This window comes from Xanthomonas sp. JL1, assembly GCF_038405005.1.
On sequence record NZ_JBBYGR010000022.1, the window covers coordinates 1 to 41,961 of the forward strand.

Consider the following 41,961-nt stretch of genomic DNA (forward strand, 5'->3'; position numbering starts at 1 on the left):
TGGGCTGAGCGCACGTTCTGCGGGTGCACCCGCGCGGCCATGGGCTCCACGCTCTTGCGCCCTCCAGGCAGTAGCAACCCTTTCAGGTACCAGTGTGCGGGCTGTTTGCGATCCGCATGGGACAGGGCGGCAGCAACTACTTCCCCGTACTGTTCAAAACGCACTTCCAGTGACCTATTCAACACAGCTCTCCCACGCGGCCTGAAGGTCTTCCAATAGTGGCACAAAGATACGATTATTTGTAACACAGTGGAACTAATGGAAGACGCAATTACTCACCGGCCATAATCCTTTTTGGAGTACGTGGCTTTAGCCGCAAGGCAGGCTGCTCGATAAGATGCCAAGAAATCCAGGCCAATAGCCCAGTAATCGTGAGTGCTAGCGCGAGGCTTGTATTAAACGAAATACTTTCACCCCAAAGCCAAAATAGAGTTTGCTGCACTGGGAAAGCATAAATGTAAATACCGTAGGACATGTCACCGAAGCGGCCGAATCTTCTCATAATTGGAAAAGACAAGTTCCCCAAGACTACAAAGAAGAAAGGCGTAAACAAGAAGACCGCGATCAACTGATGGTCGTTTTGAAAAAGCAGCAAAAATGCTGTCATAACCACCAAAAAACTTGGAATAATTCGATTCCAACTCGACCATATCTCGCGAAAGTAGTGCAAGAGAACACCAGAGAAGAAGAAAGTGGCGAATTCTATTTCATGTACTCTTCCACCACCAGCCCGGAATACATTTTCAGCGTCATGATAGCCATAGTAATAAACAGCTAAGGCTGCCGTGGCAGCTAGAAGCACCCAGCGCCAGCGCAATACACCAATTACTCCTAGAATGGCGAGGTAGCCATAGCAATGCACCTCTATTGGAATAGTCCAAAGCACCCCGTTGGGAATATAAGGAACCGCACTATCTGGAAACACACCTTGCAAAAATGGCTGCACTTGAAACAGCATGGTTTTGAAATAAGTCCAAGTTAACTCATTTAAGAAGTATTCCTTAAGAGAAAGCGTCGTAACAGCTGGCCCGAGTAAAAATGCACACAAAATAAGGACGCAAAGCATACCCGGCCAGATACGAAGCAATCGCCGATAAGTGAAACGGACAAGACTAGGATCACGCTGCCAACTCTGCGCAACTAAAAAACCACTAATCGAAAAGAAAATAAAGACCCCATAACCACCCAAGGTCTGGAATTGAAGTACCAGTGGTTCTGGCAGCTTGGCCAAAGCAAAATGATGGCTCACCAGCACGCTGGTAGCGGCAACAATGCGAATAAAATCAAAATTATTACTGCGGTGAGCCAACTCAGACTGAGCCATAGTATCTATACTCGCTCAGGATAATTACTGGTTCGGGTGTTAGTAACATTGGCGAATTCAGACTTCAACGCGGTAGCGAGAGCGCCAGAATCATACAAATTGACGGCAGTTGGGTCTTGACCGAAAAACTTGCGGATCTCCTGTCCCAGGTTCCGGCGACTCACCTGCATATCGAGCCTGAAGCCTCTGAATACCGCCTGTATATGATCATTAGCACCGTTTGGTGATAGCAAAATATTAACTTCGTCTTCGTTAGTCCGGTCGCGCCCAATCCAACCCACGTCTATCGAATAGCCAAATTGTTTACCAGCACTCCGCACAATATGAGAGATTGCATCATCATGCGCGCGCGAAAGCACGCCTGAGTGCACAAACGCTTCTACCTGATTGCGAAATTGAGGATAGCGAAGGTCGATGATGGCTTCATTTGCAGGCACGGTCGTTGCATTCGAGGAAACCAGACCTGCATCCAAATTCGATCCACGTCCGTGATGAAAAACATAAGTCCCAGGAGCCAACGCAATCCGATAGCCGGCTGCAAGGCTACGTAGGCTCCAATCGGTCTCCTCGCAATAGCCACGCCCGAAGCAGGGATCCATGATTCCCACCTTGCGAACAACATCAGTAGAAATCAAGATACAAAAAGAAATACCTGCGGGGATATCCATAACCGCGTCACCGAAATGACCTGCCAAAGTAGCATGCATCCAGTCAACTACATTCTGATCATGCAGATAACGATTAGGATCTTCGTTAGGCAACGAATATAGAGAAACGTTGTTCGACCAAGCAGTCACCGAACCCACATTATTTTGACGGGACGCTCGCAACATCTGTCCCATTAAGTCTCGGGGGTACAATGGATCCCATTCGTTCGCGCACGCCAAGTCCTGCCCGCGAGCTTCTGCCCGGCCCCCAACCGGATAGGGTTCAGCCGACTGCAGATCGGGGGGGGGCTCCGCCTGCTGGCGGCCCCCTGGATGGCTTGCCCGCTCGGCGGACGATGTCCCGGACCCGGCTGCCATCTCCCCCTGCGCCCTCGCCTGCGTTCTCGGCGGGCAGCTTCAGCGATCTGCTCCGTCAGTTCGATCCGTCGCTTCTTGATACATCGCTTCTTGATTCGATGCCTGCCGTCGGCACGCCGCATACAGCGGCTGCCCCAGCAGAGTGCGATGAGGTGCAATCGGGTCTGCGTGCAGCCGATGACCCGCCACCCACCGTGCGTGTCGCTGTCACTGCCGCGCGGCCGCCGCGCGCCAAGCCGGCCCCGCGACGGCGTGCGGCGCAACCCTCCGACGCTTCGCCGGCCGCGCAGGTGGATCTACGCACGCTCGGCTACAGTCAGCAGCAGCAAGAGAAGATCAAACCGAAGGTGCGTTCGACAGTGGCGCAGCACCACGAGGCACTGGTGGGCCATGGGTTTACACACGCGCACATCGTTGCGCTCAGCCAACACCCGGCAGCGTTAGGGACCGTTGCTGTCACGTATCAGGACATAATCAGGGCGTTGCCAGAGGCGACACACGAAGACATCGTTGGCGTCGGCAAACAGTGGTCCGGCGCACGCGCCCTGGAGGCCTTGCTCACGGAGGCGAGGGAGTTGAGAGGTCCGCCGTTACAGTTGGACACAGGCCAACTTCTCAAGATTGCAAAACGTGGCGGCGTGACCGCAGTGCAGGCAGTGCATGCATGGCGCAATGCACTGACGGGTGCCCCCCTGAACCTGACCCCGGACCAAGTGGTGGCCATCGCCAGCAATATTGGCGGCAACCAGGCGCTGGAGACGGTACAGCGGCTGTTGCCGGTACTGTGCCAGGACCATGGCCTGACCCCGGACCAGGTCGTGGCCATCGCCAGCCATGGCGGCAAGCAGGCGCTGGAGACGGTGCAGCGGCTGTTGCCGGTGCTGTGCCAGGACCATGGCCTGACCCCGGACCAGGTGGTGGCCATCGCCAGCAATATTGGCGGCAAGCAGGCGCTGGAGACGGTGCAGCGGCTGTTGCCGGTGCTGTGCCAGGCCCATGGCCTGACCCCGGCCCAGGTGGTGGCCATCGCCAGCAATAACGGCGGCAAGCAGGCGCTGGAGACGGTGCAGCGGCTGTTGCCGGTGCTGTGCCAGGCCCATGGCCTGACCCCGGACCAGGTGGTGGCTATCGCCAGCAATAACGGCGGCAAGCAGGCGCTGGAGACGGTGCAACGGCTGTTGCCGGTGCTGTGCCAGGCCCATGGCCTGACCCCGGACCAAGTGGTGGCCATCGCCAACAATAACGGCGGCAAGCAGGCGCTGGAGACGGTGCAGCGGCTGTTGCCGGTGCTGTGCCAGGACCATGGCCTGAGTCCGGACCAGGTGGTGGCCATCGCCAACAATAACGGCGGCAAGCAGGCGCTGGAGACGCTGCAGCGGCTGTTGCCGGTGCTGTGCCAGACCCATGCCCTGACCCCGGACCAGGTGGTGGCCATCGCCAACAATAACGGCGGCAAGCAGGCGCTGGAGACGGTGCAGCGGCTGTTGCCGGTGCTGTGCCAGGACCATGGCCTGACCCCGGACCAGGTGGTGGCCATCGCCAGCCACGATGGCGGCAAGCAGGCGCTGGAGACGGTGCAGCGGCTGTTGCCGGTGCTGTGCCAGGACCATGGCCTGACCCCGGACCAAGTGGTGGCCATCGCCAGCAATATTGGCGGCAAGCAGGCGCTGGAGACGGTGCAGCGGCTGTTGCCGGTGCTGTGCCAGGACCATGGCCTGACCCCGGACCAGGTGGTGGCCATCGCCAGCAATAGTGGCGGCAAGCAGGCGCTGGAGACGGTGCAGCGGCTGTTGCCGGTGCTGTGCCAGGACCATGGCCTGACCCCGGACCAGGTGGTGGCCATCGCCAGCCATGGCGGCGGCAAGCAGGCGCTGGAGACGGTGCAGCGGCTGTTGCCGGTGCTGTGCCAGGACCATGGCCTGACCCCAGACCAGGTCGTGGCCATCGCCAGCCACGATGGCGGCAAGCAGGCGCTGGAGACGGTGCAGCGGCTGTTGCCGGTGCTGTGCCAGGCCCATGGCCTGACCCCGAACCAGGTGGTGGCCATCGCCAGCAATATTGGCGGCAAGCAGGCGCTGGAGACGGTGCAACGGCTGTTGCCGGTGCTGTGCCAGGACCATGGCCTGACCCCGGACCAGGTCGTGGCCATCGCCAGCAATGGCGGCAAGCAGGCGCTGGAGACGGTGCAGCGGCTGTTGCCGGTGCTGTGCCAGGCTCATGGCCTGACCCCGGACCAAGTGGTGGCCATCGCCAGTAATAGTGGCGGCAAGCAGGCGCTGGAGACGGTGCAGCGGCTGTTGCCGGTGCTGTGCCAGGACCATGGCCTGACCCCGAACCAAGTGGTGGCCATCGCCAGCAATATTGGCGGCAAGCAGGCGCTGGAGACGGTGCAGCGGCTGTTGCCGGTGCTATGCCAGGACCATGGCCTGACCCCGGACCAGGTGGTGGCCATCGCCAGCAATATTGGCGGCAAGCAGGCGCTGGAGACGGTGCAGCGGCTGTTGCCGGTGCTGTGCCAGGACCATGGCCTGACCCTGGACCAGGTGGTGGCCATCGCCAGCCACGATGGCGGCAAACAGGCGCTGGAGACGGTGCAGCGGCTGTTGCCGGTGCTGTGCCAGGCCCATGGCCTGACCCCGGACCAGGTCGTGGCCATCGCCAGCCACGATGGCGGCAAGCAGGCGCTGGAGACGGTGCAGCGGCTGTTGCCGGTGCTGTGCCAGGCCCATGGCCTGACCCTGGACAAGGTGGTGGCCATCGCCAGCAATGGCGGCAAGCAGGCGCTGGAGACGGTGCAGCGGCTGTTGCCGGTGCTGTGCCAGGACCATGGCCTGACCCCGAACCAGGTGGTGGCCATCGCCAGCAATAGTGGCGGCAAGCAGGCGCTGGAGACGGTGCAGCGGCTGTTGCCGGTGCTGTGCCAGGACCATGGCCTGACCCCGAACCAGGTGGTGGCCATCGCCAGCAATGGCGGCAAGCAGGCGCTGGAGAGCATTGTTGCCCAGTTATCTCGCCCTGATCCGGCGTTGGCCGCGTTGACCAACGACCACCTCGTCGCCTTGGCCTGCCTCGGCGGACGTCCTGCCCTGGATGCAGTGAAAAAGGGATTGCCGCACGCGCCGGAATTGATCAGAAGAATCAATCGCCGCATTCCCGAACGCACGTCCCATCGCGTTCCCGACCTCGCGCACGTGGTTCGCGTGCTTGGTTTTTTCCAGAGCCACTCCCACCCAGCGCAAGCATTCGATGACGCCATGACGCAGTTCGAGATGAGCAGGCACGGCTTGGTACAGCTCTTTCGCAGAGTGGGCGTCACCGAATTCGAAGCCCGCTACGGAACGCTCCCCCCAGCCTCGCAGCGTTGGGACCGTATCCTCCAGGCATCAGGGATGAAAAGGGCCAAACCGTCCCCTACTTCAGCTCAAACACCGGATCAGGCGTCTTTGCATGCATTCGCCGATTCGCTGGAGCGTGACCTTGATGCGCCTAGCCCAATGCACGAGGGAGATCAGACAGGGGCAAGCAGCCGTAAACGGTCCCGATCGGATCGTGCTGTCACCGGCCCCTCCGCACAGCAATCTTTCGAGGTGCGCGTTCCCGAACAGCGCGATGCGCTGCATTTGCCCCTCAGCTGGAGGGTAAAACGCCCGCGTACCAGGATCGGGGGCGGCCTCCCGGATCCTGGTACGCCCATCGCTGCCGACCTGGCAGCGTCCAGCACCGTGATGTGGGAACAAGATGCGGCCCCCTTCGCAGGGGCAGCGGATGATTTCCCGGCATTCAACGAAGAGGAGCTCGCATGGTTGATGGAGCTATTGCCTCAGTCAGGCTCAGTCGGAGGGACGATCTGAGAACATCTGAATTACTAATAACGACATAGTCGTAACCTCGCTTAACAGCCGTCAGCATTCCTAGACTGACATTGCGCGGGATACCGAGGTTGCGAGGAGTACAGTAATACATTACGCCACGCTCCTTACAGAACGCAGACAGCTCCTCACTCCAGCCGGGCTCGGGACTCGCGTCATCCAGGACTAATACATCTATTTGTGCTTCCTGCTGATCTAGGCGCAGCGCACTTTTGATTGCGGCAGGTACGAATGCCCGCCCGTTATACACCGTGATGCAATGAAGAATACGAGGACGGTCCATTACAGACACCGACGCAGCTTACTGCTAAACATCGAAGCAAACTTCACCAAACGCGATGCACGTATCTGCGCATAACGATTATGGACATCGTCGTAGCCCTCAAAATTGGTGACTGAGTACGAAATGGGCGCTGCACCGATACGTAAGCGCTCCAATTCCGATCGAGTCTGGATCAGCTCCCGACTCATAGAGGTCAGACGCGAAGTGAGGTCCATCACGCGTGCATTGGCTACTTCGAAGTCAATGAGTGCTTGTTCAAGCGATATTTGATCAAGGTCAGTCGTATTCATATTTTAAACCTCTGGAAATATTAGTTTCGCGGCGCGGACGCAAGCGTTTGACGGTACGCCACGGTCAGATCGGCTGCAGTCGCACTCCAAACGAGGCGCCCACCGCTAGCAAGGACACGCTTGATATTTTTTCCGGCCAACTGGGGATCTTGCAATAACTGCTGGCAATGATCCGCCATGCGCAACGGATCCCAATCCTGAGGAAGTTCTGGCGAATCTATTAGCTCCCTAAGTGGGCCGAAGCTCACATGCGCCGTTGGGGTTCCCATAGAAGCAGCCTCAAACGGGACGAGGCCGAAGCCTTCCGCTGAGGTTGGATACAACACGATGCTGGCATGCCGCAATAACCAGTTCCTGACCGCACTACTTACATCTGGCATTATTACAAGTTGCTCTTCGTCAGCGCCCCAGCGGGCGACTGCTTCTTCTTGCCGAGAGCTTCCCTTGGCGACCACTGCACCAGCCATAACTAAGGCGATATTGTGGCCGCGTCGACGCAACTCTTTCCAAGCCAGGATAGCCAGGTCACGATTCTTATGGCTATAGCTCGCACCCAGTACCAACAAAAACTGCGCGGCAACCAGCCCCTTTTCGACGAGTGCCGGAGGCACTTTCTCCACATCTGTATCAGTCAGGTGGTCACCGCCGTTCTTCACCACATAAATTCGCTGGAGCTCAACCGCCAAACGCTCATCAATGATCGACTCGGAAGTATCATCAGAGATCGCCACGATAGCGTCAGAACGACCTGCGGCGATTTCGATGTTCCTCCGATATTCTAGCCAACGTTGACCTGTCTCATGATAGCTGCCGACGCGATAGGCAATAAGATCCTGCAAGGTAACAACAATGCGTTTGGACAGTTGACGCCAACGCTCCCAGGGAATCTGCCGATCTGGCTGGAAAGGACGATGCAAAATATCGACCTGTTCAGCTCCATGAAACATTAGATCAGTGGCATCGCAGATAGTCAGTTTTGATTGCAGAAGTAGGTCACGCGCATATGCGGGTAATATTCCATTAGGCACAGCAAGCACCACCCGACTAATATCGTCACGCTTTAGCAGTGAGCGAACTAGCGCCAATGTTTGCACCTGTGTTCCCATCTCCATCGGACCCAAGCAGGAACCATCAATCAGAACGCGTAACCCTTGAATCTTGCTACGTGCGACATCCAGCGCGATTGCCAAAGCGCCTACTTTTGACGAACGTAGATGATCGTGCAATGCAGGAAAAGAGCCGTCATGCGCATGTAAGCGCTGTCGCGATCGAGGGTCATCACTTGCTTCAGTTGGGGCTCCGACGCTGCTCCACTGTGTAGTAACGTAAGAGCCCGCATCAAGCACGTGCCTAAAACCACGTCGTGCTGTCCTTAGAGCGAACTCGGCTAAGGATTCTGAAGGATTGGAGTCGCTTTCCGGATCGAATCCACCGACGGCTCTGATTACGCGCGCATTGACCAACACCACTGCACCTACTGGAACCTGTAGTGATACCGGGCCACTGTCAGGCGACGCATCACGAAGCGTTCTACAGACACCAGACTCATCCATTCCAGGAATCCCATAGGGAGTCGGCGAATTGCGATGCGGAAAACTCAGTGCACCAGCAGCATTGGATAGAAACGAAACGGTCCCAATACGCTGGTCATTCTGCATCCATTCTAATGCTCGATCTAGGAGTTCCACCGGCACTACAACAGGCGAAACAGCGATCAAAATAGCTTCTATTGAGGAGCGTTCGCTGATGATAGCGGTAACGGCTGCCGACAATGTCCAAGCCGCGCTGATCCGCGCCTTACTGCCGTTAAAATCGCGGGAAGCACTGACATTGTCCCAAGCAACGATTTCACACTCGCAGCTGCCTCTCAGTTCCAACAATGACCGCACTGAGTCTATCCAATCCCGTGGAGCACCAGTCATCGCAGCCACAGAGACAACGCCCACCTCTTCTTTTTGCGTTTTCTCGTCAAACGAATTCATGCATAGCCCCGAGCGATCAGCCACTCGCCGACACGATTGGCGCCTTCCTGAAAATTTATACGAGCCTGCACACCAAGAGACTGTTCGAGAGGAGCACCATCCGCTACCGCCCAGCGCACATCGCCATCACGAAATTTCCCGCTGATTTGCGGATCCGGCGCACCGTGCATAGCAGCGATCGACTTTGCAGCCTCGGCGATCGTAGTAACGACGCCGCTACCAACATCTAGCGTACGCAAGCCAGCGGGTGGCTGACGCAGACCTGCCATCAAGGCGACTACTACATCATCGATAAAGACGAAATCACGCCCGATTTCGCCATCCTCATAAATTTCTAGCGTCTGGGCTTTCCGCGCCATACGATGAAACAGCGTGATAATACCCGTGTATGAATTGAATGGCGATTGGCCGGGGCCATAGACATTCTGAAGCCGGAATACCGACAGCGGAACCTGCATGGCGCCACACCACGCAGCAAGAATATGTTCTTGAGCAAGCTTAGTTGCTCCATATACGCTAGTGGGATTAGGAAAAACAGTATCCGCACGGTGCGACAACGGGGAAGCAGCCCCCCTACCAGACGGCGATAGTGGATTCCACTGTGAACGCGCCAGCACTTCATGCGAACGTGGCGGTGGATAAAAGGTTGTGCCATTTGCATCCAACCATGCACCTTCACCGTAAACAGCTCGGCTAGACGCAAGCAAAACATGTTCAGGAACTAGTTTGCGTGCGGAAAACGCATCTAGCATTGCGGTGGTGCCTACCACGTTTACGTGTGCATGACGAGTGGCCTCGGTCAATGACTGACCGGTCCCTGTCTCCGCAGCCAAGTGGACGACAATGGTCGGCTGCCAATTTTCGAGCACTTGGCCCCAGGTGTTTTCTTCGGTAACGTCGCCAATGTGCAGGTGCGCCGCCTCGTCAAGCACCTCTGGTCGCTTGGACTCAGCATGAATCTGTGGATGAAGATTATCGATCGCAACTACTGGCAGACCAAATGCTTTGAGCTGGCCAGATAGCGCGCATCCGATGAAGCCGGCTCCACCGGTAACAATTACTGCCTTCTCCATTTTCGAATTTCCTGTATTTGTATTTTATCTTGCATCAAGCACGTAGCAGCAACAAATCTGCTTGCGCCATGGGACCGGCGGAACTGCAATAGCGCAGAATTTCCGCGTTGCTTGCCTCGTTCAACTGCCCATTTCTAATAAGCAAAATACGAAAGCCAAGTGATCGATAAACATCCAACACCATATCGGGCGCAAAATGCTCAGCAACGGCGAGATCGGGCCCGAACTCTACAACAATCCTGATACTTGGCGATCGACGAATGACGCCAACCATTCCACGTATCACGTCTAGTTCGGCACCCTGCACATCAATTTTTACAATACTCGCGTTCAGATCAGGATATAGCTCATCCAGGCTAATGAGAGGCGCCACAGTACTCGCAAAATTTCCTTCTACACCACGGGTGTCACCTAGATTATTAACCGCTGTTTCCAGCGCCACTGTCCCACGACTGGATCCAAGCGCGCATGAATGGAGCTGGATGCGGGCACCATAAGTCCAAGCATTGAGCGCAAGAACGTCGTGAATAAGCGGTTGCGGCTCGAAGGCATACGTCTTCAGACTCGGAAAGTGCTTAGACAACAGGCACGAGAAATAACCGACGTTAGCGCCAATATCGATGAATAAGCCGTCCTTATGGCTTGCACAACACTCCAGAAGGACCTGACCGACATGCGGATCCCAGCGACCACTATTGCGCGCATACTCGCGCATCACTTGGTCTGCTACCGGAAACCAAAGTTCCCCAGCATCCGTGGCCACTCGCTCTAGCGGCCAATTACTGGTTCCCCGCGGTATCGTAGTAGGCCTTGTATTTGAAAAATTCTTTAGCACAAACTACCTCCAGCAACAGATACAGCACCATATAACAATAAACGCCTCAATTTTGATTCACCAACGCCCGCTCCAAATCCCCACGCAAATCCCCAAGATCCTCGATTCCCACGCTCAACCGCACCAGCGCATCGCTGATGCCGAGCTGCTCGCGGCGGGCAACGGGGATGGAGGCGTGCGTCATGACGGCGGGATGGTTCACCAGGCTTTCAACACCACCGAGCGATTCGGCCAGGGTGAACAGCTCGGTCTTCTCGCAGAAACGCTTGGCTGCGTCGAAGCCGCCCTTGAGGACGATGGAGACGATGCCGCCGAAGCCGGACATCTGGCGTTTCGCGAGCACATGCTGCGGGTGCGAGGCCAGGCCGGGGTAGATCACCTTTTCGATGGCGGGGTGCGTTTCCAGCCATTGCGCCAGCGCCAGGGCATTTTCGCAGTGCGCGCGCATGCGCAGCGGCAAGGTCTTCAATCCGCGTAGCGCGAGGAAGCTGTCGAACGGGCCTTGCACGCCACCGATGGAGTTCTGCAGGAACGCCATCTGCTCGGCGAGCTCGGCGTTGTCGCCCACCACCGCAATGCCGCCCACCATGTCCGAGTGGCCGTTGAGGTACTTGGTGGCCGAGTGCACGACGAGGTCGGCGCCCAGGCTGAGCGGGCGCTGCAGCATCGGCGAGGCAAAGGTGTTGTCGACCACGGTCAACAGGCCATGCTTGCGCGCGATCACCGCAATGGCGGCGATGTCGACCAGCTTGAGCATCGGGTTGGTCGGCGTTTCGATCCACACCATCTTGGTGTCTGCGCGGATCGCCGCCTTAAACGCGGCCGGGTCGGTCAGGTCGACGAAACTGAAATCCAGGCCGGCGGTGCGACGGCGCACGCGCTCGAACAGGCGGAAGGTGCCGCCGTACAGATCGTCCATCGCCACCACGTGGCTGCCGGCATCCAGCAACTCCATCACGGTGGAAGTGGCAGCCATGCCGGAGGCGAACGCGAACGCGCGCGTGCCGCCTTCCAGTGCGGCCACGCAGCGCTCGTAGGCGAACCGCGTCGGGTTATGTGTGCGCGAATACTCAAATCCCTGGTGTTCGCCGGGGCTGGATTGCGCATACGTGGACGTGGCGTAGATCGGCGGCATCACTGCGCCGGTGCTGGGATCCGGCGACTGCCCTCCATGGATCGCCAGCGTTGCAAGCGACAGCGCGCGATCGCCGTCATGGCTATGAGTGGTGCGGTTGGACATGGAGGTTCCCGGAAAAAGTGGGCGATTGTAACAAGCGGGTCTGAATGGCCCGTGCCGCGCGTCTCATCGAAACGCGCGGCTGCACGGGATTCACTGCACGCGACGGCGCAGGTAGTTGAGCAGGTCGATGCGGGTGATCAGGCCAAGAAACTGCTTGCCGTTCATGACGATGGCGACCTGGCCGCGGTCGAACACCGGCAACAGCGCTTCGATGGGCGATGCGACGTCCAGACGATCCAGCTTGCTCACCATGGCGGTGGAGATCGGGTCGCGGAAGCGCGCCTCGTCGCCATAGACATGCAGCAGCACGTCGCTCTCGTCGACGATGCCGACCAATTCGCCATCGTCGATCACCGGCAGCTGCGACACATCGTACAGTTTCATGCGCTGGTAGGCGGTGGTCAGCAGATCCTTCGGGCCCACCACCACGGTGTCGCGCTTGTTGTACGGGCGAAGGATCAGGTCGCGCAGATCGCCGTATTGCGGGCGCTCCAAAAAGCCGTTGTCGAGCATCCAGTAGTCGTTGTACATCTTCGACAGATACTTGTTGCCGGTATCGCAGACGAACACCAGCACGCGCTTGGGCGTGGTCTGCTCGCGGCAATACTTCAGCGCCGCGGCCAGCAAGGTGCCGGTGGACGAGCCGCCGAGGACGCCCTCTTTGGCCAGCAATTCGCGCGCGGTGTGGAAGCTTTCCGCATCGCTGATGGAATAGGCCTTCTTGACGCGCGAAAAGTCGGAGATGTCCGGCAAGAAGTCTTCGCCGATGCCTTCGACCAGCCAGCTGCCCGACTTTTCGCTGACCGTGCCTTCTTCGATGTACTGGGTCAGGATCGAGCCGACCGGGTCGGCCAGCACCAGTTCGGTGTGCGGCGAGGCGCTGGCGAAGGCGCGCGACAGGCCAGTCATGGTGCCGGAGCTGCCGCAGCCGAACACGATGGCGTCCAGCTGGCCGTCCATCTGCGCCAGGATCTCCGGGCCGGTGCCGAATTCGTGCGCGGCCGGGTTGTCCGGGTTGCCGAACTGGTTGATGAAGTAGGCCCCCGGCGTTTCGGCAGCGATCTTGGCGGCCAGGTCCTGGTAGTACTCCGGGTGGCCCTTGGCCACATCCGAGCGGGTCAGCACCACGTTGGCGCCCATGGCCTTGAGATTGAAGATCTTCTCGCGGCTCATCTTGTCCGGCACCACCAGGATCAACTGGTAGCCCTTCTGCTGCGCCACCAGGGCCAAGCCCAGACCGGTGTTGCCGGCGGTGCCCTCCACCAGGGTGGCGCCGGGCGTGAGATCGCCGCGCTGCTCGGCCGCTTCGATCATCGACAGACCGATGCGGTCCTTGATCGATCCGCCAGGATTACTCGCCTCCAGCTTGAGGAACAGCTCGCAGACGCCGGTGTCCAGGCGCTGGGCCTTGACGATCGGCGTGTTGCCAATCAGTTCGAGTACGGAGGAATGAATCGCCATCGGCATATCGTCGCTGCGCCACACGGGCTGGGCCGGTCATTATCCGACGAACAGCTGGGGAATGCGCATTCAGCCTTGAAACGATCATGCAGGCCGATGAAACGAACAAGCTCAACCACTGCGCAAACGTGCCACTGGACCGGAAACGCAGCACTGCAAACTAAAGACGCGGACGGTGGCAAGCCGACGAGGAGGCCGCCACCGCCCGCGGCGGTGAACTTGTTCTAACGGTGGGGAAGGATCAGTGCGTGAGCTGGTCGTACATCCGGGTGAGCTTTTCTTTGGCCTGCAACTTCTCGCGCTTCATCTGGCCCAAGGTGACGTCGTCGATCGGGAGCACCCCGAGTTCGGCATCCATGCATTTCTTGTTCAACAGCTTGTGACGTTGGTAGAGCTGCTTGAACTGGGGATCGGACTTCATCAATGCGTCGATTTCGGTCTGCGGTTGCCCTTCGAACATGGCGTTACCTCCTTCACTGAAACAAGAACGCCCCGGCCAGCAAAGGCACGGGGCGGAGCTTGGAAATGGAAGACCAACGCGTTGCACAGGCAGACACACGGGCGGAACCAGCAACAACCACTCCACCCTCTTGCATTGTTGCGTGCCTTTGCGTCACTGGCGCGGCCCTCCGTACTTCCCGGGCAGCGGAGTTGCTGCCCGGAGATACGACCCTACGCCGGTCGCGGAGGGGGTTCAAGACCGAAACAGCCACATTTGCCGTTCATTGTCGCAATTGGTGACTGCGGTTCAACCAAGCGTCATGCCCCGGTTAAAAGGCTTTAACTTCCAATCACTTGCCGTCAGGGCGCGACAACGACCTCGGCCGCACGGGTCTTGTTGGCCGCGCCTTTGGTACCGGTGACCTGCAGCCGCGAGGCCGCCACCCCGCCCGCCACCAAGGCATCGCGTAGTGCTTCGGCACGCTTCTTCGCGGTGGCTGCGTCGTTGTCGAACCCGACGATGCTGACCCGGCCCTTCTTGCCGATGTTCAGATATTCGGCCAAGGCCTTGGCCTGCCCGGCGGCATCGCCGGACAGCGCCGCCTTGCCACCGAAGGCGCCACTGCCCAGCGAGAACACTTCGCCACGGCTGTCGAACTTGGCAGCCGGCAACTTGGCCCCGGCCACCAGCTCGGCTTCCTCATGCGCCAGCTGTACTGCCTTCTGCTGGGCCGCGTTGAGCTTGGCGGTCTGCCTACCGGCCACGCTGGTCAGCGCCAGCTCGGCGTCCTGCCGGGCAAGCGCCTCCTGTTCGGCGGACTGGCGTGCCTGCTCGGCGGCCTCGGTCTGGATCTGCGCCTGCACGCGCAGACGTTCTGCCTCCTGGCGCGCACGCGCAGCGTCGCGGCGACTGGCTTCGATCAGCAAGTCGTTGCGCGTACCTTCCAGCCGGTCCAGCTCACGCCGTGCCAGCGCGGTACGGGCAGTGAGTTCGGCGATCTCGACCCGGCGATCGGCCAGAAACACCAGCTCGTCGCGGTCGCGCCGCTTGGCTTCGGCCAGCGCAGCGACGCTCTGCTGCGCCTGCAGCCGTTCGAAGCGGGCCAGCTCGTTGGTTTGCGGATCGTTTTGCAGCGCGGCCAGACGCCGGTTGAGCGCGTCGGCCTGCGGGTCGTCCTTGGCCGCCATCGCCAGCGGCGGCAACGCAGCCAGGCTCAAGACACCGAGATAGAGCAGTGGGCGCAGTTTCATCGGCCGCTCTCCCCGGTGTTGAGTGTGCTCTGCAACTGCGCCACTTCCTTCTTGCGCTGTTCCAGTTGGGCGGTGACCACCGCCTCTTCGCTGCGTGCCTTGGCCAGATCGGCGTCGGCAGCTGCGCGTAAAGCGATCTGGGGCACCTGCTTGCGCTGGCGCTTGTCAAGTTGCGCCTGCTGGGCCTGCATCAGTTCCTGGCGTGCCAGGTTGACCAGATCCGGGGCGTATTGGTCGGCATCGGCCTGCGTGGCGCGTTGCACGGCCTGTTCGGCAGCGGTGAGCTCCGGTGCCACCTGGGCGGCGGCCGGAGAGGAAAGAACGATGAAACAGGCGATGCCATACAGGGATCGCCGCAAGTATGCGAAGCTAGCCGTCATTAGGGGAGCCGTAGCGAGAAGTCTCGAGCACGGCCATTGTCGGAAGCCTGCGGCGGACTTGCAACGAGACGCTGCTGTTTGTTGGGGAACCATTGCGCATGGATATCGGCTACTTCCTGAAGCTGATGACCGAAAAGAATGCCTCGGACATGTTCTTGACCACCGGCGCGCCGGTGCACATCAAGATCGAAGGCAAGCTTTACCCGCTCGGCAATACGGGATTGCCGCCGGGGATGGTCAAGAAAATCGCTTACTCACTGATGGACGAGGGCCAGGTGCCGCAGTTCGAGCGCGAACTCGAACTCAACATTGCCATCGCCCTGCCCGACGCCGGCCGCTTCCGCGTGAACGCGTTCAAACAGCGCGGTGAGGTAGGCATGGTGATCCGTGCCATTCGCAGCCGGATCCCCAGCATCGAAGAGCTCCACCTGCCACAGGTGCTCAAGGACATCATCATGGCCCCGCGCGGGCTGGTGCTGGTGGTGGGCTCGACCGGCTCGGGCAAGTCGACCTCGCTTGCCGCGATGATCGACCACCGCAACAGCACAACCACCGGGCACATCCTCACCATCGAGGACCCGATCGAATATCTGCACAAGCACAAGATGTCGATCGTGAACCAGCGCGAGGTGGGCCTGGATACCCATGCTTTCCAGAGCGCGCTGAAGAATGCGATGCGCGAGGCGCCGGACGTGATCCTGATCGGCGAGATCCTGGACGCCGAGACCATGGAGGCAGCGATCGCCTTCGCCGAAACCGGCCACCTGTGCCTGGCCACGCTGCACTCCAACAATGCCGACCAGACCATCGAGCGTATCCTCAATTTCTTCCCGGAAAGCGCGCACAATAACGTGCTGATGAACCTGGCGCTCAACCTGCGCGCGGTCATCTCCCAGCGTCTGGTCAAGGGCCTGGACGGCCGTCGCCGCCCGGCCACCGAAGTACTGCTCAATACGCCGATGATCCGCGACCTGCTACGCCGCGGCCAGGTGCACGAGGTCAAGCAGGCGATGGAAGAGTCGCTGGAAGAAGGCATGCAGACCTTCGACCAGTGCCTGTTCCGCATGGTGAAGTCGGGCGAAATCGAGCAGGAAGAAGCGCTGCGTGCCGCCGACTCGCGCGACGGCCTGGCGCTGAAGTTCCGTCTCTCCGAAGACGGCTCCGGCGAGCACGACCCGTACGCGGATTACGAAACGCCGGCTGCGCCGAAGATCAGCCACGGGTTTATTTAAGCGGCCTTGTCGCTGGTTCCGGCCAGCGACTGACCGCGTTGGTACTGATCGATTGACGTATTGATGGATGCGTCCGGTCGCGCAGCGATCGCGACTTGCCTTTATCCGCTACCGCATCCCCCTTCTTGCGATCGCGGAGGAAGGGAGGCAAACGCGTCTTGCGTGCCTTCAAAGCCTGCCTTGAGGCGAGTGCCAGTTCTATGTTGATGACAGACCTAGCGCCGGGCTGACCGCGACTTTAAAGAACGGCGCACAATCCGCGTTTGCTATCGCAGCACCGGTGAAGCTGCCCGCAGCACAGAGGAGAGGGTCCTACCTACCCTCTCTTACCCTCCGCCTCACACCACTGCATCAATCTGCATTTCCGGCCGCGCGGCATCGAACGCCGGCAGTGCCAGGCAGGCCTGTTCAATACGCTGCAGGGTGGGATAAGGCGCAAGATCTACTTCGAACCGGCGCGCGTTATAGAGCTGCGGAATCAACACGCAATCGGCCAAGCCCGGCGTGTCGCCATGGCAGAAGCTTGCGGTGTACGGTTCGTTGGCCAGCTGCAGTTCCAGCGCCGCAAACCCTTGCTGCATCCAGTGCTGCATCCAGTGCAGGCGCTGCGCGGCATCGCGTTGCCACTCGCGCTCGAGCAACTGCATCACGCGCAGGTTATTGAGCAGGTGCACATCGCAGGCGATGGCTTGGGCAAGTGCGCGCACACGGGCGCGTTCGGACGGTGCTGCCGGCAGCAGCCGCGCACTGTATGGAAACGCTTCTTCCAGATACTCCAGGATCGCCAGCGACTGCGGAACCACCACTGCGCCGTGGCGCAGCGTCGGAACCAACTGCTGTGGATTGAGCTGCGCGTACGCGGCGGCATGCTGCTCGCCGCCATCGCGCACCAGATGCACCGGGTGCGTGACGTACGCCAGCGCCTTTATGTCCAGCCCAATGCGCACGCGATAGGGCGCGCTCATACGCCAGCCTGACTGCAGACGCTCATGGAAGGTGAGCAACCGGTCATGGCAGCGGCTGCCGCTCAACGCGCTGTTCGATCGCGCCGAAGATGCTGACGCCGCTGGCATCGAACATCTCGATCCGCACCACGTCGCCGAACGCCATGAATGGCGTGCTCGGCTTGCCGTCGCGCAGGGTCTCGATCACGCGCTGTTCGGCAAAACACGAGGCGCCCAGCGTGGTGTCCTGATTGGCGATGGTGCCCGAGCCCACGATCGTGCCGGCCGACAACGGACGGGTCTTGGCGGCGTGGGCGATCAGCTGGGCGAAATCGAACTGCATGTCGTTGCCGGCTTCGGGAGCGCCGAACCAGGCGCCGTTGATGTGCGTCACCAGCGGCAGATGCACCTTGTTGTCGCGCCAGGCATCGTCCAGCTCGTCGGGGGTGACGAACACCGGCGACAGCGCCGAACGCGGCTTGGATTGCACGAAACCAAAGCCCTTGGCGAGTTCGGCCGGAATCAGGTTGCGCAGCGAGACATCGTTGACCAGCCCCACTAACTGGATATGCGCGGTCGCCTGCTCGGGCGAGGCGCCCATCGGCACATCGTCGGTGATGACCACAATCTCCGCTTCCAGGTCGATGCCGTAGTCCTCGCTGATCACCTTGATGCCGTCGCGCGGGCCGTAGAAGCCGGCGCTGGTGGCCTGGTACATCAACGGGTCGGTGTAGAAGCTTTCCGGCACGTCGGCATTGCGCGCGCGACGTACCCGTTCCACATGCGGCAGGTAGGCGCTGCCGTCGACGAATTCGTAGGCGCGTGGCAGCGGGGCCGCCAAAGCCTGCATCTCCAGGTCGAAGACCCCGTCGGCACTGCCGTCGTTGAGCGAGGCCGATAAGGCGTTCAGGCGCGGCGCGACGTTGCTCCAGTCTTCCAGCGCGCGCTGCAGCGTGGGCGCGATGCCGGTGGCGCGCACGGCGGTGCGCAGATCGCGCGAAACCACGATCAGGCTGCCGTCGCGGCCGCCGTCCTTCAAGGAACCTAGCTTCATGACCATCCTGTGCTGTGGCTGATCGGGAGATTGTACGGCCTGAAGCAACAGTGGTTGCATATGAAACAGATGGCCGTTACCACAACTGCGGTGACGGAATTTTGTGCAGCGCGCCAAACGCGAGTACACTTGCCGGGTCTGCATGCGGCCGTCCGTTTCCCTTAGGGACAGCCGGCGAGACCAGGATCGACCGATCCGCTCGCCCGCCCCACCCGACGCCTTTCGTGGTGCCGACAAACCCATCGTTCCTTGATCGGGTTGATCCACCATCTCGCAGCGCGGTTCACGGGAACGCTCCGAGCCTCACTTGCTTTTGCATCTGCAATGCGTTTGCGCTCCGGGCCTGGCTTGGTGGCGACGCTTTACCTGGAGCTTCCTGATGTCTTTTGAATCCCTGGGCCTTGCGCCCTTCCTGCTGCGCGCGTTGGCCGAGCAGGGCTATGAAACCCCCACTGCAATCCAGCAGCAGGCGATCCCGTTGGTGCTGGCCGGTCACGACCTGCTGGCCGGCGCGCAGACCGGTACCGGCAAGACCGCCGCCTTCGGCCTGCCGCTGCTGCAGCACCTGGGCACCTCGCCGCAGCCGGTCAACGGCCCGCGCAAGCCGCGCGCGCTGATCCTGACCCCCACCCGCGAACTGGCCACCCAGGTGCATGACAGCCTGCGCGGCTACAGCAAGTACCTGCGCATTCCCAGCGCAGTGATCTACGGCGGCGTGGGCATGGGCAACCAGCTCGACACCCTGCGCCGTGGCGTGGACCTGCTGATCGCCTGCCCGGGCCGGCTGATCGATCATATCGAGCGCCGCAGCGTGGACCTGTCCGGCATCGAAGTGCTGATCCTGGACGAAGCCGACCGCATGCTCGACATGGGCTTCTTGCCGTCGATCAAGCGCATCCTGACCAAGCTGCCGCGCCAGGACCGTCAGACCCTGCTGTTCTCCGCGACCTTCGAAGAGAACATCAAGCAGCTGGCGCTGGAGTTCATGCGCAACCCGATGCAGATCCAGGTCACCCCGAGCAACACCGTGGCCGAGAGCATCACCCACCGCGTGCACCCGGTCGATGGCGCGCGCAAGCGCGATCTGCTGCTGCACCTGCTGGCGCAGGACAGCCGCGAACAGACCCTGGTGTTCGCGCGCACCAAGCACGGCAGCGACAAGCTGGCGCTGTTCCTGGAGAAGTCGGGCATCAAGACCGCGGCCATCCACGGCAACAAGAGCCAGGGCCAGCGCATGCGTGCCCTGAGCGACTTCAAGGCCGGCCGCGTGACCGTGCTGGTCGCCACCGATATCGCTGCGCGCGGGATCGATATCGACCAGCTGCCGAAGGTCATCAACTACGACCTGCCGATGGTGGCCGAGGATTACGTGCACCGCATCGGCCGCACCGGCCGTAACGGCTCCACCGGCGAGGCGATCTCGCTGGTGGCGCAGGACGAAGCCAAGCTGCTGCGTCAGATCGTGCGCATGCTGGGCCGCGACGTGGAAATCCGCGACGTGCCGGGCTACGAGCCGCAGACGCCGATCCGTTGGGGCAACAGCGCACCGGGTCGCGCCGAGCAGCCGGGCGGCGATCGCGCCCCGCGCAAGAGCCACGCCCGTCGCCCGCATGGCGATGCACCGCGTCAGGCGCACGCGCATGCCGGCCCGAAGAAGCCGGGTGGCCAGCGCAGCGGCGGGCCGCGTCAGGCCAACGCTGGCCCGGGTGCAGGCCGTCGCGACGGCGGTCGCGGTGGTCAGCGTCCGAGCGGTACGCGCTAAGGAGGACAGCGCGCCCAGCCCATCGTCGGGGAGGTGATGCAGGGTCTGATTCAGGGTTTCTTGCAGAAGACGCACGGCAAAACGGGAGCGTTATGAACACGCCCCCCCCTTCCTACATCAAGCCAGCCATCTCAGCTTAACCGACTGGCATTGGCCTTCGGGGCAGCTTTTTTGTGGGCGATGCACGTGTCTCAGCAACCATGCTTTATCCGCGTGCGACCAGGCACCTCAAGAGCGCGGCAATGCCGCACCTTGGTGACGGACGCGATCGTCAGCGCGCCAGGCATTCGCGCAGCACTGCCTGCGGATGTGGCATGCAAGCGGCCACCATGGCTTCGTCGCGTTGCAAAAGCACCGCAGCGTTGCGCTTGCCGTCGGCTGCAGAGGGCCCAGCGCACTTACAATGCCGCGCATGGATATCTTCAAAGTCTTCACGCTCGAAGCCGCGCACCGGCTTCCCAACGTGCCGCCTGGGCACAAATGCGCGCGCCTGCACGGGCACTCCTTCCGGGTGGAGTTGCATGTCAGCGGCGAACCCGGCGCCGAGACCGGATGGATCATGGATTTCGGCGACATCAAGGCCGCCTTCCAGCCGATCTACGACCGCCTGGACCACCACTATCTCAACGATATCGAAGGGCTGGAAAACCCCACCAGCGAACGCCTTGCGATCTGGATCTGGCAGCAGCTCAAGCCGACGCTGCCGCAGCTCAGCGAGATCGTGGTGCATGAAACCTGCACCTCCGGATGTCGCTACCGCGGTTGATCGGTAGCGCAGTCCTCTGACATGAAGCCGCCCACTGGGCCGCTTTTATGATTTAAGGAACCAGCCAACCTATTGATCGAAAAGCACTTCTCAAGCCGTTTGGAAAATCTTCAGCAAGCGCGTTGCATCGCAGCGACAACGGCGTATGCTGCAACGCAACAAACGGTCACGGCCTTCCCCAAGGGGTTCGCAATGTCGGCGCAGTTCGAAAACCGCTTTACCAGTCAGTTCGCCTCTGCTGCTGCCCGTGCCAACCAGATGGATCCCATTCGTTCGCGCACGCCAAGTCCTGCCCGCGAGCTTCTGCCCGGACCCCAACCGGATAGGGTTCAGCCGACTGCAGATCGGGGGGGGGCTCCGCCTGCTGGCGGCCCCCTGGATGGCTTGCCCGCTCGGCGGACGATGTCCCGGACCCGGCTGCCATCTCCCCCTGCGCCCTCGCCTGCGTTCTCGGCGGGCAGCTTCAGCGATCCGCTGCGTCAGTTCGATCCGTCGCTTCTTGATACATCGCTTTTTGATTCGATGCCTGCCGTCGGCACGCCGCATACAGCGGCTGCCCCAGCAGAGTGGGATGAGGCGCAATCGGCTCTGCGTGCAGCCGATGACCCGCCACCCACCGTGCGTGTCGCTGTCACTGCCGCGCGGCCGCCGCGCGCCAAGCCGGCCCCGCGACGGCGTGCGGCGCAACCCTCCGACGCTTCGCCGGCCGCGCAGGTGGATCTACGCACGCTCGGCTACAGTCAGCAGCAGCAAGAGAAGATCAAACCGAAGGTGCGTTCGACAGTGGCGCAGCACCACGAGGCACTGGTGGGCCATGGGTTTACACACGCGCACATCGTTGCGCTCAGCAAACACCCGGCAGCGTTAGGGACCGTTGCTGTCACGTATCAGCACATAATCACGGCGTTGCCAGAGGCGACACACGAAGACATCGTTGGCGTCGGCAAACAGTGGTCCGGCGCACGCGCCCTGGAGGCCTTGCTCACGGATGCGGGGGAGTTGAGAGGTCCGCCGTTACAGTTGGACACAGGCCAACTTCTCAAGATTGCAAAACGTGGCGGCGTGACCGCAGTGGAGGCAGTGCATGCATCGCGCAATGCACTGACGGGTGCCCCCCTGAACCTGACCCCGGCACAGGTGGTGGCCATCGCCAGCAATAACGGCGGCAAGCAGGCGCTGGAGACGGTGCAGCGGCTGTTGCCGGTGCTGTGCCAGGCCCATGGCCTGACCCCGGCGCAGGTGGTGGCCATCGCCAGCCACGATGGCGGCAAGCAGGCACTGGAGACGGTGCAGCGGCTGTTGCCGGTGCTGTGCCAGGACCATGGCCTGACCCCGGACCAGGTGGTGGCCATCGCCAGCAATAGTGGCGGCAAGCAGGCGCTGGAGACGGTGCAGCGGCTGTTGCCGGTGCTGTGCCAGGACCATGGCCTGACACCGGACCAGGTGGTGGCCATCGCCAGCAATGGCGGCGGCAAGCAGGCGCTGGAGACGGTGCAGCGGCTGTTGCCGGTGCTGTGCCAGGACCATGGCCTGACCCCGGACCAGGTGGTGGCCATCGCCAGCCACGATGGCGGCAAGCAGGCGCTGGAGACGGTGCAGCGGCTGTTGCCGGTGCTGTGCCAGGACCATGGCCTGACCCCGGACCAATTGGTGGCCATCGCCAACAATAACGGCGGCAAGCAGGCGCTGGAGACGGTGCAGCGGCTGTTGCCGGTGCTGTGCCAGGACCATGGCCTGACCCCGGACCAGGTCGTGGCCATCGCCAGCAATGGCGGCAAGCAGGCGCTGGAGACAGTGCAGCGGCTGTTGCCGGTGCTGTGCCAGGACCATGGTCTGACCCCGGACCAGGTCGTGGCCATCGCCAGCAATATTGGCGGCAAGCAGGCGCTGGAGACGGTGCAGCGGCTGTTGCCGGTGCTGTGCCAGGCCCATGGTCTGACCCCGGCGCAGGTGGTGGCCATCGCCAGCCACGATGGCGGCAAGCAGGCGCTGGAGACGATGCAGCGGCTGTTGCCGGTGCTGTGCCAGGCCCATGGCCTGACCCCGGCGCAGGTGGTGGCCATCGCCAGCAATAGCGGCGGCAAGCAGGCGCTGGAGACGGTGCAGCGGCTGTTGCCGGTGCTGTGCCAGGCCCATGGCCTGACCCCGGCGCAGGTGGTGGCCATCGTCAGCCACGATGGCGGCAAGCAGGCGCTGGAGACGGTGCAGCGGCTGTTGCCGGTGCTGTGCCAGGCCCATGGTCTGACCCCGGACCAGGTGGTGGCCATCGCCAGCAATAACGGCGGCAAGCAGGCGCTGGAGACGGTGCAGCGGCTGTTGCCGGTGCTGTGCCAGGACCATGGCCTGACCCCGGACCAGGTGGTGGCCATCGCCAGCCACGATGGCGGCAAGCAGGCGCTGGGGACGGTGCAGCGGCTGTTGCCGGTGCTGTGCCAGGACCATGGCCTGACCCCGGACCAGGTGGTGGCCATCGCCAGCAATAACGGCGGCAAGCAGGCGCTGGAGACGGTGCAGCGGCTGTTGCCGGTGCTGTGCCAGGACCATGGCCTGACCCCGGACCAGGTGGTGGCCATCGCCAGCCACGATGGCGGTAAGCAGGCGCTGGAGACGGTGCAGCGGCTGTTGCCGGTGCTGTGCCAGGCCCATGGCCTGACCCCGGCGCAGGTGGTGGCCATCGCCAGCAATAACGGCGGCAAGCAGGCGCTGGAGACGGTGCAGCGGCTGTTGCCGGTGCTGTGCCAGGACCATGGTCTGACCCCGGACCAGGTGGTAGCCATCGCCAACAATAACGGCGGCAAGCAGGCGCTGGAGACGGTGCAGCGGCTGTTGCCAGTGCTGTGCCAGGCCCATGGCCTGACCCCGGCGCAGGTGGTGGCCATCGCCAGCAATAACGGCAGCAAGCAGGCGCTGGAGACGGTGCAGCGGCTGTTGCCGGTGCTGTGCCAGGCCCATGGCCTGACCCCGGCGCAGGTGGTGGCCATCGCCAGCAATAACGGCGGCAAGCAGGCGCTGGAGACGGTGCAGCGGCTGTTGCCGGTGCTGTGCCAGGCCCATGGTCTGACCCCGGACCAGGTGGTGGCCATCGCCAGCAATAACGGCGGCAAGCAGGCGCTGGAGACGGTGCAGCGGCTGTTGCCGGTGCTGTGCCAGGCCCATGGCCTGACCCCGGACCAGGTGGTGGCCATCGCCAGCAATAACGGCGGCAAGCAGGCGCTGGAGACGGTGCAGCGGCTGTTGCCGGTGCTGTGCCAGGCCCATGGCCTGACCCCGGACCAGGTGGTGGCCATCGCCAGCAATAACGGCGGCAAGCAGGCGCTGGAGACGGTGCAGCGGCTGTTGCCGGTGCTGTGCCAGGACCATGGCCTGACCCCGGCGCAGGTGGTGGCCATCGCCAGCCACGATGGCGGCAAGCAGGCGCTGGAGACGGTGCAGCGGCTGTTGCCGGTGCTGTGCCAGGACCATGGCCTGACCCCGGCGCAGGTGGTGGCCATCGCCAGCAATGGCGGCGGCAAGCAGGCGCTGGAGAGCATTGTTGCCCAGTTATCTCGCCCTGATCCGGCGTTGGCCGCGTTGACCAACGACCACCTCGTCGCCTTGGCCTGCCTCGGCGGACGTCCTGCCCTGGATGCAGTGAAAAAAGGATTGCCGCACGCGCCGGAATTGATCAGAAGAGTCAATAGCCGTATTGGCGAACGCACGTCCCATCGCGTTGCCGACTACGCGCAAGTGGTTCGCGTGCTGGAGTTTTTCCAGTGCCACTCCCACCCAGCGTACGCATTTGATGAGGCCATGACGCAGTTCGGGATGAGCAGGAACGGGTTGTTACAGCTCTTTCGCAGAGTGGGCGTCACCGAACTCGAAGCCCGCGGTGGAACGCTCCCCCCAGCCTCGCAGCGTTGGGACCGTATCCTCCAGGCATCAGGGATGAAAAGGGCCAAACCGTCCCCTACTTCAGCTCAAACGCCGGATCAGGCGTCTTTGCATGCATTCGCCGATTCGCTGGAGCGTGACCTTGATGCGCCCAGCCCAATGCACGAGGGAGATCAGACGCGGGCAAGCAGCCGTAAACGGTCCCGATCGGATCGTGCTGTCACCGGCCCCTCCGCACAGCAATCTTTCGAGGTGCGCGTTCCCGAACAGCGCGATGCGCTGCATTTGCCCCTCAGCTGGAGGGTAAAACGCCCGCGTACCAGGATCGGGGGCGGCCTCCCGGATCCTGGTACGCCCATGGCTGCCGACCTGGCAGCGTCCAGCACCGTGATGTGGGAACAAGATGCGGCCCCCTTCGCAGGGGCAGCGGATGATTTCCCGGCATTCAACGAAGAGGAGCTCGCATGGTTGATGGAGCTATTGCCTCAGTCAGGCTCAGTCGGAGGGACGATCTGATTGGCATTTGAGACGCTGGAACAGAATATCAACGCCACGAGCAGTTTCTTCGGTGAGTTTGCGCAGGCGCGCGATCTAGGTGCCTACCAGATGCTCTGGCCGAAAGGCTTGCAGGTGGCGCGCGACAACCTGGAACGTCTGGCCTCGGTCAATCAGGAAGTGGTCGGGCTGGGGTTGAAGATGTCCAGCGAGCTTGGCCAATTCACCAAGCAGCAGTTCGACACCGGCAGCGAGACGGCCGGTGCGGCAGGCAAGACCCGGCGAAAGTAACGGCCACCAAAATTCAGCGACTTTGCATGGGTCCCTCCCCCCGTGCAATCCGGCCCGACAGATCCCTCCCTCTGTCGGGCTTTTTTATTGCCTGCACGCTGTGCTCAGCGGCATTTAGCGCGGCAGCTGCAGTCCCTGAGCCTGAGCAGCAGCCTCGGCGTCCGGCCGCCACGGGATCCGTCCCCAGCACGGCATTGCCAAACGCTGGCGCAGCATGCCGATGTTCTCTTCGACACGCTCCATCTGCGGGTCGACTTCATTGGCGATCCAGCCGATGCATTGCAGCCCATCGGCGGCAATGGCGGCAGCGGTAAGGCGCGCATGGTTGATGCAACCCAGCCGCACGCCGACCACCAGCACCACCGGCAGCTGCAATGCACGCACCAGATCGGCTTGATCCAACGTTGCGCTCAGCGGCGCGGCCCAACCACCGACGCCCTCCACCACCACGACCTCGGCCTGCGCGCGCAATTGCGCGAAGGCCTGCGTAATCGGCTCCAGCGACAGCGTCACGCCGACGTCAGCTGCGGCCAGTTCCGGTGCCAGCGGCGCAGGCAAGGCGTAGGGGTTGAGCGTAGCGTACGCCGGCTGCGGATTGCTGGCCGCCTGCAGCGCCAGCGCGTCTTCGTTGCGCCAGCCCTGCGGCGTGCGCTCGCAGCCGCTGGCGACCGGCTTCATGCCCACTGCGGTGTGGCCGCGTGCACGCAGCGCGTGCAGCAGCGCAGTGCTGCCCATGGTTTTGCCGATGCCGGTATCGGTACCGGTGACATAAAACGCCGGAGGCTGCATATGCCTGGTCCTGCGGCCGCGCCGCCATTGCCGTGAGGGCGCGCAGCATAACGCGCGCATTGGCCACGTTGTTGAAGCCGGTTGCTTCTGGCTTGTCTGCGGGGCGTGCTGCCCGTCAGCGGGTTGATCGGTGAGAAGGTGCCAACGCCCGCCTCCATAGGCAATGACCTGCGAGCGCTATAGCGGAGGTGCCGTGTTGCTCCGGATGACTTTGCGCGTCGTCTTGCCGGCAGTCCGCCCGACTTGGTGTGCCGACCGCAGGCCTTTGCGCGTGCCCTACGCAGTCGCAACCACGCTGCAAACAGCCGCTGCTAAACTTTGCCGATGTTCGCTACCTCTTCGCTGACCGGCAGCAAGCCGGAACAATATGCCCAGCTCACCGCCCAGGCCCAGGCACTGGTGCACGGCGAGCCGGACCGGATCGCCAACGCCGCCAATCTGGCCGCGCTGATCTTCCATTCGCTGCCCTCGCTCAATTGGGCCGGTTTCTACTTCTACGACGGCCGCGAGCTGGTGGTGGGGCCTTTCCAGGGTCTGCCGGCGTGCGTGCGCATTCCGCTGGACAAAGGCGTGTGCGGCGCGGCTGCGAGTACCCGGCAGAGCCAGCGCATCGCGGATGTGGATGCGTTCCCCGGGCATATCGCCTGCGATTCGGCATCGCGCTCGGAGCTGGTAATTCCACTTGTCAAAGGCGATACGCTGATCGGCGTGCTGGACCTGGACAGCCCGGAGCTGGACCGCTTCGATGCCGACGACCAACGTGGCCTGGAAGCAATCGCGCAGCTATTTGTGGACGCGCTGGCGTGACCACCGAGCGGATGCGCAACATCGGCCCGAAGAGCGCAGCGTGGCTGCGCCAGGTCGGCCTGCGCACGCGGCAGGACCTGCAGGAGGTGGGTGCAGTGGGCGCGTTCGTCAAGGTGCGACGCGCTGGCTTCAAGCCCAGCCTCAATCTGCTGTATTCGCTGGAAGGCGCGTTGGCCGATTGTCATTGGCAGGATGTGCCGGAAGCGCGACGCCATGCGTTGCTGGCCGAATACGAAGCCGCTAGCGCACTGCTGCCGGTGCGCGGCCGCGCCGTGGGCGGGCCAGTGGAAACCGTGCACTATGCGCGCGCCGATAACGACGATACGCACGGCGATGCGGATACCACGCCTGACTTCGATGACGTGGCGGATGCAGACCAAGCTCGGGACGATTGAGTTAGCTGCCAGTGTTCGGTGATCGGTTGATGGTTGGTGCAGTACGGCCTTGTCTGGCCCCATGCGCGCGCTGATGCATGCAGCATTGCCTCGCCATCACGTCCCCTTTTGAAGCCCGCCGCGCGGCATTGCTCGATCACATGAACGGATTGGCTGTGCGTGGCTCATCGCGGTGACGCCGATGACGGTGGCCGCTCCGCGAAACAGGCGCGTGTTCAACAGTGATCCGCTTGGTGCCGATGCCTGATCTTGAGACTGCTGCAATAGTCCACGCTGGCGCTGCGTCGGTTGACGCGTTACGTGATCGCACGTTACTTCAACGCAAGCAGCTCGCGCATGTCGTCGATGATGGCCACCGCACCGGAGGTCTGCACATCGAAGCCGCGCAGGTAACCGTAACGCACCATCGCCAGCGGCATGTTCGCGGCGTTTGCAGCCGCGGCGTCGGTGGCCGAATCGCCGACCATCAGGCAGTGTTGTGGGCTGCGCTGGAAGTGTCTGGCAAGCTGCAGCAGCGGTGCCGGGTCGGGCTTGCGCTGCGGCAAGGAATCGCCGCCCAGCACACTGCTGAAATGCGCGGCGATGCCCAGATGGTCCAGCAACGGCGCGATAAAACGCGAGGGTTTGTTGGTGCATAGCGCCAGCGTGGCGCCGGCATCGCGCAAGCCCGCCAGCGCTTCGGCAACGCCGGGATATAACGGTGGGTTGTGCAGCAGGCTCGCTTCGTAATGGCGCATCATCACCGGCATTGCCGCATCGACGTTGCGCGTACTGCCGACGTCGCGCAATGCGGTGGCAAGCAACACGTGCACGCCTTCGCCGATCCAGCTGCGGATCCTAGCTTCGCTGAACTGCTGCAGCCCCAGCTCCTGCAAGGTGCCGTTGAGCGCCTCGGCGATATTGGGCGCGCTGTCCACGAGCGTGCCGTCCAGATCGAAGATCACCAGCGAATACGGAAACATTCGGACGGCCTCGTGTGTGGGGAGCCGCAGTGTACGCAGTGCCGGATGCAGCGCGCACACTGTGGAGCGCTTTGGATTGTTCGCTGAGCGCGTCGATACAGTCAGCGACATATGTAGCCCGTCATGCCCGGTGGATGGCACTCACTCGGCCTGGGGAATTTCGCCAAACAGCTGCCCCTGCACAGCGCCTTCTTCGACATTGCTGAAACCGCTCAGGCCAACACCGACCAGGCGATAGCGCGTCTGCGCAGGCAGCTCCACACGGCGGGTCAGTGCCAGCGCGATCTGTGCCAGCGCCTCCTGCGACACAGGCGGCTGCTCAGGCGTGCAGGAGCGGGTCAGGATACGGAAATTGGAGGTCTTCAACTTCAGCACCACCGTGCGGCCGATACGCTCGGTGCGGCGTGTGGCCAGCCAGGTTTTTTCGGCCAGGCGCAGGATGTGCGTATCCAAGGCATCAAGCGCGAGATCTTCGCTGAAGGTGTCTTCCGAGGAAACCGACTGCACGTCCTGATCCGGCTCGACCGGGCGTTCGTCGATGCCGCGCGCGCGGCGGTACAGGCTTTGCCCGAAACTGCCGAAATGCGCCTGCAGTTCTTCCAACGGGCGCAGGCGCAGATCGGCCACGGTGACGATGCCCAGTGCCGCCAGCTTGCCATCCATCACCTTGCCCACGCCGGGAATGCGATTGACCTTGAGCGGCAGCAAGAATGCGTCGATGCGACTGGGCGCGATCACGAACTGACCATCGGGCTTGCGCCAATCGGACGCGATCTTGGCCAGGAACTTGTTCGGCGCGATACCGGCCGATGCGGTGAGCTCGGTTTCTTCGCGAATCTGCGTGCGGATCAGCTGCGCGATCTCGGTGGCCAGCTGCATGCCGGTTTTGGCTTGCGTGACATCCAGATAGGCCTCGTCCAGCGACAGCGGCTCGACCAGATCGGTATGCCGGTGGAAGATCTCGCGCACTTGCCGCGATACCGCCTTGTAGCGCACAAAATCCGGCGGCACGAAGATCGCATTCGGGCACAGACGCTCTGCGCGCACGGCTGGCATCGCCGAGCGAATGCCGAAGGTGCGCGCTTCGTAGGAGGCTGCGCACACCACCGAGCGCGCACCGCGCCAAGCCACCACCACTGGCTTGCCGCGCAGGCCAGGGTCGTCACGTTGCTCCACGGACGCGTAGAACGCATCCATGTCCACGTGCACGATCTTGCGCATCAAGCGGGTTTCTCTGTCGCAGGCCTGCACCCATGATAAGCCAGCGCTGTCTCACGCCTTGAGTGGAGATGGACCACGGCGCGGTCGAAAAACGAGCGCGACCGCTCATCGCAAACCAACGAGTCCGCATCGATGACACCAACGGCACAACCGACCACACACGTCCACCGCCAACCTGTCGTCGCGGGTCCGAGCGCGGCGGTTGCCGCGTACCGCATGTCTCGCCGCACTGCGCAATCCGCTGAAAACAGCACGCATGCGTACGGATAAAACGTTTGATTGAACCGCGCGACCTCATGCACCCTTCCAGGCTTCGCCTTTCGCTCCTTGCAGGAAACCTTCGTCATGACTCGTCAAAGTGCGTACTCGCGCGACCAATTGCTGGCCAGCGCGCGTGGGGAATTGTTTGCACCCGACAGCGGCCGCTTGCCCAATGATCCGATGCTGATGTTCGACCGCATCACCGAGATCAGCGACACCGGCGGCGCACATGGCAAGGGGGTCATCCGTGCCGAACTGGATATCCGCCCGGACCTGTGGTTCTTCGGCTGCCATTTCATCGGCGACCCGGTGATGCCAGGCTGCCTGGGCCTGGATGCAATGTGGCAGCTGACCGGCTTTTTCCTCACCTGGATCGGCGCGCAGGGCCGTGGCCGCGCGCTGGGCTGCGGCGAGGTCAAGTTCACCGGACAGGTCCTGCCCAGCGCCCAGCTGGTGCGCTACGAGATCGATGTCAGCCGTGTGATCAACCGCAAGCTGGTGATGGCGCAGACCGATGCACGCATGCTGGTGGATGGGCGCGAGATCTACGTCGCCAAGGATCTGCGGGTGGGCATGTTCACTTCAACGGAGAACTTCTGATGCGTCGCGTCGTCATCACCGGAATGGGCATCAATTCGTGCCTGGGCAACGATCTGGATACCGTCTCCAGCGCACTGCGCGAGGGCCGCTCCGGCATCACCGCGCTCCCCGATCACGCTGAAGCAGGCTTGCGCAGCCAGGTAGGTGGCGCGGTGGCGCTGGATCTGGACAGCCTGATCGACCGTAAGCTCAAGCGCTTCATGGGCGATGCCTCGGCTTACGCCTATCTGGCCATGCGCGATGCGATCGCCGATGCCGGTCTGGACGCCGAGCACGTCAGCGGCCTGCGTACCGGTGTGATTGCCGGCTCCGGCGGCGGCTCCAGCCAGTGGCAGGTGGAAACCGCCGATCTGCTGCGCAACCGTGGCGTACGCAAGGTGGGCCCGTACATGGTGCCGCGCACGATGTGTTCGGCGGTGTCCGCCTCGTTGGCGACCGCTTTCAAGATCCGCGGCCTGAGCTACTCGCTATCGGCTGCCTGCGCGACCTCGGCGCATTGCATCGGCGCGGCGGCCGATCTGATCCGGCACGGCGCGCAGGATGTGATGTTCGCCGGTGGCGGCGAAGAATTGCACTGGACGATGAGCGTGATGTTCGATGCGATGGGCGCGCTGTCCACCGGCTTCAACGATCGCCCTGCGGTGGCCTCGCGCCCGTACGATGCGCAGCGCGACGGCTTCGTCATCGGTAGCGGTGGCGGCATGCTGGTGCTGGAAGACTACGACCACGCCATCGCACGCGGCGCACGCATCCATGCCGAACTACTCGGCTATGGCGTGACCTCCGATGGCGCCGACATGGTCGCACCCAGCGGCGAAGGCGCGGTGCGCTGCATGCGCATGGCCATACAGGGGCTGGATCGCCCGATCGATTACCTCAACACGCATGGCACCTCCACCCCATTGGGCGATGTCACCGAACTGGGTGCGGTGCGCGAGGTGTTTGGCGACAACGTACCGCCGCTGTCCTCGACCAAGGGGCTGTCCGGGCACTCGCTGGGCGCGGCCAGCGTGCACGAGGCGGTCTACAGTTTGCTGATGCTGCGCGATGGTTTCATGGCAGGCTCGGCGCATATCGAAGAACTCGATCCGCGCGCCGAAGGTTTCCCGATCCTGCGGCAAACCCAGGAAGCGACCTTGAACACGGTGATGTCCAATAGCTTCGGCTTTGGCGGCACCAACGGCGCGCTGGTGTTCGGCCGGGTCTGAAAAAAAGCGGCCTGCCCAGGGCCATCGGACCGAGGCAGGCCGTCGCGACGACGCTGGCAATGCTCCGCGTCGCTTCTGTACATCCGCTGAAACCGCTACGTCAGACCACTGACTCAAACCGCAGCGTCGGACCGCTGGAGCTGGGCTGGCGCGGCCTCCACAGAGGCGTCGTCGCGTGGGGCCGCCGTCCACGCCGAGCCGAGCGCGGCGAAAGCACCAATGCCCCAGGCCACCGACGATGCGGTACCCAGGTTGACCGCCTTGAGCGGCGCATTCTGCTGCGATGCCGCGGTTGCGGCGGCCGCCAGCCCGGCAGCGGCCATATTCGCCGCACCACTGACGCCCTGCAGCACCCGGCTGGGCAACGCGCGTCCGGCATCGTTGGCGGCGCGCAGCAGGTTGGCGCCGCCGTTCACCGCCCAGGCCGCCGCCGACGCGTAGGCCACACTGGTGTTGTCGCTGCCGGTCAGCGACGGTGCCACCGCGCTCAGAACACCTGCAGCAGCACCTACTGCGTTAGCCCCGGATACCAGGGCATTGGCAGGCACGTTGCCAAGTTGGTTGATCGCCGCGCCGCCTGCCCACAGCGCACCGCTGACAGTCCCGGTGAGTCCGGCTGTCCGCGGCGCGGCAGACAGCCGCGAGGCAGCCATCGACAGCCCCGACGCCGCCGCGTCCAGCACCGGGCCACCGTAGGCACCCAGCTGCTGCAGCCTTCCCGGCGCTGCTGCATGCGCGGTCTGCGCTGGCGCGTTAACGTCCGCAGGTGGCCTTGGTGCAGGTCGGGAAGGTGCCCGCGTCAGCGAAGACAGCCTGGCCTCGCCGGAGGGCGCTATGGTTGGTGCTGCGATCGATGCCGGGCCCGAAGTGCCGGCTTCCAGGTCGATGAGACGACCTGCAGGGGAACCCACAGAAGACACGGAGTTGATTGCCATGTGCCACCTCGTTGCATTTGGGTGCTGCAAAGGCTATCCGGACCAGCGATAAAGGCGCCGCAAACCCGTGGCCGGGCCGCGTAAATTCTGCAATACGCCGCCCAGCCCGGCGTGGCCGGTTGTGCATGCGTTCATCGAAGGCGCGCCGGCGACCGGCGCGCCATACCGCTGTATCAGCCGGCCATGCCACTGTGGCGCAGCAACGCATCGATACTTGGCGCGCGCCCACGGAAAGCACGGAAATTGTCAGCCGCGCTGCGGCTGCCGCCGCGCGACAACACTTCATGGCGGAAACGTGCGCCAGTGTCAGCTACCTGCTCCGGCGCCTCTTCGAACGCAGCATAGGCATCGGCACTGAGCACTTCGGCCCATTTGTAGCTGTAATAGCCGGCTGCGTAGCCGCCTGCGAAGATGTGGCTGAACTGATGCGGGAAGCGATTCCAGGCCGGCGGCCGATTGACCGCCACTTCGTCACGCACGCGCTCGATGAGTTGCAGCAAGCTGTCTCGGCTCGGGTCGAAGTTGCTGTGCAGCTGCATATCGAACAAGGCGAATTCCAGCTGGCGCACGGTGAACATGCCGCTCTGGAAATTGCGTGCTGCCAGCAGGCGATCGAACAGGTTGCGCGGCAGCGGCTCGCCGGTCTGCACGTGTGCGGTCATTGCCTGCACGCGCTCCCATTCCCAGCAGAAGTTTTCCATGAACTGGCTCGGCAACTCGACTGCATCCCACTCCACGCCGTTGATACCCGCTACACCCAGCTCGCCGATACGCGTCAGCAACTGATGCAGGCCGTGGCCCATCTCATGGAACAGCGTGGTGACTTCGCCGTGGCGGAAGGTGGCCGGTGCATTGCCGCTACCGCGGCCGAAGTTGCACACCAGATACACCAGCGGCGTCTGCACCCCGTTGGCGGTGGTGCGACGATTGCGGCAGTCGTCCATCCACGCGCCACCGCGCTTGCCCTCGCGCGCATACAGGTCCAGATAGAACTGGCCGACCAGGGCGCCTTGCGCATCTTCCAGCCGGTAAAACCGCACATCCGGATGCCACACCGGCGCGCTGTCCGGCTTGACCGTAAGCCCGTACAGGCTGTGGATCACATCGAACAGGCCGGCCAGCACCTTCGGCTCGGTGAAGTACTGTTTCACCTCCTGCTCGGAGAAGCTGTAACGCGCCTGCTTGAGCTTTTCCGATGCGTACGCCAGGTCCCAGGCATGCAGGTCGTGCAGACCGAGTTCGTCGCGCGCAAAGGCTTCCAGCTCGGCACGGTCACGCTGCGCGTGCGGCTTGGCACGCACGGCCAGATCGCGCAGAAAGCCCATCACTTCATCGGGGCTCTGCGCCATCTTGGTAGCGACGGAATAGTCCGCGTAGCTGGCGAAGCCGAGCAGCTGTGCCAACTCGGCGCGCAAGGCCAGAATGCGATCGATGTTGGCGCTGTTGTCCAGCGCGGCATCGCCAAATTCGGACGCGCGCTCGGCATTGGCGCGATACAACAGCGCGCGCAACTCGCGGCTGTCCGCATCGGTTTGCACCGGCAGATAGCACGGCATCTGCAAGGTGAATTTCCAACCTGGCACGCGGTCCTGTTCTGCGGCAGCGCGTGCCGCAGCGATCACTTCGGCCGTCAGCCCTGATAACTGCGTGTCGTCTTCGGTGAGGTAACACCACGCATCGGTGGCGTCGAGCACGTTCTGCAAAAACTTGGCCGCCAATGCCGAGAGTTCTTCCTGGATTTGCGCAAACCGCGCCTTGGCGGCGTCATCGAGCTCGGCACCGCCCAGGCGGAAATCGCGCAGCGCGTTTTCCAGCACCTTGCGACGGGCTTCATCGAAGTGTGCGGCTTCCGGCGATTGCGCCAGCGCCTTGTATTGCGCATACAGCGCCAGATTCTGACCCAGCGCGCTGCCGAAGCGGCTCACCTTGGGCAGATTGCTGTTGTAGGCCTCGCGCAGCTCCGGCGTGTTGACCACCGCCTGCAGATGCCCCACCTGCGCCCACGCACGCCACAGCCGCTCGGTGGCATCGTCCAGCGGCGTCACGAAGCTGTCCCAGCGCACCGGGCTGACCTGCTCGGCTGCCTTCACCGCCGCCTCGGCCTCGGCGAGCAATTGGTCGATCGCCGGGCCCACGTGTTCGGGGCGGATCGCATCGAAGGACGGCAGTCCGGACAGATCGAGCAGCGGGTTGGTCATGGGGCGCTCCGGTGGTGGACTGGATGATTGCCCGATATGGCGGTCATTCCAGCGCTGCACAAGGCAAAGCAGGCAAATCGCCGCCATTCACGGCCAGCGCAATGGCCGCATCGTTGTCGCTGACATCGATCTCGCGCGCCACGTACCAGGCCGGATCGTAATAACTGTGCGCGTAACGCTCGCCGGCATCGCACAGGATGGTGACGATGGAGCCCTGCCGGCCCTCGTCGCGCATGCGGCGGGCGGCATGCAGCACGCCAACGAAGTTGGTGCCGGTGGAGCCACCGACGCGGCGGCCGAGCGTGGCGCTGACGTGCCGCATCGCCGCCAGGCTCAATGCATCGGGTACCTTGATCATCACGTCCACGCAGCTGGCAATGAAGCTCGACTCCACCCGTGGGCGGCCGATGCCCTCGATGCGCGAGCCGCCGGTGATGGCCAGCTCCTTGGGGCAGTGGCCATCCACCGTGCGGCAATAGCCGTCGAAGAACACCGACACTTCCGGATCGGCGCAGAGGATGCGGGTGGCGTGGCGCCGATAGCGCACGTAGCGGCCCAAGGTGGCGCTGGTGCCGCCGGTGCCGGGGCTGCACACGATCCAGTCCGGAATCGGGTGCGGCTCCTCGGCCAGTTGCTTGAAGATCGATTCGGCGATGTTGTTGTTGGCGCGCCAATCGGTGGCACGCTCGGCGTAAGTGAACTGGTCCATGAAGTGCCCGCCGGTCTCGTGCGCAAGCTGGTGCGAGGCGCTGTCCAGATCGCAGGCGCGCGCGACCAGATGGCAACGACCACCCTGGAATTCGATCGCAGCGATCTTCTCCGGCGAGGTCGAAGCCGGCATCACCGCGATGAAGGGCACGCCCAGCAGGCGCGCGAAATACGCTTCGGAAATGGCGGTGGAGCCGCTGGACGCCTCGATCACCGGGCGCCCGGCGCGCAGCCAACCGTTGGTCAGCGCGTACAGGAACAGCGAGCGCGCCAGACGGTGCTTGAGGCTGCCGGTCGGGTGGCTGGACTCGTCCTTGAAGTACAGATCGATGCCCGGATAGCCCTGCAGATCCATCGGGATCAGATGGGTGTCGGCCGAACGATTGAAATCGGCTTCGATCTTCTGGATGGCGGCGGCCACCCACTGGCGCTGCGACATGGCAGGACTTGGCTGCGAAAGTAGTCTCAATTCTACCGCCGTCGCCCGCGCGCCCGCGCAGCCAGGTCATCGGGCCGGCAGCTGGCTGGAGGCCGATGCTATGCTCACCGCACCTGTCCGCTGCCCCGAGCGCCCGTGCTGCATCGCCTGCTCCGCCTGCTGCTGTGCCTGTGCCTGGTTGCCAATACGGCCACCGGCGCGTGGGCGTCGGTGGGCATGGCGATGCCGGTGATGGCATCAGGCGCAATGCCCGCTGCTGCGATGGTGAGTTCCGTATCGACCATGCATGCGGCGATGCCGGCCGCCATGCCGTGCCATGACGCCACGCCGCCGCCCACCTTCGCGCAGTTGCCTGACAAGGCCACACATGCGCATGCGCACGACTGCTGCAAGCTGGGCAGCTGCGATTGCCTGCAGCACTGCAGCCTCGCCTTGTTGACCTTGCCTGCAGTACCCCAGGGGCAGTTCGGCCAGCTGGCATTGCCGGCCACCTTGGCCGACGGGCGCAGCAGCCCGCTGCCCGACCAACCGGTGCGACCTCCCATCGCCTGAGCGCTGACGGCCTTGCCTTGGCCGTCATCGGCCCCGCGCGCGCGTTGCGTGGGTTTTCTCAGCTATGCGATGCGTCCGTCTTGACGATGGAACGCACCGGAGATGTCATGTCTTTCGATTCCCCGTGTTCCGATGCTTCATCCAGCAACGGCCTGAGCCGGCGCCGCTTCGTGCAAGGCTTGGCCCTGGGCGGCATTGCCGTTGCCGGCGGCCTGTGGCGCCGCGATGCGCGCGCAGCCACTCCGGCCAACACCCCGGTACTGCGCGGCAGCAGCCAGTCGCTGCAGATCGGCCGCATGCCGGTCGATTTCACCGGCCGCACCCGTCCCGCGATCACCGTCAACCAGCGCCTGCCGGCACCGATCCTGCGCTGGCGCGAGGGCGACACAGTGAGCGTGCGCGTGCGCAACGCGCTGACCGACCAGCCCACCTCGGTGCATTGGCATGGCCTGCTGCTGCCGGCCAACATGGATGGCGTGCCCGGCATGAGTTTCGACGGCATCGCGCCCGGCCAGGAGTATCACTACCGCTTTGCGCTGCGCCAGTCCGGCACCTACTGGTACCACAGCCATTCGATGTTCCAGGAGCAGGCCGGGCTGTATGGCGCCATCGTCATCGACCCGCTGACGCCGCCGCCGTATCGGCATGATCGCGAGCATGTGGTGCTGCTCTCGGACTGGACAGATCTCGACCCGGCCGCACTGTTCCGCCGTTTGAAACAGATGCCCAGCCACGACAACGATGCGCAACGCACCGTGGGCGATTTTCTACGCGATGCGCGCGACGACGGCCTGCGCGCCACGCTGGCAGACCGCGGCATGTGGGGGCGGATGCGCATGACGCCCACCGACCTCTCCGACGTCAACGCCAACACCTACACCTACCTGCTCAATGGCGTGGCGCCCGCCGGCAACTGGACCGGATTGTTCAAGCCGGGCGAAAAGGTGTTGCTGCGTTTCATCAACGGCTCGTCGATGACTTACTTCGACATCCGCATCCCCGGTCTGCGCATGACCGTGGTGGCCGCCGATGGGCAGTACGTGCATCCGGTCAGCGTGGACCAACTGCGCATCGCCGCGGCCGAAACCTTCGACGTGATTGTCGAACCGCTCGGCCAGGATGCGTTTACGTTATTCGCTCAGGACATGGGCCGCACCGGCTTTGCCTGCGGCACACTGGCGGTGCAGCACGGATTGCAGGCGCCGATTCCGGCACTGGATCCGCGCGCCATTCTGACCATGCAAGACATCGGCCATGGCGATGGAATGGGGCATGGCGACCACGCGATGCACGGCGACGGTACGACGCAAGGCGACGGTACGACGCAAGGCGACGCGCATGCAGCACACGCGATGGCAATGCCGATGCCGGAAATGCACGGGCATGGGGGTGGCAACACGCAGACCAAGACACCGCATCAACCCGCCAGCGAAGACGGCAACCCGTTGATCGACATGCGCAGCAATGCCACCGCGCCGCGCCTGGACGACCCTGGCGTGGGCTTGCGCGACAACGGACGTCGCGTGCTGTGCTACGCCGATCTGCACAGCGTGTTCGACGACCCGGATGGCCGCGAGCCCGGTCGCGAGATCGAGCTGCATCTGACCGGGCATATGGAAAAATTCGCCTGGTCATTCGATGGCATCGCATTCGCTTCCGCAGAGCCCTTGCGCCTGCAGTACGGCGAGCGGCTGCGCATCGTATTGGTCAACGACACCATGATGCAGCACCCCATCCATCTGCATGGCATGTGGAGCGATCTGGAAGATGCCGACGGCAACTTCCAGGTGCGCAAGCACACCATCGACATGCCACCCGGCACCCGCCGCACCTACCGCGTGCTCGCCGACGCGCTCGGTCGCTGGGCGTATCACTGCCATCTGCTGTACCACATGGAAGCGGGCATGATGCGCGAAGTGCGGGTGGAAGCATGAGCCGCTTTCGCACCCAGGCCTGGTTGGCAGCCGCGCTCTTGGCCAGTGCATCTGCGGTTGCACAGGAGCATCAGCACGATGCGATGCAAGACGCACCACAGGACATGCAGGACCATGCGATGCAGATGACCGATGGCGCGCAGAAGGCGCCGTCCTCATCTCAGGCCGCACACATGGACCACGCCCACATGTCGCACGCTGCCATGGAGACTGGAACCACGGAGCAGGAAGCGATGAAGCATGGATCCATGGACGATGCAGCCATGAGCCACCAGGCGATGGATCACTCGAAGATGGACCACATGCAGTCCACCAATGCCGCGCAAATTCCTGCATCGCCCACCAACACCACAATCACCGGCAACCTCGCCGATACACGCAGTACCGCACTCCCACGCACCCCCATCCCGACACCCACTGCGGAAGAAATCGCCGCCGCATTCGCCCCATTGCAAGCGCATACGATGCACTCGGCAGGCATCAACCACTATGTCCTGCTTGATCGAATGGAGGCTTCCAAAACCGAACGCGGTAGCGGCCAGGCATGGGAATCACGCGCATGGATCGGCGGCGACATCGATCGGCTATGGCTGCGCAGCGAAGGCGAGCGGCACGACGGACGCACCGAACCCGCCTCGCTGGAAACCTTCTACGGCCATGCCATCTCGCCGTGGTGGGATCTGCTCGTCGGCGCACGTCAGTACATCGGCACAGGCGACCATCGCAGCTGGGCGGCATTCGGCGTGCAGGGACTGGCGCCCTACAAGTTCGAAACCGAAGCCACGCTGTATGTAGGCGATGGCAGCCGCGCAGCACTGCGGCTGGCAGGCGAATACGAGGTGCTGCTGACAAACCGGCTGATCCTGCAACCGCACGTGGAAGCCGACATCGCGCTCACCGACGACAACCGCCGCGGGATGAGTCGCGGCCTGGAAGAAACCGAACTTGGCCTGCGCTTGCGCTACGAAATCACTCGCCGTTTCGCGCCATACATCGGTTGGGTACATCGCCGCCGCTTCGGCGATAGCGCAGCACGTGCGGCGATGGAGGATGCACCCGCACGCGACAGCCGTTTGGTTGCCGGTGTCCGCCTTTGGTTCTGAGGCAATGGCATCGTGCAGGCCGCAGCCTTCGATACCGCCATCAACGCTAACGCATCGCAGACGCTGCCAATGGCCATGACACGCCAACTACCACGCCCTCGCTAACATCGACAGCAACGCAGCATGCTGCGCCCTTATTCAACCCAGGAAACCGCCATGGCTTTGAACGATCTACAACACGTGCCAGGTGCCATCGCTGCGCCCGCCGAAACGCACGGCTTCGTATTCAACCACACCATGCTGCGCGTCAAGGATGCCAAGCAGTCGCTGGATTTCTACACACGCGTGCTGGGCTTCCGCCTGCTCGACGCACGCGATTTTGCCGACGCAACATTCAGCCTGTATTTTCTCGCGCTGCTGCCGGAAGGCACTGCCATTCCCGATGACGACGCGCAGCGCCGCCTGTGGATGGCCGGCATCCCCGGCGTGCTCGAACTGACCCACAACCACGGCACAGACACCCAGGACGGCCCGGTCTACCACGACGGCAACAGCGACCCGCGCGGCTTCGGCCACATCTGCGTTTCAGTGCCGGACATCCATGCCGCCTGCGCACGCTTCGACAGCCTCAACGTGCCCTACCAGAAACGCCTGGAAGACGGCCGCATGAAGCACCTGGCCTTCATCAAGGACCCGGATGGCTACTGGGTCGAGATCATCTCAAATACGCCATTGGCGTAAGGCAAACGAGAATGCCCGGTCTCCCCGGGCATTTTCATTCGACTTGGAGCCGCTGACAAAACGTAGCGAGCCGCTGTCAGGTGAGCGCGGACGGCGCGCTCAGAACCGCAGTGGACGCGTGGTACATGCCGATTCCGAGCACAGGCCGCGCCCGCCTGGCGGCTACGCAGTCGTTTTGTTGGCCGCTCTTATTGATCCGGCATCAACCAACTTGAATCAAGCCGCATAGCGAACCGGCCCATGCTCGAAGTATTTGCGAATCCGCTCAGGCTGGCGCTGCACGCTGCGAAGGTGGCGTGCGGTGGCCTTGACCAGTTGCAGCTTTGTGCGCGCTGGCGCCAGCGTCGTGACGGCTTGCTTGATGTCGGCGTTGGCCATTTCGTCGGGGTTGAGTTCGGGGCTGTAGCTGGGCAGGTAGAACACCTCGATCGCATCGGCGTGCTCGGCCAGCCACGCCTTGACGGGCTTGGCGTGGTGTACCCGCAGGTTGTCCAGGATCAGGAACAGCTTCTTGCTCGCCCCCTTGATCAGCCGGCGCAGGAAGTCGATCAGGATGTTCGTATTGAGCGCGCCGTCGAAGATGCGCCAGCGCATCTGGCCCTTGTTGGTCACGGTGGAGATCACCGACAGGCCGTGGCGCTTGCTGTTGACCCGGATCACAGGCGTCTGGCCTTTCGGGGCGAAGCCGCGCCCGCGCACGTCGTCGCTGCGCAGGCCGCTCTCGTCGCCCCAGTGAATCTCGGCGCCCTCGGCCTTGGCACGAGCGGCAATGACCGGGTAGTCCTCGTCGAGCCACTTCCGGACTGCGGCGGGTGATTGCTCGTAGGCCTTCTTCATCGGCTTTTGCGGCGTGAAGCCCCAGCGCGCCAGGTACAGCCCCATCGTGCGCACCGGCAGGCGAATGCCAAAGCGCTGCTCGATGAGCTGCGACACCGCCGCGCGCGTCCACAGCGCGTAGGGCATCTTCAACTGGTCAGGCGTCTTGTCGGTAATGAGCTTGCGCACCAAAGCTTCCTGCGCCGCGTCGAGCAGCCGGCCGTCGCCGCTGCGACGCCCGCTGGGCGCGTCGCGCAAAGCCTTGGCCCCTGCCACATCGTGACGCTTGCAGATGTCGAACACACCCGTGCGGCTCAACCCAGTCTGCGCCGCGATCTCGTCGTAGGTCTGGCCCGCCTTGCGCAGTCGAATGACCTGCACGCGCCTTTCGTGCCGCGCGTCGCGCGACAACGATCTCATGTCGGTTGCTTCCATCATCCTGAGATGATGGCGTCCACGAGAAGTTCAAGTTAACTACTTCCTA

The 41,961-nt window shown here is 62.8% G+C and carries 36 protein-coding genes and 1 other RNA gene; 14 read left to right on the forward strand and 23 right to left on the reverse strand.

Annotated elements, in window-relative coordinates; translation table 11 throughout:
- The 3 genes from WJW29_RS05140 to WJW29_RS05150 all read right to left on the reverse strand — a co-directional run.
- Nucleotides 1–185: transposase (locus WJW29_RS05140; protein ID WP_146772423.1), on the reverse strand; the 185-nt coding region annotated here is incomplete at its 3' end.
- Between the two features lie 86 nt (nt 186–271).
- Complete coding sequence (locus WJW29_RS05145) at nt 272–1,324, reverse strand: acyltransferase (RefSeq protein ID WP_011257669.1); 1,053 nt, start codon at nt 1,322–1,324, stop codon at nt 272–274.
- Between the two features lie 5 nt (nt 1,325–1,329).
- Nucleotides 1,330–2,166: a glycosyltransferase family 2 protein gene (locus WJW29_RS05150; protein ID WP_341898076.1), complete on the reverse strand. Its 837-nt coding sequence runs from the start codon at nt 2,164–2,166 to the stop codon at nt 1,330–1,332.
- A gap of 17 nt (nt 2,167–2,183) precedes the next feature.
- Between WJW29_RS05150 and avrBs3 the strand changes: the two genes are divergently transcribed.
- Nucleotides 2,184–6,200: a type III secretion system effector avirulence protein AvrBs3 gene (gene avrBs3, locus WJW29_RS05155; protein ID WP_118886833.1), complete on the forward strand. Its 4,017-nt coding sequence runs from the start codon at nt 2,184–2,186 to the stop codon at nt 6,198–6,200.
- Here the strand turns inward: avrBs3 and WJW29_RS05160 are convergent.
- The 10 genes from WJW29_RS05160 to WJW29_RS05205 all read right to left on the reverse strand — a co-directional run bounded on the left by WJW29_RS05160 (nt 6,130) and on the right by WJW29_RS05205 (nt 15,454).
- Nucleotides 6,130–6,501, reverse strand: a complete 372-nt coding sequence (locus tag WJW29_RS05160) for a glycosyltransferase (RefSeq protein ID WP_341898084.1) — start codon at nt 6,499–6,501, stop codon at nt 6,130–6,132. The two genes, avrBs3 and WJW29_RS05160, sit on opposite strands and share 71 nt — an antisense overlap.
- Complete coding sequence (locus WJW29_RS05165; protein WP_024744691.1) at nt 6,501–6,791, reverse strand: hypothetical protein; 291 nt, start codon at nt 6,789–6,791, stop codon at nt 6,501–6,503. Before WJW29_RS05165 ends, WJW29_RS05160 begins: the two co-directional genes overlap by 1 nt.
- Before the next feature lie 20 nt (nt 6,792–6,811).
- Nucleotides 6,812–8,773 (reverse strand): glycosyltransferase, encoded by a 1,962-nt coding sequence (locus WJW29_RS05170; RefSeq protein ID WP_228329681.1) that lies wholly within the window; start codon nt 8,771–8,773, stop codon nt 6,812–6,814.
- Nucleotides 8,770–9,846: an SDR family oxidoreductase gene (locus tag WJW29_RS05175; RefSeq protein ID WP_011407605.1), complete on the reverse strand. Its 1,077-nt coding sequence runs from the start codon at nt 9,844–9,846 to the stop codon at nt 8,770–8,772. Before WJW29_RS05175 ends, WJW29_RS05170 begins: the two co-directional genes overlap by 4 nt.
- A 34-nt stretch (nt 9,847–9,880) precedes the next feature.
- A complete protein-coding gene (locus tag WJW29_RS05180) occupies nt 9,881–10,561 on the reverse strand; it encodes an FkbM family methyltransferase (protein ID WP_230455386.1) in 681 nt (226 codons plus the stop codon).
- 166 nt (nt 10,562–10,727) lie between these two features.
- Complete coding sequence (locus tag WJW29_RS05185; RefSeq protein ID WP_011257665.1) at nt 10,728–11,921, reverse strand: cystathionine gamma-synthase; 1,194 nt, start codon at nt 11,919–11,921, stop codon at nt 10,728–10,730.
- A gap of 90 nt (nt 11,922–12,011) precedes the next feature.
- Nucleotides 12,012–13,382, reverse strand: coding sequence for a pyridoxal-phosphate dependent enzyme (locus WJW29_RS05190; protein ID WP_011407603.1), 1,371 nt, complete (start codon nt 13,380–13,382; stop codon nt 12,012–12,014).
- Between the two features lie 241 nt (nt 13,383–13,623).
- A complete protein-coding gene (locus tag WJW29_RS05195) occupies nt 13,624–13,842 on the reverse strand; it encodes a YdcH family protein (protein ID WP_003484103.1) in 219 nt (72 codons plus the stop codon).
- Nucleotides 13,843–14,183: 341 nt separating this feature from the next.
- A complete protein-coding gene (locus tag WJW29_RS05200; protein WP_011257662.1) occupies nt 14,184–15,074 on the reverse strand; it encodes a membrane protein in 891 nt (296 codons plus the stop codon).
- A complete protein-coding gene (locus WJW29_RS05205; protein ID WP_011407602.1) occupies nt 15,071–15,454 on the reverse strand; it encodes a DUF4398 domain-containing protein in 384 nt (127 codons plus the stop codon). Before WJW29_RS05205 ends, WJW29_RS05200 begins: the two co-directional genes overlap by 4 nt.
- A 98-nt stretch (nt 15,455–15,552) precedes the next feature.
- On the opposite strand from WJW29_RS05205, the gene WJW29_RS05210 reads away from it, so the two are divergent.
- Nucleotides 15,553–16,686 carry a PilT/PilU family type 4a pilus ATPase gene (locus tag WJW29_RS05210; RefSeq protein ID WP_011407601.1) on the forward strand — a complete coding sequence of 378 codons (1,134 nt, stop codon included), beginning with the start codon at nt 15,553–15,555 and terminating at the stop codon, nt 16,684–16,686.
- 338 nt (nt 16,687–17,024) lie between these two features.
- On the opposite strand, the gene maiA is transcribed toward WJW29_RS05210, so the two are convergent.
- On the reverse strand, nt 17,025–17,651 hold the full coding sequence (gene maiA / locus WJW29_RS05215) for a maleylacetoacetate isomerase (protein ID WP_042464484.1): 627 nt from the start codon (nt 17,649–17,651) through the stop codon (nt 17,025–17,027).
- 43 nt (nt 17,652–17,694) lie between these two features.
- Nucleotides 17,695–18,753, reverse strand: coding sequence for a fumarylacetoacetate hydrolase family protein (locus WJW29_RS05220; RefSeq protein WP_027703597.1), 1,059 nt, complete (start codon nt 18,751–18,753; stop codon nt 17,695–17,697).
- 310 nt (nt 18,754–19,063) lie between these two features.
- Here WJW29_RS05220 and WJW29_RS05225 point away from each other — a divergent pair, with 310 nt between their 5' ends.
- From WJW29_RS05225 to WJW29_RS05240, 4 genes are all read left to right on the forward strand, one after another.
- Nucleotides 19,064–20,446: a DEAD/DEAH box helicase gene (locus WJW29_RS05225; RefSeq protein WP_011407600.1), complete on the forward strand. Its 1,383-nt coding sequence runs from the start codon at nt 19,064–19,066 to the stop codon at nt 20,444–20,446.
- 412 nt (nt 20,447–20,858) lie between these two features.
- On the forward strand, nt 20,859–21,212 hold the full coding sequence (queD, locus tag WJW29_RS05230) for a 6-carboxytetrahydropterin synthase QueD (RefSeq protein WP_027703598.1): 354 nt from the start codon (nt 20,859–20,861) through the stop codon (nt 21,210–21,212).
- A 258-nt stretch (nt 21,213–21,470) separates the two neighbouring features.
- Nucleotides 21,471–25,598, forward strand: a complete 4,128-nt coding sequence (locus WJW29_RS05235; RefSeq protein ID WP_069959831.1) for a TAL effector protein PthXo1 — start codon at nt 21,471–21,473, stop codon at nt 25,596–25,598.
- A complete protein-coding gene (locus tag WJW29_RS05240; protein WP_341898170.1) occupies nt 25,599–25,868 on the forward strand; it encodes a hypothetical protein in 270 nt (89 codons plus the stop codon).
- 114 nt (nt 25,869–25,982) lie between these two features.
- On the opposite strand, the gene bioD is transcribed toward WJW29_RS05240, so the two are convergent.
- Nucleotides 25,983–26,657 (reverse strand): dethiobiotin synthase, encoded by a 675-nt coding sequence (gene bioD, locus WJW29_RS05245; protein ID WP_011407597.1) that lies wholly within the window; start codon nt 26,655–26,657, stop codon nt 25,983–25,985.
- A 324-nt stretch (nt 26,658–26,981) separates the two neighbouring features.
- Between bioD and WJW29_RS05250 the strand changes: the two genes are divergently transcribed.
- Nucleotides 26,982–27,464: a GAF domain-containing protein gene (locus tag WJW29_RS05250; RefSeq protein ID WP_011407596.1), complete on the forward strand. Its 483-nt coding sequence runs from the start codon at nt 26,982–26,984 to the stop codon at nt 27,462–27,464.
- A complete protein-coding gene (locus WJW29_RS05255; RefSeq protein ID WP_011257653.1) occupies nt 27,461–27,859 on the forward strand; it encodes a TfoX/Sxy family protein in 399 nt (132 codons plus the stop codon). The genes WJW29_RS05250 and WJW29_RS05255 overlap by 4 nt, the downstream gene beginning before the upstream one ends.
- Before the next feature lie 311 nt (nt 27,860–28,170).
- Here the strand turns inward: WJW29_RS05255 and gph are convergent, their stop codons facing one another.
- Together gph and dinB are read right to left on the reverse strand one after the other, a co-directional pair.
- On the reverse strand, nt 28,171–28,821 hold the full coding sequence (gene gph, locus WJW29_RS05260) for a phosphoglycolate phosphatase (RefSeq protein WP_011407595.1): 651 nt from the start codon (nt 28,819–28,821) through the stop codon (nt 28,171–28,173).
- Nucleotides 28,822–28,962: 141 nt separating this feature from the next.
- A complete protein-coding gene (dinB, locus tag WJW29_RS05265; protein ID WP_011407594.1) occupies nt 28,963–30,042 on the reverse strand; it encodes a DNA polymerase IV in 1,080 nt (359 codons plus the stop codon).
- Nucleotides 30,043–30,387: 345 nt separating this feature from the next.
- On the opposite strand from dinB, the gene fabA reads away from it, so the two are divergent.
- Complete coding sequence (gene fabA / locus WJW29_RS05270; protein ID WP_011407593.1) at nt 30,388–30,903, forward strand: 3-hydroxyacyl-[acyl-carrier-protein] dehydratase FabA; 516 nt, start codon at nt 30,388–30,390, stop codon at nt 30,901–30,903.
- Complete coding sequence (gene fabB / locus WJW29_RS05275) at nt 30,903–32,111, forward strand: beta-ketoacyl-ACP synthase I (protein ID WP_011257649.1); 1,209 nt, start codon at nt 30,903–30,905, stop codon at nt 32,109–32,111. The genes fabA and fabB overlap by 1 nt, the downstream gene beginning before the upstream one ends.
- Nucleotides 32,112–32,224: 113 nt before the next feature.
- Here fabB and WJW29_RS05280 read toward each other — a convergent pair whose 3' ends face one another.
- From WJW29_RS05280 to WJW29_RS05290, 3 genes are all read right to left on the reverse strand, one after another.
- Nucleotides 32,225–33,046 (reverse strand): hypothetical protein, encoded by an 822-nt coding sequence (locus WJW29_RS05280; RefSeq protein WP_041181965.1) that lies wholly within the window; start codon nt 33,044–33,046, stop codon nt 32,225–32,227.
- Between the two features lie 173 nt (nt 33,047–33,219).
- Complete coding sequence (locus WJW29_RS05285; protein ID WP_011407591.1) at nt 33,220–35,244, reverse strand: M3 family metallopeptidase; 2,025 nt, start codon at nt 35,242–35,244, stop codon at nt 33,220–33,222.
- A gap of 43 nt (nt 35,245–35,287) precedes the next feature.
- Complete coding sequence (locus WJW29_RS05290) at nt 35,288–36,391, reverse strand: PLP-dependent cysteine synthase family protein (RefSeq protein WP_011407590.1); 1,104 nt, start codon at nt 36,389–36,391, stop codon at nt 35,288–35,290.
- A 135-nt stretch (nt 36,392–36,526) separates the two neighbouring features.
- Between WJW29_RS05290 and WJW29_RS05295 the strand changes: the two genes are divergently transcribed.
- From WJW29_RS05295 to gloA, 4 genes are all read left to right on the forward strand, one after another.
- On the forward strand, nt 36,527–36,943 hold the full coding sequence (locus WJW29_RS05295) for a CopL family metal-binding regulatory protein (RefSeq protein WP_011257645.1): 417 nt from the start codon (nt 36,527–36,529) through the stop codon (nt 36,941–36,943).
- A gap of 86 nt (nt 36,944–37,029) precedes the next feature.
- Complete coding sequence (locus tag WJW29_RS05300) at nt 37,030–38,877, forward strand: copper resistance system multicopper oxidase (protein ID WP_103057232.1); 1,848 nt, start codon at nt 37,030–37,032, stop codon at nt 38,875–38,877.
- Nucleotides 38,874–39,980 (forward strand): copper resistance protein B, encoded by a 1,107-nt coding sequence (locus tag WJW29_RS05305; RefSeq protein ID WP_011257643.1) that lies wholly within the window; start codon nt 38,874–38,876, stop codon nt 39,978–39,980. The genes WJW29_RS05300 and WJW29_RS05305 overlap by 4 nt, the downstream gene beginning before the upstream one ends.
- A 156-nt stretch (nt 39,981–40,136) precedes the next feature.
- Nucleotides 40,137–40,661 carry a lactoylglutathione lyase gene (gloA, locus tag WJW29_RS05310; protein WP_011407588.1) on the forward strand — a complete coding sequence of 175 codons (525 nt, stop codon included), beginning with the start codon at nt 40,137–40,139 and terminating at the stop codon, nt 40,659–40,661.
- A 50-nt stretch (nt 40,662–40,711) separates the two neighbouring features.
- Here the strand turns inward: gloA and WJW29_RS05315 are convergent.
- Together WJW29_RS05315 and WJW29_RS05320 are read right to left on the reverse strand one after the other, a co-directional pair.
- A non-coding RNA gene (locus tag WJW29_RS05315) (sX9 sRNA) lies at nt 40,712–40,788 on the reverse strand.
- An 89-nt stretch (nt 40,789–40,877) separates the two neighbouring features.
- On the reverse strand, nt 40,878–41,912 hold the full coding sequence (locus tag WJW29_RS05320) for an IS630 family transposase (RefSeq protein WP_011407587.1): 1,035 nt from the start codon (nt 41,910–41,912) through the stop codon (nt 40,878–40,880).
- Nucleotides 41,913–41,961 lie beyond the last annotated feature (49 nt).

Excerpts from the sequence above, each read along its gene's own strand:
- WJW29_RS05145 (WP_011257669.1), bottom strand. The coding sequence starts at position 1,324 with ATGGCTCAGTCTGAGTTGGCTCACCGCAGTAATAATTTTGATTTTATT.
- WJW29_RS05150 (WP_341898076.1), bottom strand. The coding sequence starts at position 2,166 with ATGGGACAGATGTTGCGAGCGTCCCGTCAAAATAATGTGGGTTCGGTG.
- avrBs3 (WP_118886833.1), top strand. The coding sequence starts at position 2,184 with ATGGATCCCATTCGTTCGCGCACGCCAAGTCCTGCCCGCGAGCTTCTG.
- WJW29_RS05160 (WP_341898084.1), bottom strand. The coding sequence starts at position 6,501 with ATGGACCGTCCTCGTATTCTTCATTGCATCACGGTGTATAACGGGCGG.
- WJW29_RS05165 (WP_024744691.1), bottom strand. The coding sequence starts at position 6,791 with ATGAATACGACTGACCTTGATCAAATATCGCTTGAACAAGCACTCATT.
- WJW29_RS05170 (WP_228329681.1), bottom strand. The coding sequence starts at position 8,773 with ATGAATTCGTTTGACGAGAAAACGCAAAAAGAAGAGGTGGGCGTTGTC.
- WJW29_RS05175 (WP_011407605.1), bottom strand. The coding sequence starts at position 9,846 with ATGGAGAAGGCAGTAATTGTTACCGGTGGAGCCGGCTTCATCGGATGC.
- WJW29_RS05180 (WP_230455386.1), bottom strand. The coding sequence starts at position 10,561 with ATGCGCGAGTATGCGCGCAATAGTGGTCGCTGGGATCCGCATGTCGGT.
- WJW29_RS05185 (WP_011257665.1), bottom strand. The coding sequence starts at position 11,921 with ATGTCCAACCGCACCACTCATAGCCATGACGGCGATCGCGCGCTGTCG.
- WJW29_RS05190 (WP_011407603.1), bottom strand. The coding sequence starts at position 13,382 with ATGGCGATTCATTCCTCCGTACTCGAACTGATTGGCAACACGCCGATC.
- WJW29_RS05195 (WP_003484103.1), bottom strand. The coding sequence starts at position 13,842 with ATGTTCGAAGGGCAACCGCAGACCGAAATCGACGCATTGATGAAGTCC.
- WJW29_RS05200 (WP_011257662.1), bottom strand. The coding sequence starts at position 15,074 with ATGAAACTGCGCCCACTGCTCTATCTCGGTGTCTTGAGCCTGGCTGCG.
- WJW29_RS05205 (WP_011407602.1), bottom strand. The coding sequence starts at position 15,454 with ATGACGGCTAGCTTCGCATACTTGCGGCGATCCCTGTATGGCATCGCC.
- WJW29_RS05210 (WP_011407601.1), top strand. The coding sequence starts at position 15,553 with ATGGATATCGGCTACTTCCTGAAGCTGATGACCGAAAAGAATGCCTCG.
- maiA (WP_042464484.1), bottom strand. The coding sequence starts at position 17,651 with ATGAGCGCGCCCTATCGCGTGCGCATTGGGCTGGACATAAAGGCGCTG.
- WJW29_RS05225 (WP_011407600.1), top strand. The coding sequence starts at position 19,064 with ATGTCTTTTGAATCCCTGGGCCTTGCGCCCTTCCTGCTGCGCGCGTTG.
- queD (WP_027703598.1), top strand. The coding sequence starts at position 20,859 with ATGGATATCTTCAAAGTCTTCACGCTCGAAGCCGCGCACCGGCTTCCC.
- WJW29_RS05235 (WP_069959831.1), top strand. The coding sequence starts at position 21,471 with ATGGATCCCATTCGTTCGCGCACGCCAAGTCCTGCCCGCGAGCTTCTG.
- bioD (WP_011407597.1), bottom strand. The coding sequence starts at position 26,657 with ATGCAGCCTCCGGCGTTTTATGTCACCGGTACCGATACCGGCATCGGC.
- WJW29_RS05250 (WP_011407596.1), top strand. The coding sequence starts at position 26,982 with ATGTTCGCTACCTCTTCGCTGACCGGCAGCAAGCCGGAACAATATGCC.
- gph (WP_011407595.1), bottom strand. The coding sequence starts at position 28,821 with ATGTTTCCGTATTCGCTGGTGATCTTCGATCTGGACGGCACGCTCGTG.
- dinB (WP_011407594.1), bottom strand. The coding sequence starts at position 30,042 with ATGCGCAAGATCGTGCACGTGGACATGGATGCGTTCTACGCGTCCGTG.
- fabA (WP_011407593.1), top strand. The coding sequence starts at position 30,388 with ATGACTCGTCAAAGTGCGTACTCGCGCGACCAATTGCTGGCCAGCGCG.
- fabB (WP_011257649.1), top strand. The coding sequence starts at position 30,903 with ATGCGTCGCGTCGTCATCACCGGAATGGGCATCAATTCGTGCCTGGGC.
- WJW29_RS05280 (WP_041181965.1), bottom strand. The coding sequence starts at position 33,046 with ATGGCAATCAACTCCGTGTCTTCTGTGGGTTCCCCTGCAGGTCGTCTC.
- WJW29_RS05285 (WP_011407591.1), bottom strand. The coding sequence starts at position 35,244 with ATGACCAACCCGCTGCTCGATCTGTCCGGACTGCCGTCCTTCGATGCG.
- WJW29_RS05290 (WP_011407590.1), bottom strand. The coding sequence starts at position 36,391 with ATGTCGCAGCGCCAGTGGGTGGCCGCCGCCATCCAGAAGATCGAAGCC.
- WJW29_RS05300 (WP_103057232.1), top strand. The coding sequence starts at position 37,030 with ATGGAACGCACCGGAGATGTCATGTCTTTCGATTCCCCGTGTTCCGAT.
- WJW29_RS05305 (WP_011257643.1), top strand. The coding sequence starts at position 38,874 with ATGAGCCGCTTTCGCACCCAGGCCTGGTTGGCAGCCGCGCTCTTGGCC.
- gloA (WP_011407588.1), top strand. The coding sequence starts at position 40,137 with ATGGCTTTGAACGATCTACAACACGTGCCAGGTGCCATCGCTGCGCCC.
- WJW29_RS05320 (WP_011407587.1), bottom strand. The coding sequence starts at position 41,912 with ATGGAAGCAACCGACATGAGATCGTTGTCGCGCGACGCGCGGCACGAA.